The sequence below is a fragment of the Vreelandella neptunia genome, assembly GCF_022489065.1.
Taxonomy (GTDB): Bacteria; Pseudomonadota; Gammaproteobacteria; order Pseudomonadales; family Halomonadaceae; genus Vreelandella; species Vreelandella neptunia_A.
The window spans coordinates 57,396-115,066 of record NZ_JAKVTW010000013.1; the positions used below are offsets into that span (position 1 = coordinate 57,396).

Annotated in this window: 54 protein-coding genes and 1 tRNA gene (2 of these 55 cut by a window edge); 34 read left to right on the top strand and 21 right to left on the bottom strand. The window is 50.4% G+C overall.

Annotated elements, in window-relative coordinates:
* The 3 genes from MLE19_RS15805 to MLE19_RS15815 all read right to left on the bottom strand — a co-directional run.
* A protein-coding gene (locus tag MLE19_RS15805; protein ID WP_240719096.1) for an IclR family transcriptional regulator crosses the window boundary here: on the bottom strand, positions 1–162 show its beginning. It extends 660 nt beyond the left edge of the window; the window shows 162 of its 822 coding nt (coding positions 1–162); the start codon lies at positions 160–162; its stop codon lies off the left edge, out of view.
* Between the two features lie 103 nt (positions 163–265).
* Positions 266–1,474 carry a 3-oxoadipyl-CoA thiolase gene (locus MLE19_RS15810; RefSeq protein ID WP_240719097.1) on the bottom strand — a complete coding sequence of 403 codons (1,209 nt, stop codon included), beginning with the start codon at positions 1,472–1,474 and terminating at the stop codon, positions 266–268.
* A 22-nt stretch (positions 1,475–1,496) separates the two neighbouring features.
* Positions 1,497–3,020 carry a 3-hydroxyacyl-CoA dehydrogenase gene (locus MLE19_RS15815; RefSeq protein WP_240719098.1) on the bottom strand — a complete coding sequence of 508 codons (1,524 nt, stop codon included), beginning with the start codon at positions 3,018–3,020 and terminating at the stop codon, positions 1,497–1,499.
* 175 nt (positions 3,021–3,195) lie between these two features.
* On the opposite strand from MLE19_RS15815, the gene MLE19_RS15820 reads away from it, so the two are divergent.
* The 7 genes from MLE19_RS15820 to MLE19_RS15850 all read left to right on the top strand — a co-directional run bounded on the left by MLE19_RS15820 (position 3,196) and on the right by MLE19_RS15850 (position 10,694).
* Positions 3,196–4,347: an acyl-CoA dehydrogenase family protein gene (locus MLE19_RS15820; RefSeq protein WP_240719099.1), complete on the top strand. Its 1,152-nt coding sequence runs from the start codon at positions 3,196–3,198 to the stop codon at positions 4,345–4,347.
* Entirely contained in the window at positions 4,347–5,948 is a 1,602-nt protein-coding gene (locus MLE19_RS15825) for a class I adenylate-forming enzyme family protein (RefSeq protein WP_240719100.1), read from the top strand. The genes MLE19_RS15820 and MLE19_RS15825 overlap by 1 nt, the downstream gene beginning before the upstream one ends.
* Positions 5,945–6,415: a PaaI family thioesterase gene (locus MLE19_RS15830; protein ID WP_240719101.1), complete on the top strand. Its 471-nt coding sequence runs from the start codon at positions 5,945–5,947 to the stop codon at positions 6,413–6,415. Before MLE19_RS15825 ends, MLE19_RS15830 begins: the two co-directional genes overlap by 4 nt.
* Positions 6,412–7,800: a hypothetical protein gene (locus tag MLE19_RS15835; protein ID WP_240719102.1), complete on the top strand. Its 1,389-nt coding sequence runs from the start codon at positions 6,412–6,414 to the stop codon at positions 7,798–7,800. The genes MLE19_RS15830 and MLE19_RS15835 overlap by 4 nt, the downstream gene beginning before the upstream one ends.
* 128 nt (positions 7,801–7,928) lie before the next feature.
* Positions 7,929–8,678, top strand: a complete 750-nt coding sequence (locus tag MLE19_RS15840) for an electron transfer flavoprotein subunit beta/FixA family protein (protein WP_240719103.1) — start codon at positions 7,929–7,931, stop codon at positions 8,676–8,678.
* 54 nt (positions 8,679–8,732) lie between these two features.
* Entirely contained in the window at positions 8,733–9,659 is a 927-nt protein-coding gene (locus tag MLE19_RS15845; protein WP_240719104.1) for an electron transfer flavoprotein subunit alpha/FixB family protein, read from the top strand.
* A gap of 75 nt (positions 9,660–9,734) precedes the next feature.
* A complete protein-coding gene (locus tag MLE19_RS15850) occupies positions 9,735–10,694 on the top strand; it encodes an NAD(P)H-dependent flavin oxidoreductase (RefSeq protein WP_240719105.1) in 960 nt (319 codons plus the stop codon).
* Between the two features lie 16 nt (positions 10,695–10,710).
* On the opposite strand, the gene MLE19_RS15855 is transcribed toward MLE19_RS15850, so the two are convergent.
* The 7 genes from MLE19_RS15855 to MLE19_RS15885 all read right to left on the bottom strand — a co-directional run bounded on the left by MLE19_RS15855 (position 10,711) and on the right by MLE19_RS15885 (position 20,858).
* Positions 10,711–11,829 carry an acyl-CoA dehydrogenase family protein gene (locus MLE19_RS15855; protein ID WP_240719106.1) on the bottom strand — a complete coding sequence of 373 codons (1,119 nt, stop codon included), beginning with the start codon at positions 11,827–11,829 and terminating at the stop codon, positions 10,711–10,713.
* Between the two features lie 7 nt (positions 11,830–11,836).
* Positions 11,837–13,030: an acyl-CoA dehydrogenase family protein gene (locus MLE19_RS15860; RefSeq protein WP_240719107.1), complete on the bottom strand. Its 1,194-nt coding sequence runs from the start codon at positions 13,028–13,030 to the stop codon at positions 11,837–11,839.
* Entirely contained in the window at positions 13,027–14,439 is a 1,413-nt protein-coding gene (locus MLE19_RS15865) for an enoyl-CoA hydratase/isomerase family protein (protein WP_240719108.1), read from the bottom strand. The genes MLE19_RS15860 and MLE19_RS15865 overlap by 4 nt, the downstream gene beginning before the upstream one ends.
* A 103-nt stretch (positions 14,440–14,542) precedes the next feature.
* Positions 14,543–15,688, bottom strand: a complete 1,146-nt coding sequence (locus MLE19_RS15870) for a TAXI family TRAP transporter solute-binding subunit (RefSeq protein WP_276322473.1) — start codon at positions 15,686–15,688, stop codon at positions 14,543–14,545.
* Positions 15,689–15,716: 28 nt separating this feature from the next.
* Positions 15,717–17,723, bottom strand: coding sequence for a TRAP transporter permease (locus tag MLE19_RS15875; protein ID WP_240719109.1), 2,007 nt, complete (start codon positions 17,721–17,723; stop codon positions 15,717–15,719).
* Between the two features lie 50 nt (positions 17,724–17,773).
* On the bottom strand, positions 17,774–18,934 hold the full coding sequence (locus tag MLE19_RS15880) for a TAXI family TRAP transporter solute-binding subunit (RefSeq protein ID WP_240719110.1): 1,161 nt from the start codon (positions 18,932–18,934) through the stop codon (positions 17,774–17,776).
* 223 nt (positions 18,935–19,157) lie between these two features.
* Complete coding sequence (locus MLE19_RS15885) at positions 19,158–20,858, bottom strand: SulP family inorganic anion transporter (RefSeq protein ID WP_240719111.1); 1,701 nt, start codon at positions 20,856–20,858, stop codon at positions 19,158–19,160.
* A 246-nt stretch (positions 20,859–21,104) separates the two neighbouring features.
* On the opposite strand from MLE19_RS15885, the gene MLE19_RS15890 reads away from it, so the two are divergent.
* Positions 21,105–22,772, top strand: a complete 1,668-nt coding sequence (locus tag MLE19_RS15890) for a methyl-accepting chemotaxis protein (protein ID WP_240719112.1) — start codon at positions 21,105–21,107, stop codon at positions 22,770–22,772.
* Here the strand turns inward: MLE19_RS15890 and rarD are convergent.
* Positions 22,743–23,651, bottom strand: a complete 909-nt coding sequence (rarD, locus tag MLE19_RS15895) for an EamA family transporter RarD (protein ID WP_240719113.1) — start codon at positions 23,649–23,651, stop codon at positions 22,743–22,745. The two genes, MLE19_RS15890 and rarD, sit on opposite strands and share 30 nt — an antisense overlap.
* A 72-nt stretch (positions 23,652–23,723) precedes the next feature.
* On the opposite strand from rarD, the gene MLE19_RS15900 reads away from it, so the two are divergent.
* Both MLE19_RS15900 and MLE19_RS15905 read left to right on the top strand, forming a co-directional pair.
* Complete coding sequence (locus tag MLE19_RS15900) at positions 23,724–24,536, top strand: amidohydrolase (protein WP_240719114.1); 813 nt, start codon at positions 23,724–23,726, stop codon at positions 24,534–24,536.
* A gap of 2 nt (positions 24,537–24,538) precedes the next feature.
* Complete coding sequence (locus MLE19_RS15905) at positions 24,539–25,243, top strand: pseudouridine synthase (RefSeq protein ID WP_240719176.1); 705 nt, start codon at positions 24,539–24,541, stop codon at positions 25,241–25,243.
* 182 nt (positions 25,244–25,425) lie between these two features.
* Here MLE19_RS15905 and MLE19_RS15910 read toward each other — a convergent pair whose 3' ends face one another.
* The 6 genes from MLE19_RS15910 to gloB form a co-directional block, all read right to left on the bottom strand.
* On the bottom strand, positions 25,426–27,015 hold the full coding sequence (locus MLE19_RS15910) for an ABC transporter ATP-binding protein (RefSeq protein ID WP_240719115.1): 1,590 nt from the start codon (positions 27,013–27,015) through the stop codon (positions 25,426–25,428).
* On the bottom strand, positions 27,008–28,084 hold the full coding sequence (locus tag MLE19_RS15915) for an ABC transporter permease (protein WP_240719116.1): 1,077 nt from the start codon (positions 28,082–28,084) through the stop codon (positions 27,008–27,010). The genes MLE19_RS15910 and MLE19_RS15915 overlap by 8 nt, the downstream gene beginning before the upstream one ends.
* Positions 28,085–28,086: 2 nt before the next feature.
* Positions 28,087–29,160: a microcin C ABC transporter permease YejB gene (locus MLE19_RS15920; RefSeq protein ID WP_240719117.1), complete on the bottom strand. Its 1,074-nt coding sequence runs from the start codon at positions 29,158–29,160 to the stop codon at positions 28,087–28,089.
* A gap of 77 nt (positions 29,161–29,237) precedes the next feature.
* Complete coding sequence (locus MLE19_RS15925) at positions 29,238–31,163, bottom strand: extracellular solute-binding protein (protein ID WP_240719118.1); 1,926 nt, start codon at positions 31,161–31,163, stop codon at positions 29,238–29,240.
* A 43-nt stretch (positions 31,164–31,206) separates the two neighbouring features.
* Positions 31,207–32,436, bottom strand: a complete 1,230-nt coding sequence (locus MLE19_RS15930; RefSeq protein ID WP_240719119.1) for a transglycosylase SLT domain-containing protein — start codon at positions 32,434–32,436, stop codon at positions 31,207–31,209.
* Between the two features lie 30 nt (positions 32,437–32,466).
* Complete coding sequence (gene gloB / locus MLE19_RS15935; protein WP_240719120.1) at positions 32,467–33,234, bottom strand: hydroxyacylglutathione hydrolase; 768 nt, start codon at positions 33,232–33,234, stop codon at positions 32,467–32,469.
* Between the two features lie 166 nt (positions 33,235–33,400).
* Here gloB and MLE19_RS15940 point away from each other — a divergent pair, with 166 nt between their 5' ends.
* The 4 genes from MLE19_RS15940 to nudC are packed head-to-tail and all read left to right on the top strand — an operon-like array spanning position 33,401 to position 36,212.
* Positions 33,401–34,237 carry a methyltransferase domain-containing protein gene (locus tag MLE19_RS15940; RefSeq protein ID WP_240719121.1) on the top strand — a complete coding sequence of 279 codons (837 nt, stop codon included), beginning with the start codon at positions 33,401–33,403 and terminating at the stop codon, positions 34,235–34,237.
* The gene (rnhA, locus tag MLE19_RS15945; RefSeq protein ID WP_240719122.1) at positions 34,230–34,700 is read left to right on the top strand and encodes a ribonuclease HI; all 471 of its coding nucleotides are present in this window, start codon (positions 34,230–34,232) and stop codon (positions 34,698–34,700) included. Before MLE19_RS15940 ends, rnhA begins: the two co-directional genes overlap by 8 nt.
* Entirely contained in the window at positions 34,700–35,437 is a 738-nt protein-coding gene (gene dnaQ, locus MLE19_RS15950) for a DNA polymerase III subunit epsilon (protein ID WP_240719123.1), read from the top strand. The genes rnhA and dnaQ overlap by 1 nt, the downstream gene beginning before the upstream one ends.
* Positions 35,430–36,212 carry an NAD(+) diphosphatase gene (gene nudC / locus MLE19_RS15955; protein ID WP_240719124.1) on the top strand — a complete coding sequence of 261 codons (783 nt, stop codon included), beginning with the start codon at positions 35,430–35,432 and terminating at the stop codon, positions 36,210–36,212. The genes dnaQ and nudC overlap by 8 nt, the downstream gene beginning before the upstream one ends.
* A gap of 23 nt (positions 36,213–36,235) precedes the next feature.
* Here nudC and MLE19_RS15960 read toward each other — a convergent pair whose 3' ends face one another.
* Positions 36,236–36,547, bottom strand: a complete 312-nt coding sequence (locus MLE19_RS15960) for an SCP2 sterol-binding domain-containing protein (protein WP_240719125.1) — start codon at positions 36,545–36,547, stop codon at positions 36,236–36,238.
* A 182-nt stretch (positions 36,548–36,729) separates the two neighbouring features.
* Between MLE19_RS15960 and sohB the strand changes: the two genes are divergently transcribed.
* On the top strand, positions 36,730–37,773 hold the full coding sequence (gene sohB, locus MLE19_RS15965; RefSeq protein WP_240719126.1) for a protease SohB: 1,044 nt from the start codon (positions 36,730–36,732) through the stop codon (positions 37,771–37,773).
* A 21-nt stretch (positions 37,774–37,794) separates the two neighbouring features.
* Here the strand turns inward: sohB and MLE19_RS15970 are convergent, their stop codons facing one another.
* Complete coding sequence (locus MLE19_RS15970; protein ID WP_240719127.1) at positions 37,795–38,115, bottom strand: ArsR/SmtB family transcription factor; 321 nt, start codon at positions 38,113–38,115, stop codon at positions 37,795–37,797.
* Between the two features lie 273 nt (positions 38,116–38,388).
* On the opposite strand from MLE19_RS15970, the gene MLE19_RS15975 reads away from it, so the two are divergent.
* From MLE19_RS15975 to MLE19_RS15985, 3 genes are all read left to right on the top strand, one after another.
* Positions 38,389–40,332, top strand: coding sequence for an acetate--CoA ligase (locus MLE19_RS15975; RefSeq protein WP_340163110.1), 1,944 nt, complete (start codon positions 38,389–38,391; stop codon positions 40,330–40,332).
* Positions 40,333–40,529: 197 nt separating this feature from the next.
* Positions 40,530–41,198 (top strand): 7-cyano-7-deazaguanine/7-aminomethyl-7-deazaguanine transporter, encoded by a 669-nt coding sequence (locus tag MLE19_RS15980; RefSeq protein ID WP_240719129.1) that lies wholly within the window; start codon positions 40,530–40,532, stop codon positions 41,196–41,198.
* 36 nt (positions 41,199–41,234) lie between these two features.
* A complete protein-coding gene (locus MLE19_RS15985) occupies positions 41,235–42,038 on the top strand; it encodes an alpha/beta fold hydrolase (RefSeq protein ID WP_240719130.1) in 804 nt (267 codons plus the stop codon).
* Between the two features lie 27 nt (positions 42,039–42,065).
* Here the strand turns inward: MLE19_RS15985 and MLE19_RS15990 are convergent, their stop codons facing one another.
* Both MLE19_RS15990 and MLE19_RS15995 read right to left on the bottom strand, forming a co-directional pair.
* Entirely contained in the window at positions 42,066–43,451 is a 1,386-nt protein-coding gene (locus MLE19_RS15990; RefSeq protein ID WP_240719131.1) for a 3'-5' exonuclease family protein, read from the bottom strand.
* A 60-nt stretch (positions 43,452–43,511) separates the two neighbouring features.
* Entirely contained in the window at positions 43,512–44,474 is a 963-nt protein-coding gene (locus tag MLE19_RS15995) for an ABC transporter substrate-binding protein (protein WP_340163109.1), read from the bottom strand.
* A gap of 326 nt (positions 44,475–44,800) precedes the next feature.
* Between MLE19_RS15995 and MLE19_RS16000 the strand changes: the two genes are divergently transcribed.
* The 16 genes from MLE19_RS16000 to MLE19_RS16075 all read left to right on the top strand — a co-directional run.
* Entirely contained in the window at positions 44,801–46,507 is a 1,707-nt protein-coding gene (locus MLE19_RS16000; RefSeq protein ID WP_240719133.1) for a potassium/proton antiporter, read from the top strand.
* A 49-nt stretch (positions 46,508–46,556) separates the two neighbouring features.
* Positions 46,557–46,647, top strand: a tRNA-Ser gene (locus tag MLE19_RS16005).
* 482 nt (positions 46,648–47,129) lie between these two features.
* A complete protein-coding gene (locus MLE19_RS16010) occupies positions 47,130–47,996 on the top strand; it encodes a hypothetical protein (RefSeq protein ID WP_240719134.1) in 867 nt (288 codons plus the stop codon).
* A 294-nt stretch (positions 47,997–48,290) separates the two neighbouring features.
* Entirely contained in the window at positions 48,291–48,644 is a 354-nt protein-coding gene (locus tag MLE19_RS16015; protein WP_240719135.1) for a hypothetical protein, read from the top strand.
* Between the two features lie 228 nt (positions 48,645–48,872).
* A complete protein-coding gene (locus MLE19_RS16020; protein ID WP_240719136.1) occupies positions 48,873–49,400 on the top strand; it encodes a hypothetical protein in 528 nt (175 codons plus the stop codon).
* Positions 49,401–49,514: 114 nt separating this feature from the next.
* The gene (locus MLE19_RS16025) at positions 49,515–51,176 is read left to right on the top strand and encodes a hypothetical protein (RefSeq protein ID WP_240719137.1); all 1,662 of its coding nucleotides are present in this window, start codon (positions 49,515–49,517) and stop codon (positions 51,174–51,176) included.
* A gap of 202 nt (positions 51,177–51,378) precedes the next feature.
* On the top strand, positions 51,379–51,939 hold the full coding sequence (locus MLE19_RS16030) for a hypothetical protein (protein ID WP_240719138.1): 561 nt from the start codon (positions 51,379–51,381) through the stop codon (positions 51,937–51,939).
* A 96-nt stretch (positions 51,940–52,035) separates the two neighbouring features.
* Positions 52,036–53,685, top strand: a complete 1,650-nt coding sequence (locus MLE19_RS16035) for a hypothetical protein (protein WP_240719139.1) — start codon at positions 52,036–52,038, stop codon at positions 53,683–53,685.
* A 125-nt stretch (positions 53,686–53,810) separates the two neighbouring features.
* Positions 53,811–54,350, top strand: coding sequence for a hypothetical protein (locus MLE19_RS16040; RefSeq protein ID WP_240719140.1), 540 nt, complete (start codon positions 53,811–53,813; stop codon positions 54,348–54,350).
* Positions 54,351–54,599: 249 nt separating this feature from the next.
* Complete coding sequence (locus MLE19_RS16045) at positions 54,600–55,016, top strand: hypothetical protein (protein WP_240719141.1); 417 nt, start codon at positions 54,600–54,602, stop codon at positions 55,014–55,016.
* On the top strand, positions 54,997–55,398 hold the full coding sequence (locus tag MLE19_RS16050; protein ID WP_240719142.1) for a hypothetical protein: 402 nt from the start codon (positions 54,997–54,999) through the stop codon (positions 55,396–55,398). Before MLE19_RS16045 ends, MLE19_RS16050 begins: the two co-directional genes overlap by 20 nt.
* Positions 55,399–55,413: 15 nt before the next feature.
* Positions 55,414–55,668: a hypothetical protein gene (locus tag MLE19_RS16055; protein WP_240719143.1), complete on the top strand. Its 255-nt coding sequence runs from the start codon at positions 55,414–55,416 to the stop codon at positions 55,666–55,668.
* 49 nt (positions 55,669–55,717) lie between these two features.
* Positions 55,718–56,431 (top strand): hypothetical protein, encoded by a 714-nt coding sequence (locus MLE19_RS16060; protein WP_240719144.1) that lies wholly within the window; start codon positions 55,718–55,720, stop codon positions 56,429–56,431.
* A gap of 11 nt (positions 56,432–56,442) precedes the next feature.
* Positions 56,443–57,051 carry a hypothetical protein gene (locus tag MLE19_RS16065; RefSeq protein WP_240719145.1) on the top strand — a complete coding sequence of 203 codons (609 nt, stop codon included), beginning with the start codon at positions 56,443–56,445 and terminating at the stop codon, positions 57,049–57,051.
* A 232-nt stretch (positions 57,052–57,283) separates the two neighbouring features.
* A complete protein-coding gene (locus tag MLE19_RS16070) occupies positions 57,284–57,508 on the top strand; it encodes a hypothetical protein (RefSeq protein WP_240719146.1) in 225 nt (74 codons plus the stop codon).
* Positions 57,483–57,671 carry the 5' portion of a hypothetical protein gene (locus MLE19_RS16075; RefSeq protein WP_240719147.1) on the top strand. Its footprint extends 147 nt past the window's final position, so the window shows 189 of its 336 coding nt (coding positions 1–189); the start codon lies at positions 57,483–57,485; its stop codon lies beyond the right edge, outside the window. The genes MLE19_RS16070 and MLE19_RS16075 overlap by 26 nt, the downstream gene beginning before the upstream one ends.

Below are 57,671 nucleotides of genomic sequence, written 5' to 3' on the forward strand. Positions count from 1 at the left end.
GCGGGGAATATTGGTACGGTTGGAGAGCTCGGCATTGCCCAAATACTCTTCACCAGCGCCAAAGGCACGCAGCAGCTCTAAACCGCGCGCTAGCGCGGTGACAAAGTTACGATCTTTTCCTGGCAGCTGTGGGTCATCAGCATCAGTGTCAGTAGGGTGCATTCAGTGTCCCAACAATAGGTGGCTTATGGTGCCAAGTATCGCATATCTACCTTGGCGGGGCTGTTATGCCCATCAACGAAAAGGCGTCCGTTATAAAACGAACTTAGCTATCTAGTCGTTCGATAATAGTGGCGATGCCCTGGCCGACGCCGATGCACATGGTGACCAGCGCATAGCGGCCACCAGTGGCCTCTAACTGGCGTAAGGCTGTTAGTGCCAAACGTGCGCCGGATGCACCCAGCGGGTGACCGATGGCAATTGCACCGCCGTTGGCGTTTAAGCGACTGTCTTCAGCGGACATACCCAACTGCTGTACGCAGCCGAGCACCTGAACGGCAAACGCTTCGTTAATTTCAATCACATCCATTTGCTCAAGCGTGAGACCTGCGCGGGCAAGGGCCTTTTGTGAGGCGGGAACCGGGCCCAAGCCCATCACCCGTGGCGCAACACCGGCAACGGCGCTGGCAACAATGCGCGCCCGTGGCGTTAAACCGACACGCTCGCCAGCACCTTTGGTGCCTACAATTAAAGCTGCAGCACCATCATTGAGGCCAGATGCGTTGCCGGCGGTGACAACACCCCCCTCAAAAAGCGCGCCTAGCTTGGCTAGCTTGTCCTCGGTACTTTGCGGGCGTGGGTGCTCGTCTTTATCTACCAGTAGCGGCGGCTGTTTGCGCCCTTGGGGCACCTCAACGCCAAACATCTCGCCATCGTAAAAACCTGAGGCCAGCGCTTGGGCGTAGCGGGCCTGGGAACGGGCGGCAAACGCATCGCTGGTATCACGGTCAATATTCAGATCGTGGGCAATGTTATCGGCGGTTTCCGGCATGCTGTGGCTGCCATACTCTTTAGCAAGCCTAGGGTTGGGAAAGCGCGAGCCAATCACCGTGTCAAACATTGGCTGATTGCGAGCAAAAGGGGAGTCCGCTTTGCCAAGCACGTAGGGTGCGCGGGACATGGACTCAACGCCGCCCGCTAAAAACAGCTCGCCTTCACCGAGTCGAGCTGCACGGGCGGCATCCATCATTGCCGCTAAGCCGCTGCCACAGAGTCGGTTGACGGTTTGCCCGGCTACTTCAATAGGCAGGCCAGCGAGCAGCGCGCCGTGACGGGCCACGTTACGAGAATCTTCCCCCGCCTGGTTGGTGCAGCCTGCTAACACTTCTTCATAGCTTTCTGGCGCAAAAAGGTTGCGGGCGACCAGTGCTTTAAGCGTTAAACCCAGCAGTTCATCGGGACGAATAGCCGCTAAGCTGCCGCCGTGGCGACCAAAGGGGGTGCGTAAACCGTCGTAAATGTAAGCATCTTGCATGATGGTTTTCCTAGTTGTTTTTTTAAGCAGTGGTAAGCGACATTTTCAGCGCTGCGCGGCGGCGCAGCCACGGGCTAGGGCGATAGCGCGGGTCACCGGTGGCCTCGAGCAGGTTGGTCAGTATCGTCATAATGCGGGTGGTGCCGTAATGATCACCCATGCGCAGCGGGCCAAAGGGGTAGCCAAGGCCAAGTTCAACCGCCCGGTCGATAGTGGCGGGTTCAGCAACCCCTTGCTGGGCAATGTCGGCACCCACGTTAACGATGCAGGCAATTACCCGCTGAAGCACAAAGCCGTTACTGTCTTGAAGCGTGCTCACCGGCGTGCCGTCGTGGTTGAGTAGGCGTTGCGCTGCTTGAATAAAGCTGTTTTGGGTAAGCGGTGTCGTCATTAGGCTGCGGCGTTTATCGAGCCCCGCGAGCATATCCACGGCCACGCACTGCTTGGCGTCTAGCCCCTGGCGTAGGGCGCAGCTAGTAGCATCTTCGCCAAAAGGCGTCAGCAGGCAGAGCGCTTGTTCAGTGGGTTGCGCGCCGGTTTCTAACGGCCAGCCCGCCGCGTTTACCAATTCAGCGAGAGCAGAGGCGCTTTCGGGTTCATCCTGGCTGATCCACACCGGGCAGGCGGGCACGGTTTCAATGGCAGGCTCATCCGGCATTTGCTGTTTGCCTTCTACATAGCGGTAAAAGCCTTCGCCGGTTTTACGTCCTAATAAGCCTGCAGCTAAGCGTTGCCGGGTCAGTGGTGAAGGGCGAAAGCGCGCTTCCTCATAATACTGGTGATAAACCGACTCCATCACCGCGTGGGAAACATCCAGGCCGGTAAGATCCAACAGGGTAAAGGGCCCCATTCTGAACCCGCCTTGATCGACCATAATGCGGTCAATGGTCGCCGGGGCAGCAACGCTTTCACCTAAAATCCGTAGCGCTTCGGTGCCGAAGGCGCGCCCGGCATGGTTAACCAGAAACCCAGGTGTGTCGGTTGCCTGGGCCGTAAAGTGGCCCATGGCTTTGCCCAGGGCATTCACTCGCCGGGTAACCTCATCGGCGGTGCGTAGCCCAGGAATGACTTCGGCAATCTTCATCAGTGGCACGGGGTTAAAGAAGTGAAAGCCGATGACCCGTTCGGGATGCTGGCAGGTGGCGGCAATAGCGGTGACAGATAGTGAAGAAGTATTGGTCGCTAACACCGCCTGCTGGCTGACGATCGCTTCTAAATCACTGAATAGGCCCTGCTTGGCCTCAAGCTTCTCAACGATGGCTTCCACGACGATGTCGCAGGGGGCAAGGGCAGCTAGTTCGCTTGCTTCTACCAACTGCTCACTATACTGCTGCGCCTGCTCTTTTGTGATGCGCTGCTTTTCCGCACTTCTCTCCCATAGGCCATTAATAAACGTTTTGGCCTCTTTTACAGCACCCTCTTTAACATCGAACAGCATGACCTTTAGGCCTGCTTGGGCAGCCAGTTGCGCGATGCCACGGCCCATGGCACCCGTGCCGACAATACCCAGCGTGGTGAAAGGCGAAAGTGTTGATTCATTAGACATGCGCTAAATCCTCTCTGCAAAATGGGTTCTTTTGTACGTTTGATTCTGCATTGCAAAATGGTGTTTCAATTATTGACTGCCATCCTAGGCTATGCAAAAGTGCCTGACAAGAAATGCAGACGCTAATTAACAACACTCTCTAATGATAAAAAATACGTTGCCACCAGGAGCCGTCATGATTCGCGATCCCGAATTGATTAACCAGCTAGTCGATACTATCGCCCGTTTTGTCCGTGAGCGTTTAATTCCCAACGAGGCGCGCTTGGCAGAAGAGGATGCGGTGCCACCGGAAATTCTCGCTGAGATGAAAGAGATGGGACTGTTCGGGTTATCGATCCCGGAAGAGTACGGCGGCCTTGGGTTAACCATGGAAGAAGAAGCGCTGGTGGCAATGGAAATCGGTAAAACGTCGCCCGCCTTTCGCTCGGTGTTTGGTACCAACAACGGTATTGGTGCCCAGGGCATTTTGATTGATGGCACCGACGAGCAGAAAGCCAAGTATGTTCCACGGCTGGCGACCGGCGAGATTCTAAGCTCGTTCTGCCTGACTGAACCGGACTCAGGCTCCGACGCCGCCAGCCTACGGACGACCGCCGTACGAGATGGCGACCACTATATTTTGAACGGAACCAAACGCTATATCACCAACGGCCCCGAGGCGGATCTGTTCACCGTAATGGCGCGCACTGATCCCAATAATAAAGGCGCGGGCGGTATTTCTGCGTTTGTCGTTGAAGGCGACACCCCTGGGTTAATTCGCGGTCCTGCGGATAACAAGATGGGTCAGAAGGGCGCTCACACCTGCGATATTATTTTCGATAACTGCCGGGTGCCTGCCGAAAACATCATTGGCGGAAAAGAGGGGCAAGGCTTTAAAACCGCGATGAAGGTACTCGATCGCGGGCGACTGCATATCTCCGCTGTATGCGTCGGCGTGGCCCAGCGCTTAGTGGAAGAGTCATTGCGCTACACCATGGAGCGTAAGCAGTTTGGTGCGGCCCTAGCTGAGCATCAGTTGATACAAGCCATGCTGGCAGACAGCAAAACCGAAGCCTACGCAGGTAAAACCATGGTGATGGATGCCGCGCGGCGCAAAGATGACGGTGAAAACGTCTCGACGCTGGCCTCCTGCTGCAAACTGTTCTGCGCCGAAATGGTAGGCCGAGTGGCCGACCGCGCCGTGCAGGTTCACGGTGGTGCAGGCTATATGTCTGAGTACGCGGTGGAACGTTTCTACCGTGACGTGCGGCTATTCCGCATTTACGAAGGTACTACCCAAATTCAACAAATCGTCATCGCCCGAAATATGGTGCGGGAGGCGTCCTAATGGCTTTGTCGGTACCTTATCAAGCGCCGGACGAAACTATTTTTGGCCGCCTCGCCAGCGAACTGGTGGCTGAGCTTCCCGAGCGGCTCAGCACCCGCGTGCTTGAAAATGCCAAACGTATCGGTGATCAGCCCGCCATCGTAGATGGTAATTTTCGCTGGAACTACGCAGAGCTTGGCCAGGAAATACACGCCGCCTGCAATTGGTTAAGTGCGATGGGTATTCGTCCTGGCGACCGGATAATGACGGTGAGTGAAAACTGCCGTGCTCTGGTTGTGCTGTTGCTGGCCGCCAGTGAGCTGGATGTATGGGTGGCGATTGTCAATTCGCGCCTTTCGGCCCAGGAAGTGGACTTGATTCAGGGCAACTGTCTACCCCGGCGCGTGTTCTACACCTGCGATGCCTCGCCCGAGGCTACCCAACACGCCGAGCGCCACGCCGCCGACCGCTATCAGCATCCTCAACTGGGTGGGCTGGCAATTTCACCGCTCTACGACAGCGAACCCGAACCGGTATACGCCAGCGGCGCCGAGCAGGTCGCGGCGATGATTTACACCTCAGGCACGACCGGTACACCCAAAGGAGTGATGCTGACTCACCGTGGCATTCTCTATATCGCTTCGATTTCGGGCGGCATGCGCCATTTAAGCGAGGGGCAGCGTGTGTATGGTGTGCTGCCGATGTCGCATGTGTTTGGACTATCCTCGGTATGTATGGGCTCGCTCTATAATGGCGCCTGCCTATATACCGTGCCGCGTTTCGAGGCAGCGCAAATGCTGGAAACGTTAAAGCAGGAGCGAATTACCGTGCTCCAGGGCGTGCCAGCCATGTATGCCCGGGCGTTAGAGTATTTAAAACGCGAGCAGCGCCCGTTAGATGCGCCTGAGCTTATTTATATCTCCGCAGGTGGCTCTCCGCTGGATAGCGATACCAAGAATCGAGTGGAAGTGGTCTTTGGCCTGACGCTGCATAACGGCTATGGCTTAACTGAGGCCAGCCCCACTATTAGCCAAACCCGCATTGATGACCGCCATAGCAACAGTACCGTTGGCCGTGTATTACCTCTGCTTGAGTACCGCCTTGAGCCGCTTAGCGATAGCGGTACTTCCGAGCAGCCCGGCGATGAGGTGGGGGAGCTATGGGTGCGCGGGCCTAATATTATGAAAGGCTACTTCCGCCAGCCGGAAGCTACCCGCGCCACGCTAACCGAAGAGGGTTGGCTCAACACCGGCGATATCGCCAAACTCGATCATGATGATCAGCTCTATATCGTGGGGCGTAGCAAAGAGCTGATTATCCGCTCGGGCTTCAATATCTACCCACCGGATGTGGAAGCGGTGATCAATGAGCATCCCGCGGTCACGCTTACCGCGGTGGTTGGTCGCCAAATCGCCGGGAATGAAGAAGTGGTGGCGTTTGTACAGTGCGAGCCGGGCGTTGACGTTGATATGGCGGAGTTAAAAGCATTTATCGCCGAGCGACTGGCACCCTATAAACGCCCCACCCAAATTGTGTTAATGGATACCTTACCTTCCACCGCCAGCGGCAAAATACTAAAAGGGCGGCTTCGGGATTTAGCCCAGCAGGAGAGCGGATCATGAGCCCATCGCCAATAGCTACTCCTGATACGTATCAACAGGCACTCATGGGCTATCACGAGTTGTTAGGTATGCATGTGGTGGAGTGGCAGCAAGACCGAGCCGTGGTTGAACTCACCATTGAGCCAAAGCACCTAAACCGCAGCGGCAATGTTCACGGTGGCGTATTGGCTTCCATGTTGGACAGTGCTCTGAGTCTGGCGGGCCTGCACTGTGATGTGCCGGGTAATATTCGCCGGGGGATGACGCTGTCCCTGACCACGACCTTTGTTGGCCCCGCCCGGCAAGGCGTGTTAAGGGCAACCGGCACGCTGCGTGGGGGCGGGCAGAAAACCTATATGTCGAGCGGTGAAATTGTCGATGAAAAGGGCAATTTAGTAGCCATGGGTGAAGGGTCGTTTCGGCGCCGCAGTGGCAGCGAATCGTCTGAGGGATTTCCGCAAAGCAGCCCAGGGGAGCCCGCTGAGTGAACTCAGCCCGCCTGCGGGTCTCATTGTTACTGCTGGTCACCCTGGCAACGCTATTCCACCTGGTGGTCGGCAGCCTATTTTTGCAGGCTGTCGGCATTGTGGCGCTGGTGCTCTATTTATCTACGTTGGCGGGTCAGCTTACTCGTATGGCCAAAGGGTTATTGCTGGTGGCGGGCGTGTTGACGCTACTCGCGCTTTGGCGTTCGCCCAGCCCAGTTCAACTACTATTCGATGCCAGCGGTCGTTTTGCTTTTTTTGCTACCTTTGTGGTGGCGCTGAGCATGCTGCGCTTACCTGCCTATCGTTCCCGTTTGGTTCGCCGCTGCGGCCAGAGCATGCTGCTTCAACCACCCAGCCGCCGTTATCCGATTTTGTCATCAGGCTCGGCACTGTTTGGCATCATTCTCAATATCGGCGTGCTTAATCTGTTCGCGGCAATGATCGAAAAGAGCAACACGCTAGGTGCCGCCCAGGGGCGCGCTTGGGTTCGCGAAGCTCGTCAGCGGCGTATGATGCTGGCACTGCTGCGTGGGTTCTCCCTGGCGCCACTGATTTCGCCCATGGGTATCGGTGTTGCCGTCGTATTGTCGAGCCTTCCCCAAGTCACTTGGCTTGAGCTTGCGCCGTATATTTTGGGTGCGGCGGCGCTGATTTTTCTTGCTGGTTGGGCGGTGGATTTTTTTACCGGCCCGCATCCACCTGCTAATAAAGCTCAACGAGTTACGCCTTCGTTACGCCCATTGGGTCAGTTTAGTGTGCTGCTCATGGGCATTGTGGCACTGGTGTTTAGTCTTGCCTGGCTGCTAGAACTGCGTTTACCCATCGCCGCGCTGTTAGGCGCGCCCATGGCGGCGTTGATTTGGCTTGCCTGGCAGCGGCGCAGGCTTGGTCATGGCGGGCTACCAGCTGCCGTTAGCGCAGTTCATCGCCAGTTGCCCTGGCTGCTTTCCCCCAGTGCCAATGAAATTGTGGTGCTGGGAGCAGCAGGCTACTTGGGGCATTTGTGCGTTGGTTTAGTGTATACCCAGCAGTTGGCGCCGCTATTAACCGTGTTGAACCAGTGGGGCGCCTTTAATGCCGTGCTGGCTATGCTAATGGTGGTGGGGCTTGCTCAGGTTGGCGTTAATCCTATTGTGACGGTGACACTGCTGGTAGGCCTGCTGCCGCAATTAGCCATTGAGGGACTAACGCTGCCGCTAATTGGTTCGTCGCTGATGGTAGGCTGGGCGCTGGCGCTGATGTCGTCACCAATGACAGCTTCGATGCTGATTTTATCCCGCTTTACCGGGGTGCCCGCCACGCGGATTGGCTACCGCTGGAACGGCCGGTTTCTAGTAACCTCGATACCGTTGCTGGCAGCATGGTTCGTATGGTCCCCTTTTTAGCAGTGGCAAGAACAAGGAGGCGCTTGACCTTTGTTGAGCGTTTTTTTATTGTATACTCTATAAAATGAAATATTATTTTGCTATGCGAAATTAATTAGCTTGATGAGCTAAGCACTGGAGCACGCCTTATGAAGATTCTCGTCGCGGTTAAACGCGTCATTGACTACAACGTCAAAATCCGTGTTAAAGCGGATCACTCGGACGTCGATCTCACCAACGTCAAAATGGCCATGAACCCCTTCTGCGAAATTGCCGTGGAAGAAGCGGTACGCCTAAAAGAGAAAGGCGTGGCGACGGAAGTCATCGCCGTCACCGTGGGTCCCAAGGCCGCCCAAGAGCAGCTGCGTACCGCGCTGGCGCTGGGCGCGGATCGCGCCATTCATATCGAAACCGACGAGCGCGCTGAATCCTTAGCCGTCGCTAAGCTGCTGGCCAAAGTAGTCGAAGAAGAGCAGCCCGGCCTGGTCGTTCTTGGCAAGCAGGCCATCGACACCGACAACAACCAAACCGGCCAAATGCTCGCCGCGTTGACTGGCCTACCCCAGGGCACCTTTGCCTCGGAAGTGGCGGTCGATGGCGACAAGGTGAATGTCACCCGTGAAATCGACGGCGGTTTGCAAACCATCGCCCTCACGCTTCCCGCGATTGTGACCACCGACCTGCGCTTGAACGAGCCGCGCTACGCCAAGCTCCCCGATATCATGAAGGCCAAGAAAAAACCGCTGGATGTCAAAACCCCCGCCGATTACGGTGTCGAGGTGGCCTCCAAGGTAAGCCTACTCAAAGTCGAATCGCCCGCCGAGCGTAAGGGCGGTGTCAAGGTTGCCTCGGTAGACGAGCTGATCGACAAACTCAAAAACGAAGCCAAAGTTCTCTAAGGTCGGTTAGTTACCCCCGAACTTTACATATGCGCTTTGAAAGGAGCTGATTTTATGAGCATTTTGGTACTTGCCGACCTGCATGAAGGCCAACTGGCCGGCGCCACAGCCCACGTGGTGGCGGCGGCCCAAGCCATCGGTGGCGATATTGACGTTCTGGTTGCCGGTGAAGGCGTTCAAGCCGCGGCCGAGGCGGCTGCGAAACTCGACGGTGTAAGCAAAGTACGCGTCGCCGATAACGCCGTTTACGCCCACCAACTGGCCGAGCCCATGGGCGCGCTACTGGTCGAACTGGCCGATGGTTACACCCACGTCCTCGCCAGCGCCTCCACCACCGGCAAAAACGTGCTGCCGCGGCTAGCCGCGCTAAAAGACGTTAGCCAGCTGTCGGATGTGCTGGGGGTGGAAAGTGCCGACACCTTCCTGCGCCCGATCTACGCCGGTAACGCCATTGCCACAGTGAAGAGCGACGACACGCTAAAAGTGATCACCATCCGCACCACCGGCTTTGACGCGGTCGGCAGCAGTGGCAGCGCCACGATTGAAGCCGTCGATGTGGTGGTTGAAAACAGCCAGTCCAGCTTTGTCAAAGAAGAGCTGGCGAAGTCGGACCGTCCCGAACTGGGCGGCGCCAAAGTGGTTATCTCCGGTGGTCGCGGTATGGGCAACGGCGATAACTTCAAGCTGCTCGACGGCATTGCCGACAAGCTGGGGGCTGCCATTGGTGCTTCCCGCGCCGCGGTCGACGCAGGCTTTGTGCCCAACGATATGCAGGTCGGCCAAACCGGTAAAATCGTTGCCCCGGATTTGTATATCGCTGTGGGTATCTCCGGGGCCATCCAACACTTGGCGGGCATGAAGGACTCCAAGGTGATCGTCGCCATCAATAAAGACGACGAAGCGCCGATCTTCCAGGTTGCGGACTACGGGCTGGTGGGGGATCTGTTTGAGATCCTGCCGGAGCTTGAGAGCAAGCTGTAAGCGGACTAAAACGCCCTGTAAAAGCCCCGAAAGGGGCTTTTTAACGACCTCACAATAATAACCAGCGAGTTGTTTATGCTAACGCGCCTAACCGCTTCGTTAACGCTGCCGGTGATCGGCTCTCCGATGTTTATCGTCTCCGGGCCTGAGTTGGTCATAGCCCAATGCCAGGCAGGGATTATTGGTGCTTTCCCCGCGCTTAATGCCCGACCCTCCAACGTATTACGCGAGTGGTTAGAGCAGATCACTCACACCCTAGCCTACTATGACGAGCGCCACCCCGATAAACCCTCAGCGCCCTTTGCGGTTAATCAAATCGTACATCCTACCAATGATCGCTTAGAGCACGATGTCGCGCTGTGTGCCGAGTTTAAAGTACCGCTGGTGATCACCAGCCTGCATGCGCCTGATCAAGTGGTGGAACAAGTGCACGCCTATGGTGGGCTGGTGTTTCATGATGTCACCACGCTGCGCCATGCCAAGAAGGCCGTTGATGCTGGCGTGGATGGCTTAATCCTGGTCTGCCATGGCGCGGGTGGTCATGCCGGACGCTTAAACCCCTTTGCGTTTGTAGCTGAGGTGAGGCGCTTTTATGATGGCCCGTTGGTGCTTGCGGGGGCAATTACTAAAGGCGAACAGATCGTTGCCGCCCAGGCGCTGGGGGTGGATTTGGTGTATATGGGCACGCGTTTTATCGCCACTCAAGAAGCCAATGCCCAAGCGGACTACAAGCAGATGGTGTTAGATGCCGCGGCCGGAGATATTGTTTATACCAACCTGTTTACCGGCGTGCACGGTAACTACTTACGACAAAGTATTGAAAATGCTGGGCTCGACCCGGATGAGCTACCTGAGGGCGATAAAGCCTCAATGCGTTATGGCTCAGGGGGCAGCAGTAAAGCTAAAGCGTGGCGGGATATCTGGGGTGCCGGGCAGGGCGTGGGTAGTATTAACACGCTGAATAGCGTGGCCGAAGAGATCGCCACGCTAAAAGCAGATTATTACCAAGCGTTAGATTATTTGCGGCGGCGTTAACGAAACGCAGCTGCTTTCAGGCAGCAGTTAACAGATCGCTGACTGTTTCAAGATGGTAGTCACTGTCACCTAAATAGTGATCGAACATCACCAAATGCTTGGCGTAACTGGCGACATAACACTCTTCAGACATACCCATGCCGCCGTGAAGTTGGATCGCCTGTTCAGCAATAAAACGCGCCGATTCGCCACAATAAGCCTTGGCCGCGGCAATTTTATAATCCCGCTCACTGGCAGGCTGGGTTAGGCTAGTGGCGGCCAAAATCGCCATGGATCGAGACTGCTCCAGATGCAGGTGCATATCCACCATACGGTGCTGGAGCGCCTGGAAAGTGGCCAGCGGAAGGCCAAACTGCTTACGCTCTTTGAGATAGGCCAGGGTTTGATCGCAGGCCTCCTCCATTGCGCCGATCGCCTGCGCACACAGTGCCGCACGACCAAGGGCCAGTACCTCCGCCAGTGCCTCACTGACATTCTCACTCAGGCAGTTGGCTAACGGCAGCGTGACGCTATCCAGCGTCAGATCACCGGCGGACTGATCATCGATAGTGCGATAGAGATGCGTAGAGGTGCCCGGTGCATCGGCGGGGACTATAAATAGCCCTAGCTTGCCGTTATCTAACCGTGCGGTGACCAGCGTTGCCGCAGCGGCTTCCAAGTTCAGGACAACATCTTTTCGACCCTGTAACTGCCACTGGCCATCGGTTTGGGTCGCTTGGGTAGCAATCGCCAATGCGTCATAACGGGCGCTGTGCTCCTGCCATGCAAAGGCTAACTGATGCTCGCCTTCAAGCAGTGGGGTTAGCCACTCTGTTTGCTGATCATTATTGGCGGTCAATGCCAACAGTTTGCCGGGCAGTACCAGGCCTGCCAAGTAGGCTTCGGGTACTAAGCCATGCCCCAGCGCTTGCATAATGATCATCAGGTCGGTGCCATCGCCACCCAGCCCGCCAACGTCTTCGCTAAACGGCATATGCAGCAGGCCCAACTCTGCAAAGGTGCGCCATAGCGCAGAAGCACCGTTTGGAGCAGACGCCAGCATAGTGCGGCGCTGTTCGGGAGAAACCTGATTGGCCACCAAGCGGGTGAGCGTCTCTTCGAGCATGCGCTGCTCGTCGGTTAAAGCAAAATCCATGGTGACCTCACATGTTTAAGATGGTTTTGGCGACGATACTTTTCTGTATTTCGTTGGCACCGCCATAAATCGACAGCTTGCGACGGTTGAAGTACTGGGCGCTGGCGGCAGCGCTTTGGGCGCGGTCGTCATCCAGGCTGCCTTCGCCATACAGGAAGTCGGGGAAGAACGGCAGTGCGGCGGGCCCTAGAGCGCGGCGGGTAAGTTCGCTAAGCTCTTGGCGAAGCTCAGAGCCACGCACTTTCAGTAACGAACTCTCTGCACCGGGCACGCCGCCATCCCTGGCCGCGGCAATCACGCGCAGGTTGGTCACTTCCAGCGCCATCAGTTCAATCTCTGCTTTAACGACGCGGTGTCGAAAGCTGGGCAGCGCCAGCAGCGGTTTACCGCGGTGCTCAATACGGCTGGCTAGTGACTTCAAGTGTCGCAACGCCTGCTTGGCATGACCAAGCCCTGCAATGCCGGTGCGTTCGTGGGTGAGCAGAAACTTGGCGCAAGTCCAACCCTGGCCCTCCTCGCCGACGCGGTTTTCTAAGGGAACGCGAACGTTGTCTAAAAAGACTTCATTGACCTCGTGGGCACCATCCAAAGTGATAATGGGCCGCACAGTGATGCCAGGGGTTTGCATATCGATTAGCAGAAAACTAATCCCCGCCTGTTTTTTAGCGTCCGGGTCGGTGCGTACCAGGCAGAACAGCATGTTGGCGTGCTGGCCTAGGGTCGTCCAGGTCTTCTGGCCATTCACGATATAGTCGTCGCCATCGAGAACCGCGCGGGTATTCAGTCCCGCCAAGTCGGAACCCGCGCCAGGTTCAGAGTAGCCTTGGCACCACCAGTCCTGGTTGCTCAAGATTCGCGGCAGATAACGTCGCTGTTGTGCAGCGCTACCGAATTTCATAATTACCGGCGCCACCATATTGACGCCGAAGGGCACTATCGTAGGCGCATGGGCCGCGGCGCACTCCTCATCAAATATATGCCGATGCACGGGCCCCCAGCCTGGGCCGCCGTGCTCCTTTGGCCAGTTAGAGGCTAGCCAGCCCTGTTCACTGAGGATGTTCTGCCAGCGTAGGTGATCATTGGCACGCAGGTGGCGCCCCAGGCGCACACGTTCGCTAATATCGCTGGGCAGTGCATCGGCCAAGAAACGGCGAACCTCTGCACGAAATGCCTGCTCTTCGGGGCTAAAGGTGAGGTTCATAGATGGGTGTCCTTAAGAGTTGCCTGGCGGTGTGGCCCACCTAAATGGCGCGGATAGCTGAGAGCCTCCACCGCCAGTAGATCAATATCGCTCTCGCGGTAGCAAAAGCCCTGCTCGGCTATGCTGCGGCTCGCCTGTTCAAGGGCAAACTGCTTTTCGCTGGGTGACGCTTGCTGGCTAGCGGTGTGAAGGGTGTTCAGCAGACTTTGCTGTTGGCTAACCACTACGCTTAACCGTAGCGCTTTAAGCGTCAGCGCCGCTCGCTGCTGGGTAAGTGCATCGGTTCTGTGGTTAACCAGCTCTACCATGGCGCCGTTTTCGGCAGTGATCAGGCTTAACGCCGAGTCACTATTGCTGCTGGTGCCAATATTTTCTAGTCGGATGGCAGGGCATGCGATGCCCGAAGCTATGGGTGCATTTGGCGCCAGTAGGACTAGTTCGCTGGCACCGTCTGGTGCACTGGTTAAGGTAATACCCGCCTTTTGCGCGGCTTTCTGCAGGCGATCAAATAGTGGATCATCGCCGATCAGCGCAACGTGTTTAAAAACGTCGGCGTTCTCCACACCGGGCACTACGTGGGGACTACGCGCAGCGAAAAAGAGGTGAATCAGCCCGGCGCGTTGTGGGGAGTCCATACAGGCCAAAAACAGTTCCCGCTCACGGCGCAGGCCATCTTGAAGTGATTCAGACGTCACGCTGGCCTCAACGGCTTCAACAATACGAAACGGAGAGAAGAGCTCGGCAGAGTTTTGATTCAGCCGTTCCAACATAGCGGAGATTGCCTGGGGATTCGCCGCTGGAGCTGACAGTTGGCCCGTAACACGTGCCATTTGGTTGTCTGCAAGTACTTCTTGGGCCGCAGCTAATCCCGCTTCAAGCGGTGTTGTAGCACTGCTAATGGCGTCGATCATGCCCGCCTCAAGCGCTTCTTCTGCTTCCACAAAACGCCCGCTGGTGATCATCTCCAAGGCGTGCTCAACACCTACTAAACGCGGCAAACGCTGGGTGCCACCAGCGCCGGGCAGTAGACCCAGCTTAACCTCCGGAAGACCCACCCGGGTTCCCGCCAGTGCCACTCGATAGTGGCAGCCCAAAGCCACTTCCAATCCACCGCCCAGGGCTGTGCCGTGCAGGGCGGCAATCAGCGGCTTTGGGCAAGCTTCCAGTTGAGTGATCACATCGGGTAGTAGAGGTGCTTGAGGCGGCTTACCAAACTCACGGATATCGGCTCCCGCGATAAAGGTACGCCCATCGGCTAACACTACCAGCGCTTTAGCTTGTGTATCGGCGATACCCTCTTCCAGCGCGTTGACCAAGCCACTACGCACCGCTTGGCTTAGCGCGTTAACCGGCGGATTGGCGATCTGAATAACGCCTATATCGCCGTGGCGCTGATAATGAACGGACATAGGCTACTCCCGTGTTTCGCATTTTAATAAAATGTATGAATGCCATGTGTGCTGGCATTGTTAAGTGCTGAGCAAAATTGCACCCACTCTTCAGAGGATGCTGTTAAAAAACCGGGTTCATATCGGCTGCTTCCAAGGCTGAACGGCGTTCTGTCATCCAGCCTGATATAAACGCCTCCTCATCTTCTGAGGCATCTGCCTTGTAACGCTCCCAGGTATCCATTAGTAAGGTTTGACGCTCAACCAAAGCGTTTTGATGCTCGTCCATTTCCTCTGTCCAGACACCGGCGTCGCGATAGTACTCAACCACTGCGTCGTGAAAAGGAACTACCCAGGTCATATTCTGGTTTTCCAATGCATAGCCGCTGGCGCCTGGAGCGTTGTCCTTATACTCATCAAATGACTCGACCAGCGTGGTGATCAAGCCGCGAACGGTTTCAGGATCAAGGTCGGCATTACTGACCATGATGGGGTATGGGTAGCTTGCGCTGGCGAGTGGGTCATCGGCGTCTATGCCAGCCCCAGAGGTGACGTTGTGGGGTTGGAAGTAGGGCGCGATTTCTAACATTTGCTGCCAGCCTGACTCGTCATCACCAGGCAGTTCGGGCCACTGAATTCCCCGGGGGCTGGCAGAAAGGCGCTGCGCGGCAGGTGTGACAGTCGTGGTAATGGCGGCGTCGGCCCGCCCACTGATGATGCCATCAAAGGCAGCGTTATAGCCGGGAAAGTCGACTCGCTCAACGTCATCCCAGGTTAGCCCAGCAAATGCTAGATACGCTTCGGCAGCTTTGTTGAGTGCATCGTCGCCACGCAAGTAAGCCAGCCGTTTGCCTTCCAAATCAGCGATAGAGTCGATCTCAACGTCACCTGCTACCGCCATACCCAGGCCAAAGGTTGCCATAGAGGTTGAGATGACGCGGATAGGTTGAGGCCCCCAATCTGGTCTGGCAAACATCATCACACCTTCAGAGCCGTAATAGCTGGCGATGCCACAGGCGCAAAGATCAACGCGGCCGGTTTTTAACGGTGTCATGCGCATGGTGTCATTTTCACCGGGGATTACCCGCGACTGGGTGCCATGCTTTTCCTGCAGCAATTGGCTAATTGCCATAATTTGCGCATTGCCGCTAGTACCCGTGCCGTAAGCGGTCCAGTTAAGCGTATTGGGCATGGCGTTTACATGGCTGACGAGCAGCATTCCAGCTGCCACGCTGCCTATCGCGAGAGGGCGTCTTATTATTGTGTGCATAAATTTCCTCTTGTGTTTGCCTGCTAGATTAAGTGCTGGCAGTTAGCGAGCGCTGGTGATGTCGCTGACTTAAACGAGCTAAGAGAACCCCTGGTATCAACGCTGCAGCGGCCAGGCCGATCAGTTCCCACTGGCTGAGCGGTACCATTCCGCCGCCGGGTAGTGCCAGAAGAAGTCCCGCGACTAATACCAGCGCGCGAATAATGATCTCCTGTAGCGCGCCATAGCCCAGTCTGCCTACGCCCATAAGATAACCCTGCATGGCAGAAGCAAATAGAATGATGCCGATGATCGCCTGGATAAAGACGGCCGCAATCATCAATGGTGCGCCCTGCATAATTAGCGCGGGGTTAAGCACGAATAGGAAGGGAATGAAGTAGATCACGCTTCCCAGGCGCATTGCCTGTAAGCCTGTCTCCATGGGGCGGGCGCCGGCGACGGTGGCGGCGGCAAAGGCGCCTAGTGCTACCGGCGGGGTAATAAAGCTCAGCATGCCCCAGTAAAGGATGAACATATGCACCGCCATGGGATCCAGGCCGCCGCCTTGAATCAAGGCAGGCGCCAGTGCGACCGCCAGGAAGATATAGGCGGCGGTCACGGTCATACCAATACCTAGTACGAAACTAGTCACGGCGCCCATAAGTAGCAGTAAGGGCACGCTGCCACCAGCGATATTGATAAAGTCGTTGGCAATAGTACCGGATAGGCCTGTCATCGAAAGCGCGCCGACCAGCATGCCCACGCCTGCCAGAATGGCGATGAGCTCGGCGAACAGTTTGGCCGCTGACGAAAGCGTATCGGCCACATCTTTCCAGCCCCAACGATTATGTTTTGATAGCTGATTGAGCACTAACAACAGGGCGGTGGCGTAAAACGGGGCTACGGCTTCGCGCTGCATAATCAGCAGCATCCATACCAGTAATCCGAAAACGAAAATGAAGTACCAGCCCTCTTTCAGGGTTTGCTTGATCGAGGGTAGTTCATCAACAGGCAAACCTTTGATGTCGTTACGCGCTGCGTAGGCATCGATCTGTATAAACAGGCCCAAGAAGTAGAGGATAGAGGGAATAACAGCCGCGAGCGCAATAGTGGAGTAGGGAACATCCAGAAACATCGCCATGACAAAGGCGGTCGCACCCATCACTGGTGGCATTAACACACCGCCGGTTGACGCGCAGGCTTCGACGCCGCCCGCAAAAGAGCGGCTCATGCCGATACGGCGCATGGCGGGAATCGAAAGGACACCGGTGGTTAGCACGTTGCTGATGACGCTACCGCTCATTGAGCCCATCAGTCCGCTAGAGAAAATCGACACCTTGGCTGGGCCACCGCGCACATGCCCAAGTAGGGCAAACGCCAGATTAATGAAAAACTTGCCGCCACCGCTTTTTTGCAACACAACACCAAAGACCAAAAAGCCGATGACCAGTCCCGCGAACGCTTGTAGCGGTACCCCCATGATGCTCTCGGTGCTCATGGTGTGGTACATGGCGGTTTGTTCAAGGGTGGATGGGAACGCCTGAATAGGGCCCGGGACGATGTCAGCCACCAGCGGGTAAAGAGAGAAAACCCCAGCAATAATCGCAATCGGTAAACCACCCGCTCGCCGAGCGGCTTCAATGATCAATAGCCAGAAAGCGTAGCTGGCATAAATAGCCAGTTCAGGGGCGTCAAATGCCCAGCCGCGCTCCAAAATGGGAACCGCGTTATAAACGAAATAACCGCCGACGATTAGCGTCGCAGCACTTAATAAGTAGTCGTACCAAGGAATAGGACGCTCTTGCTGGCTGCTCCGCATAGGCCAAAGCAAAAAAACCAGCGGCAGTAGCAGTGCGACGACGGCGTAATAAAATTGCGTTTCCAAACCTGTTACGAAGGTAAGCAAGCCTATGTTAAACAAGTAATCCAGCGTCATTAGCATCAAAATGATGGTGACGGTCGCTGGAATCCATCGCAGCGCAGTAGGCAACTCACGAATTTGGCTGATCTTTTCTTTAACCTGCTGAGTGTTCGCAGGCGAGGTATCTGTGGTCATTGGGATGTCCATCAATCAGCAGGGGGCGGCGAACGCCGCCCCGTGGCGTATTACTCGAAGATCGGCTCGAAACCGGCATCGTTCAGTGCGGTGGCGCGGGCTTCCATCCAGTCGGTAGTGAATGCCTCGTCATCACTTGGGGCGTCCTGCATAAAGCTTTCCCATGCACTTAACAGCACGTTCTGACGCTCAACAAGATTATCTTGATGTGCCTGCATTTCGTCAGTCCACACATCGATCTCTTTGTAGTACTCCACTACCGCATCGTGGAAAGGCACTACCCATTGAAGATCTTGTTGCTCCAGTGCATAGCCAAGCGCCCCGGGAGCGTTGTCTTTATAGTCATCAAAATTTTCCTGCATCGCTTTGATCAACCCATAAGCGACGTTGTCTTCCAGATCCTGATTGGCGACTACGATGGGGTAAGGGTAGCTGGCGCTGGGGACTGGGTTTTCAGCACTAATTCCGCCTGCGCCTGCAGTGACTTCATGTGGGCGGAAGTAAGGTGCAACCGCTGCCATACGCTCCCAGCCCGCTTCGTCATTGGGGTCTAGCACTGGCCAACTAATGCCGCGTGGGCTGCTGGCAAGCTGTTGGGCTGGCGGGGTAACGGTCGTCGTAAACGAGGCGTCTACATCACCGGCGATAATACCGTCGAAAGAGCGGCCATAGCCGGGGTAATCAACCCGCTCTACGTCGTCCCAGGTAAGGCCACCAAAAGCCAGATATGCCTCAGTGCCTTTATTGAGTGCGTCGTCGCCACGGATGTAAGCGATGCGTTTGCCCGCTAAGTCAGCGGGGGTTTCAACGTCTAAATCACCCGCGACCGCTAAGGACAGGCCAAAAGAAGCCGTGGAGGTGGTGATAACGCGAAGCGGCTGAGGGCCCCAGTCGCGGTCAGCAAACATCATCACACCTTCAGCGCCGTAGTAGCTGGCAATCCCACAGGCACAAAGATCAACCCGGCCCTGCTTGAGCGGTGTCATGCGCGATACGTCGTTATCACCCGGCAGGATACGTACCGATGAGTCGTACTTGTTTTGCAGCATATTGCCAATGGCGACGGCCTGTGCGTAGCCACTTGAGTTAGTACCGTAGGCGGTCCACGCCATGGTGTTAGGGAGTTCAATCTCGCTTGCGTGGCTGATCGCAGTGCCGAGTAGCGAAAGAGGAAGGGCGACAACGAGTAGGCGGTGAGCTAATGGACGCATTTAAATGCTCCTTTATTGTGGTTGTGATGATGTTGGTAGTTACGTTTAGTTACTTAGTGTTTTGCTATGCGGTATTGTATTCTGCTAAGTGGTCGGCTGATAGTAGAGAAGTCGCCGGGTAACTGTCAATGCTGTTGTCAGCACAGGTATGAGTTAGCCTTAGAGCAATACAAAAAAAGCCAGGCGATGCCTGGCTTTTCAATGAGATAAAGAGTTTTTGCTGCTATGAAAATTCACGCCAAGCAGCATAGGTACTTAAAAACACTCGGCCTGTTAATGCTTCCAGGAAGTCGCTCTTTTTGAGTTGATCCATAACCGGGCCTTTGACTTCGGATAAATGTAGTTTCACATCGGAGTCTTTTAAACGCGCATTGATGGCATCCAAACTCTCCAACGCTGAGGCATCGATCAGATTGACCGCTGAACAGATCAGCACAACGTGCTCAAGCTCTGGGTGGCTTGCTACCAGGTTATATACGGTGTCTTCTAAATAGCGGGCATTGGCAAAATAGAGGCTTTCATCTATTCGCAGCAATGCCACGTTATTGACGGTTTCGACATCATGGCGGGTAGTGTTTCTGAAGTGTTCGGTGCCGGGAACACGGCCTACTAAGGCGCTGTGGGGACGGCTGGTGCGGTATAGAAATAGCGCGATTGAAAGGGTGACGCCGCTGATGATGCCCGCTTCAACGCCTTCGCATAGCGTGAGTACAATTGTCACCGCCATCGCGGCAAAATCACTGCGCGAGTAGCGCCAAGTTTGGCGCAACATCGGTATATCCACGAGCGTCAAAATCGATACGGTAATCGTCGCGGCTAACGTCGCAATGGGTAAATAGTAGAGCCAACCCGTAAAGGACATCGTTACCAGCGCGATACCCAGTGCAGCAAAAGCGCCAGCGGCAGGCGTTTGCGCGCCCGCATCATAGTTGATCACCGTTCGTGAAAGTCCGCCTGTGACTGGCATACCACTAGAGAAACCGGCGGCCAGATTAGTGGCCCCTAGGCCAATCAACTCTTGGTTGGGTGAAATGCGTTGGCGTCGTTTAGCCGCGAGCATCTGGCCCATGGAAACCGACTCCACAAAGCCGACCAGGCTAATCAGTAGCGCAGGAATTAATAGCGCCCGCCATAGTGAGTAGTCTCCCCAGGGAAAGCTCAGCGCGGGTAAGCCACTTGGAATGCTGCCCACCACCGCCACACCGGCCTCCGCTAATTGCCAGTGCCAGGTAATCAAGGTGGTGGCTACAACCGCGAAAACCGGGCCAGCTTTTGCAATTAAGTCAGCTAGGGGGAGGGGCAAGCCAGCTTTATGTAGGGTGACTTTGCCTTGGCGCCGCATGGCAATCAGAAATAGCAGGGTGCCACTGCCAATCAGTATAGTGGGTAAGTTAAAGGTGGGTAAATTGGGCACCAATGTAATGAGGCGCTCAACTAGAGTGAAACCACTGCTTTCGACCCCCAACAAACTGCCGAGCTGGCTGGCGGCAATCAAGATACCCGACGCGGTTAGGAAACCAGAGATCACCGGGTGACTCAGGAAGTTGCTGAAAAACCCCATTTTAAGCAGACCCATGACCACCAACATGCCACCTGAAAGCAGAGACAATATCAGCGCTGCTTGTAAATAAGTGTCGGAGCCCGTTGGCGCTACCGAGGAGAGGGCGGCACCAGTCATTAGCGCAATAATAGCCACTGGCCCGACGGCCAACGTTTTGCTGGTGCCGAACAAGGTGTAAACCAATTGCGGCAGAATACTGGCGTAGAGGCCAACCACCGCAGGTAAGCCTGCTAATAGCGCATAGGCGAGCGACTGAGGAATGACCATCACGGTGACGATCAACCCCGCCAAGAGGTCGGCCCCTAACAGTCGTTTATGGTAGTGGGGGAGCCATGTCAGAATTGGCAGATAGCGCTTTAGCATGGATTCCAAGGGTTGTAGGTTTGGCAGAAGTGAAAGGGTAAGGGATATTTCATTTTGTTTCAGCGCTTATATTCATTTGCTCTTCACTAACCTTGTTTCAGCAAGCATCTTTAATACCCCCTTTCTGCCCCAAAAGTGCTACTTCTTTCATTCGCGTAACCCGTTAAGATTAGTCACAAAGGAGCTTTGAATCTCCTGACCTTGGCTGTTTGATACTCAATAACGTCAATAAAAAGAGTAGTGCTCATGGGTGTTCTGCTATTGTTTGTTCCGGTGCTGATGCTGGCGCTATCGGTGGGCCTTGTCGCTCAAGGCGGAGTTTGGAGCTATATCGCGTTAATTAGTGCGACCTTAGCCGGTGGTGCTGCAGTGCTTAACATAATTGAGAGTGTATATCGCGCCGACCAGCGTCGCCTTGAAAAGCGCGGGGGTGGTGTAAGAGCTGTACGTGATTACCGTTCATTGCGTGCCATGGGCTATCGTTTAATGAAACGGGCTAGCAGCACAGCGATAGCATCAGCAGAAGTTTCCCACTATGCCGATCTGATGGATCAGCGTCTTACTCAGCAAGAAACTATGGCCCGTGAGGCGTCCTCTAGCATGACCGCTATCAATGCAGCGATTATGCAGGTCAGTGCCAGTGCCAGTCAGGTAGCGGCGCTGGCAGAGAGTGCCCGGGAAGCCAGCCACCATAACCACGCTGAGCTGGACGATATAATCCAGGATATGAGCGATGTTGCCGAACGCTCCAATCAAGCGCTGGAAATGCTTACCGCTTTGAACGATAAAATTGAGCGGGTCCGTAGCGTCACCTCGATGATTGAAGGGATTGCTGAGCAGACTCATTTACTGTCGCTTAATGCCTCGATTGAAGCGGCGAGAGCAGGGGAACACGGCAGAGGGTTTGCCGTCGTGGCAGGAGAGGTGCGTAACCTAGCACTGAAGACCTCCACCGCGACACAGAGTGTAGATGAACTCGTCAAGGATATGCATGCGAGTGGTCACGCTGTGGTCGCTACCATCGGCGATTTAATGACCCGGATTAGCGAGCGCTCAAAAGGGTTGCAGCTAGTGGGCAGTAGCCTCGGCACAATGACGCAAGAGTTTGATCAGGTGCAGAGCGAAATCACCCGGGTCGCGGATGCAATGGAGAATACTCGCCAGCACAGTCAAACGGTAGCGGACAGCCTGCGTCAGCTCGAAGACGATGTCGATGAAGGTAACCGCAATATGCACGATTTGGCCGAACAGGCCCGTGCATTGATGGAAGCCGCAGAAGGTGTTGACGGGGAACTGGCGCAACAGCATTTAGACGGGCGCCATCAGCAGGTGTACCGCGTCGCGCGCTCAACCGCAGACCAATTAAGCAAACTGTTTGAAAAAGCGATCGCAAGTGGCGAGCTTTCAGAAGGCAAACTGTTCCAGCCCCATTACGAGCAAATTCCGGGTACGCACCCGCCGCTGTATAAAACCGGCTTTGATGGGTTTACCGATAAGCATTTGCCAAACTTACAAGAGCCTCTGCTGAAGCAGCTAGGGTTAAGCTACGCCATTGCCTGCGACCGAAAAGGTTACGTACCGACCCATAATCAGGCGGTTAGCCGGGAGCCCACCGGTGATTATGACCATGATCTGAAGTTCTGCCGCAGCAAACGAATCTTCGATGACCCCACTGGAAGCCGCTGTGGCGCCCATGAAAAGCCGCTGCTGCTGCAAACGTATAAGCGCGATACCGGCGAGATCATGCACGACCTTTCAGTGCCGGTGTATGTGCAGGGTAAGCACTGGGGCGGCTTCCGCGTTGGCTACCAACCTGAGCGAGACAGCACTGCCCAGCTTGCTGCGGATACCGTAACGAATGCCAACCCAACGCCGACACTTGCCTTAGCTGGCCGCGGCGTAGCGCGGGCGTGATTGCCACGCCGACCATGAGTAGAGCGCGAGCCCAATCCAAATAAGCACGAAAGTCGCTAATTGGATAATTCCCAGGGGCTCGCCGAACACGGTTAACGCGATCAGGAATTGAATACTCGGGTTGATGTACATTAAAAAGCCCAGGGTTGCTAAGCGTAACCGGCGGGCTGCCCCTGCAAAAGCCATCAAAGGAAGCGCCGTCAAGGCGCCGCTGGCAATCAGCAGGCTGGTGGATGACGAGTTTTGTAAAAAATGCGAACTGCCATTCCAGCTTAGCCATGTTAAAGCGATCAGGGCGAGAGGGAAGAGCAGCAGGGTTTCGACAAACAGACCGGATAAGCCATCCAATGGTACTTGTTTACGAAACAGGCCATAGCTACCGAAGCTTAACGCCAGCAGCAGACTAATCCAGGGCAGTTCGCCTAGCATGACGAATTGGGTGGCAATGGCAACACTGGCCAACCCCAGGGCGACCAGTTGCAGCTTGGCCATCACTTCCCGCAGCACCAACATACCCAAAGCGACATTGACTAACGGCGTTAAGAAGTAGCCCAAACTTGCCTGCAATACCTGCTTCGACTCTACTGCATAGATATAAATGCCCCAGTTAAAGGCAATCAACAGCGCGCAGGCCAACACGCGGCCAAGCCGTTTGGGTTCACCCAGCGCAGTGACAACGGGCGGCCAGCGGCGTAATAGGGTGATCAGCCCAACCAGGAAAAGACACGCCCAAATGATGCGGTGAATCAATATCTCAAAGGCGGGAACGCCGTCAAACAGGGCAAAAAATAGCGGAAAACAGCCCCACATCGTATAGGCGGTCAGCCCAAACATAACGCCTTTGACTGCGTCGGGGTCGCGTGTTGGAGTAGGAAGCATAGCAGCCTCATTATTTAAAGATGCTAATCTAGCATAAACTTTGCAATAACAGTGGCATAAAGGAGGTGTTGAGTGAGCGAACTTCGAAGCACTCTAGTGCAGTGCGATCTGCGCTGGGAAGACCCCCAAGCCAATCATGCGCATCTTGAGAAGTTATTGGGAGAGATAGATAGCCGGGATACCGATCTCATTGTATTACCTGAAATGTTTGCCACTGGCTTTACCATGAACTCACGTGAAATGGCCCAGCCAATGGCGGAAAGCCAAAGCGTTGCATGGTTGCAGACCCAGGCGAAGGCCCGTAACTGCGTGATGACCGGTAGTGTGGCGATTCAAGAGGAGGGCGAGTTTTATAACCGGCTAATTTGGGCGACGCCGGAGGGTGAGTTAATCCACTATGACAAGCGCCACCTGTTTCGTATGGCCGGTGAGCATGAGCGTTACGGCATGGGGAACGAACGCAAGGTCGTCGAGCTGAATGGCTTTAAGCTATTGCTTAGCGTTTGTTATGATCTGCGTTTCCCCGTTTGGATGCGCCAGCAGCCAGCAGAAGGTGAGCATTTCGAGTATGATGCGCTGCTGTGTATTGCCAACTGGCCAGCGCCGCGTCGCCACCCTTGGCGCACGCTGCTGCAAGCCCGTGCGGTAGAAAACTTAAGCTATGTCATCGGCGTAAACCGCGTTGGAGAAGATGCAAAAGGGCTCGCCTACAGTGGCGATTCCCTGCTGGTTGACTTCAAAGGCGAACCGCTGATTGATCAACCTGCCCATACCCCGTTTATAGAAACGGGCACGCTGGATAAAACTGCCCTTGATGCTTTTCGTGAAAAATTCCCTGCCTGGCAAGATGCCGACCATTTTACCCTGCTGCCAGGAGTGGGTTAATGATGCGCCTTGATCGCTTTTTGAGTGAAACCTCGCCGCTAACCCGTAGCCTTGCCAAGCGGGCGCTCAAAAATGGTGAAGTGACCCTGAACGGAGAGCCGATTAAACAATCGGCGACCCAGGTCGATACCGAAAATGATGTTGTGGTGCTGAATGGTGAACGCCTGGCGCTGGTGGGCGTGCGATATATTATGCTGCACAAGCCTGTTGACGTTGAATGCAACGCCCGACGCGGACTCTATCAGCGGGCGATTGACCTGATCGATCTGCCCAAAGCCGACCGGTTGCAGCCGGTCGGGCGCTTAGATGTGGATACCACGGGGCTGCTGCTGTTAACCGATGATGGCCAGTGGTCGCACCGTGTCACGTCACCGCGGCATCGGTGCGCCAAGGTATATATCGCCGAGCTAGCGGAACCCACCGAAGGTGCCGCCGCAGACTGGGCGATTGGCCAAGTGGCAGAGGGCATTATGCTGGATGGAGAGGAGACGCCGACGCAGCCCGCAACGTTGCGGTTTCTATCGCCCACCCAGGCAGAGCTCACGATTACTGAAGGGCGCTATCACCAAGTGAAACGTATGTTTGCCGCCTTGGGCAATCACGTGAACTCACTGCACCGCAGCTTCATCGGTGATTTATCCCTGGATGCTAACCTGGCTCCCGGCGAGTGGCGAGAGTTAACCACTGACGAAATCGCGCTGTTCTGAAGCCTGTTTCAAAGCATTATCAGCCGCTTCAAAATTGGAAGCGGCTTTATTTCGAGTAAATTTTTATACCGTTATCTTTGTGTTGCTTAGCTTATTAACAATTCCGAAACTCCGTGGCTACCAAATAGAAAATCAGCATGCTGAAGCAACCTGTCATCAGTACGGTTAGCAGTTGCGAAGTCTTAAAGGGCTGGGGCTAAGTGTGCAGCGGCAATCAGCGCTTGGGTATACGCGTGTTGAGGTGCTGAAAGTACTTCTAAGCAGCCGCCTTGTTCAACCACTTTACCGTCCTTAAGTACTATAACGCGATGGGCCATGGCACGAATAACGGCTAAGTCGTGGCTAATGAACAGATAGCTCAGCTGTCGACGCGCCTGTAAGTCGCGCAACAAGGTCACCAACTGCTTTTGAACAGTACGGTCCAGCGCTGACGTGGGCTCATCGAGTACTAGCAACTCTGGTTCCAAGATAATCGCTCGGGCGACGGCGATACGCTGGCGCTGCCCGCCTGAAAACTCGTGAGGGTAGCGGGCGGCACAGCTCGCAGGCAGGCCTACTTCGTGCAGCGTTTGATTAACCCGCTGGGTGACTTCTTCATTAGTAAGGTGAGGATAATGGAAACGCAGCCCTTCGCTGACAATATCGAACACCGGCATGCGCGGCGAAAGCGCGCCATAGGGGTCCTGAAAAACCATCTGTAAGCGATGACGCTGACGGCGTAATGCATCGCCGGTCAGGCTACTCAGCTTGTCGTTACCCAGCGTAATATCGCCTTGGCTAGTGACCAGCCGCATTACTGCCGAGGCCAGCGTGGTTTTACCCGACCCGGATTCCCCCACAATGCCCAGGGTCTCACCAGGCGAAATTTGAAAATCAGTGGGGTGAACCGCCACAAAGGCAGGTGGCTGGCGCTTGAATAACCCGGTCTTAGGGCGCTTAAAGCTCACACTCAACTGGCGAGCGGTTAATAGTGGCGGCGATTGTGTAATTGCCTCAGGTCTGCCTTCAGGTTCGGCAGCGAGGAGTGCTTTGGTGTAATCGCTCTGTGGGTGTTGAAAGACCTGTTCCACCGGGCCGATTTCTTGAATGCGCCCCTGGTACATCACGCAAATCCGATCCGCATAGCGGCGTACCAGATTTAAGTCGTGGCTGATAAATAGCATGCCCATGCCATGGTGGTCGCGTAGCTCACGGAGTAGGGCGAGAATCTCTTGCTGTACCGTTACGTCCAACGCCGTGGTGGGCTCATCTGCGATTAGCAGTGAGGGATTGTTGGCAATCGCCATGGCAATCATTACCCGTTGGCGTTGCCCACCGGATAACTGATGGGGCCAGGCATCAAGCAGTTCGTCCGGCCGCGGCAGCTTGACCTGTTCCAGAAGCTCTTGACTGCGTTGACGAGCAGCGTGTCCGCGCAATCCTTGATGCAGGCGCAATGCTTCGCCAATCTGCTTGCCCACTCGATGGAGTGGATTTAGCGATGTCATCGGCTCTTGGAAGATAAAGCCAATACGGTTACCGCGCACAGCATTCCATTGTGCGTCGGTTAAGCTGGCAAGGTTAGTATCTTCCAGCCAGCGTTCACCCTTAATAGAGGCATTGCTGGGTAGCAGATTCACCATGCTCAGCGCTGATACCGATTTACCCGAGCCCGATTCGCCAACAATGGCCAGGGTTTCACCGGCATTAAGCGTCAGTGAGAGTGATTGCACCACCTGGCTTTCACCAAAGGCGATATTAAGGTTGTCAATTTGCAAAAGCGGTTTAGACATGAGAGGCCTCCTGAGCGCCGCCGGTTTGGCGCTGCTGCACGTGACGCGGATCAAAGGCGTCACGTAGCCCTTCGCCAATAAAGACCAACAGCGACAGCATGATGGCCAATGTCATAAACGCGGTAATACCCAACCAGGGCGCGTGCAGATTATTTTTCCCTTGGGCCGCTAGCTCACCTAGCGAGGGCGCGCCCGGGGGTAGACCAAAGCCGAGAAAATCCAGCGCGGTCAGCGTGCCAATGGCGCCAGTGAACAGAAACGGAATAAACGTCAGCGTGGCGACCATGGCGTTAGGCAACACGTGGCGCCACATGATTAAACGTGACGGCAACCCCATGGCCTTGGCTGCCCGCACATACTCTAGATTGCGCGCACGCAGGAACTCGGCACGTACAATATCGACCAAGCCCAGCCACGAGAAGAGCAGCATAATACCCAGCAGCCACCAGAACCCTGGCTGAACAAAGCTGGCTAAAATAATCAGCAGGAACAGAACCGGCAAGCCTGACCAGATCTCGGTAACACGTTGACCGATCAAATCAATTTTGCCGCCAAAGTAACCCTGCACACCGCCGACCACAACGCCAATGATTAACGACCCTGCGGTGAGTACTAGAGCAAACGCAACGGAGAGTCGGAAGCCATAAATGACACGGGCCAATACATCTCGCCCTTGGTCATCGGTACCCAGCCAGTGGCGGCCATCCGGTGGCGCTGGGGAAGGGCGTGTCATATTCATATCAAGGGTTTGGTAGGAGTAGGGAATCGCTGGCCAGAGTGCCCAGCCATGATTCTCAATTTGTTGTTGGATAAACGGATCCAAGTAATCGGTACGTGTAGGAAGAAAACCATCAAATTCGGTTTCAGGGTAGTCCACTAGCATAGGCACGTACCATTGACCGTCATACTGCATGATGATCGGCTTATCGTTGGCGATAAGCTCAGCAAATAGGCTGAGAATGAACAGCGTACCAAATAGCCAGAGCGATATACGGGCGCGTCGATTGGCCTTGAAGGCTGCCAATCTGCGCCGGGTAATGGGCGATAAACGAGATGCAAATAACGCCATTATCACGACTCCCGGGTCGAAAAATCGATACGCGGGTCTACCCACACATAAGTCAGATCGGAAACCAGCTTAAGGATTAGCCCAATCACGGTATATAGAAATAGCGTGCCGAATATCACCGGATAGTCTCGCTGCATAACGGCCTCGAAGCCAAGCAGGCCCAACCCGTCCAGAGAGAAGATAACCTCAATCAGCAGCGCGCCGGTGAAGAATATGCCAATCATGGCGGCGGGCAGTCCCGCGATAATAATCAGCATGGCGTTGCGAAACACATGCCCATACAGCACGCGTCGTTCATCGGCCCCTTTAGCACGCGCGGTAATCACATACTGCTTATGGATCTCATCGAGAAAGCTGTTTTTGGTCAGCATGGTGAGCGTCGCAAAGCTGCCAATCGCGGCCGCGATCACCGGTAGCGTGATATGCCAAAAGTAGTCTTTAACCTTTCCCCATGCCGAGAGCTGATCGAAGTCTGGTGACGTCAAACCGCGTAACGGAAATAGATCCCAGTAGGTTCCCCCGGCAAATAGTACGATCAACAGAATCGCAAACAAAAACCCAGGGATGGCGTAGCCAACAATCACCAACCCCGAAGACCAGACATCAAACCGTGAGCCATGGCGCAGGGCCTTTTTGATGCCCAGTGGAATCGAGATCAAGTAGACCAGCAGGGTAGTCCATAGCCCTAGCGAAATAGACACTGGCAACCGCTCAATCATTAGCTCAGTCACCGGGCGGTCGCGGAAAAAACTGGTGCCAAAATCTAGCGTGAGATAGTCCGCCATCATGCCGATAAAGCGTTCGTGGGCAGGCTTGTCAAAACCAAACTGCTGCTCAAGTTGCTCGATAAAGCGCGGATCAATGCCCCTGGCGCCTCGGGAGTCGTCGCTTACCCGCACATCGGCACCGCCCATATCCAACCGAGTACTGGCCATGGCATCTGCGCCTTCAAAGCGTGCCAGCATCTGGTCAATCGGCCCGCCTGGGGCCGCCTGAACAATCATGAAATTGAGTAGCATGATGCCGAAAAGCGTCGGAATCATTAGCAGCAATCGGCGTAGGGTATAGCGTGCCACAGAGCACTCCATGGTTCTTTAGGGTTAAGCCGTTGAGGATAAACCGTTGCGAATACGACGCTGTCATAATGACTGAATCAGCGGCGGCGCTGCAGTTCTGCTTCACGGTCGGTATCGACCCACCACGCATCCATATCCATGGCGTACTCTGGGAACGGTTCGGGGTAACCAAATTTATCCCATACCGCAATGCGGGTTTCCCCAGAGTGGTAGTGGGGAATAACATAAAACCCCCAACGCAGTACCCGATCCAGTGCCTGGGCTGCGGTATCGAGCTCTTCACGGCCATCGGCACGGATTAATGTCTCCACCAGTGCATCTACTGCGGGGTGGGCGAGCGACATTCGGTTACGGCTTTGTGGCGCCTCTGCTGCGGCACTGGTCCAGAAGTCGCGCTGCTCATTGCCCGGATTATTGGATTGAGGGAAATGGCTAATCACTATGTCATAGTCGTAGTTGCGCTGCCGGTTTAAAAATTGATTGATATCAACGATGCGCAGTGAAGTTTGAACACCCAGGCGCGCCATATTACGTAGCATGGGCTGAACCACGCGTTCAAGACCTGAATCGTAAAGTAACACTTCCAGGCTCAAGGGCTGCCCGGTTTCTTGATTGACTAGCACGCCATCTTCTACGCGGTAACCTGCTTCGCGGAGTAGGTCGAGCGCTTTACGCAACCGCTCGCGCAGCTCTGTGGGCTCATTGATAGGCAGCGGCTCAGTGAAGAGGCGGTCAGATCCATGGGAAGCAATCAACTCTTCTCGGTAAGGTTCCAGTAGTGCCAGCTCTTCGTCTGAAGGCAAGCCAGTGGCTTCCATTTCAGAGTTTTGGAAAAAGCTCTCGGTACGTCGGTAGGTATCGTAGAAAATATTGGTATTGAGCCACGGAAAATCGAAGGTCAGGCTCAATGCTTCGCGCACTCGTGGGTCCTGGAACTTCTCTTTACGCAGGTTGAAGACAAACGCCTGCATCATGGAAGGATTAACATCGGGTATTGTTAACCGCGTTACCAAGCCCTCTTCATAGGCTGGAAAATCGTAGCCAATGGCCCAAGTAGCCGCGCGGGCGTCAATACGAAAATCCGTCAGGCCCGCTTTAAACGCCTCCCAGGCGATATCCCGATCCCGATAATAGTCATACACAATGCGGTCAATGTTGTAGCGGCCAATGTTAACCGGAAGGTCTTTACCCCAGTAATCCTCATCCCGCTGATAAGCAATTCGCCTGCCTGGGTCTACTTCGCTTATTTTGTACGGCCCAGAGCCAGGATGCGCCGCAAGCGTAGGCGATGTGAATTCACGCGGCTCCCAGTAGTGGCGGGGCAGTATGGGTAGTTGAGCAACGATTAACGGTAGTTCTCTGGAATCATTATTGCTAAAGGTAAAGCGTACCTGATGCTCGTTTAAGGCAATGACTTCTTCTACGCCAGCATAATAGCTGGCGTAAAAAGGGTTGCCCTCTTCACGGAGTAGATTAAGTGAAAACACCACATCATAAGCCGTAACAGGCTCACCATCCTGAAAGCGTGCTTCTGGGCGAAGGTCAAACTCAATCCAGTGTCGGTCAGGGTCGAGGCGCACACCCTCAGCCAGCAGCCCATAAAGGCTGAATGGTTCATTTGGGTTACTGGCCATCAGCGTATCGTAAATTTGTGAAATGCCGGTCGCGGGTGTGCCGCGAATAATAAACGGATTGGTAGAATCAAAGCTGCCCCCCACGGCGGTATGGGTGATGGTGCCGCCTTTGGGAGCCTGTGGGTTTACATGTGGAAAGTAGGGGAAGTCAGCGGGGAGCTCAGGGCTATCGTAAAGCGACAGTCCGTGCACGGTTTCAACGGGTACTACGTTGTTAGCGTCAGTATGTAAATCACCCACCACGTTGCTACTTGAAGTGCTGTTTGGCGAATCGTTACTGGCGCTTTCCTCAGAAGCCAGTAACGGTACGTTGATAAGCAAGCTACTAATGAGTAGAAGCGATTTCGCAAAAAACAGACCACGCGGCATTGGTGACATCCCATGTGAACAAAGCCAACTAGTTAACCCGGTTTCAACGTCCTGAAAGTGTCAGTAGTTGACCCGGTTGTAAAGCGCCGGGGCTGGCAATCGCATTCCAGCGTATTAGATCTTGCTGGTCAATATTATAACGAGCGGCGATCGCCGAGAGGCTGTCGCCTCTCTCCACACGGTGCGTAGTATTGCTATTGGACTGAGCGATTGTAGAAACGTTGCCGCGTGAAAGCTGGGCCAATACTTGAGAATCGACCTCTTCCGGTACTAGCAGAGTTTGCGCACTACGTGGATCAATGCTGCCATTGAGTAAGCCTGGATTTAACTCGGCTAACGCCGTTTGGCTGACATCCAGCATCTGAGAAGCCTCTGACAGGCTAACCGCATGAGCTAACTGCACTTTAGCGAAAGCAGGGTCGACATGGATCTCTGGCAAGCTAACACCGTACTGCTCAGGGTCGTTGATGATGGTGGCGATTGCTTTCAGTTTGGGAACATACTGCATGGTTTCGTAAGGCAGTGTGAGATCCCAGTAATCGCCATTCAGACCTTGTCCTTGCGCCTGCCGCTGAGCATTATTAACGGTACCCGCGCCTGCGTTGTAAGCGGCTAACGAAAGCATTAGATCACCTTCGTACCACTGGTCTGCCTGCATTTCCAAGTAGTCCAACGCCGCCTCGGTCGATGTCACTACATCTAAGCGGCCGTCATAATTACCATTGCGCACCAGGCCCAATGCATCACCAGTGTTGGGCATAAATTGCCATAGCCCAGCGGCACCGCGGTGGCTACGCGCACCTGGGTCGAAAGAGCTTTCCACAAACGGGATTAATGCCACTTCGCCAGGCAGGCCACGCTCACTGACTTGTTGGCTAATCCAGGCAAGCCAGGGAGTAGCGCGTTCAGTAATGGTGGCAATATTTTCAGGACTCGAGCGGTAGTGTTCAATCCACTCATCCACCCGTGCCTGCGCTTCCGCTGACAGGGACTTTTCTTGCCACTGAAAGCTTTTACGCAGGGTGGTCCAGGCATCTTGAGGTTCCAGCTCCAGCGCCTCCCAAAAATGAATTTGAAAAGGGGTGGGGCGAGGCTGGGTAGCAGACGACTGTGTGCTTAAAGCAGAAGTCGATGTGGCTGAACTAGATCCAGAGGGTGTTTCGTATCCCTTAGCAGAGGCTTGGGAGCTTGCTGCGGCGGCTAACATTAGGCCCATAATTACGGTACTGCCAGCGCTCAGCATTAAGCGCTGGCGAATCGTTCGATAGGTCATAGTTGCATTCGTTTAGTTTCGATAGCGTTCTTAGAAACGGTTCTTCCACTCACGAAGAGTAGTGAACGTAGCGAGATCATTATCATTAACACCCTGAGTACCTGCTGCTTGGCGCACGCTATCAGTGCCCACGCGAAGGTAGGGATTAATTTTCAGCTCGCGTCCTATCGTGCTGGGTAAGGTGGGGCGATCCAATGCCCGCGCCTTTTCACACTCCTGCAAGGCGTGTTTAACGTCTTCATTGTCAGGGTCCGCAGCACGAGCAAACGTAAGGTTTGCCTGCGTATACTCATGGGCTGCAAAGACCAGTGTATCTTCAGGTAGTTCCGCAAATTTATTTAACGCAGAGAACATTTGCTCTGGGGTGCCTTCGAATAAACGACCACAACCAGCGCAAAATAGGGTGTCACCGCAAAATAGCAGCGCAGGAATACCCGCTGTGTAGTAGCTGATATGATCTAGCGTATGGCCAGGTGTTGCTATGACGTCAAACAAGCGACCCATAATGCGAACTTCATCACCATCACCAACGGCTTCATCAATGCCTTCAATATTGGGATTGGCTGGGCCAATCACGTAAGGCGAGTAGCGTTTAATTAACTCCGCTAAACCGCCGGTATGATCATGGTGGTGATGGGTAATCAGAATGCTTTCGAGGGTTAACGACTCACGTTCAAGAAACTCGATTACGGGGGCCGCTTCACCTGGATCCACCACGCAAACGCTTTGGCTGTTATCTTGTCTTAATAGCCAAATATAGTTGTCGCTAAGGGCAGGGATCGGTGTCACGCTCATCATCGGCGAGATCCTTTAGATTTTGAAAATGCAGAATTCAGTAACCAACATGCGTAAACACGCTAAACATTGCGCTTCTTGATCTTAAATTTGATCTTAAAAAATAGCGGCGCTAAATCGGTGTAACCAAGGCGTTGAAAAGCCGTTACTGTGGAGGGAAGCGCTGTTCATGTCAAATTCGACCACGGCCACGACACTCGCTAAACGCTTAATAAGTAGCCAGCCTTATTGGCAATCAGAAGCTGGCCAATCACTATGGGAAACGCAGCGGGCCTGCTTAGGGCCGGTAGTGGAATCACGCGTGGGCGGCCACAGCTTGGAAATGAGCATGGGGCCGGCGCTGATGACCATGTCGGCTATTACCCACCCTATACGCTGGTCGCCTACGCGCCAGTTAGCCGAAAATGATAGCACTTTGGTCTGCCCACCAGACCAGCTTGCGTTGCCGGATCGTTGTTTAGATGTGATGGTCATTCACCACTGGCTTGAGCAGTTAAGTGATGCCCATTTCACGCTACAGGAAGCCGCGCGGGTAACCACCGATAGTGGCATTTTGGTGCTATTTGGCTTTAATCCTATTGGTTTGGGCGGGCTTGCTCGCCAGTGGCGAAAAAAACAGCGGCAGTTTCCTTGGGATGGTACCTGGCGTTCAGCTAGCCGTTTGCGTGACTGGTTGGCGTTTGTCGACTTTGAGGTGGAGCGGGTAGACTATTGCTGTTTTCGAGGGCGGATGAACGCCAAGTGTGGTGAGTATTGGGAGTCTTTAGGGCGTAGACATAACCTGCCGTTGGGCGAGAGCTATATGATTCAAGCCCGCCGCCGACAGCGTCAAGCGCCTGTGCAACGCTTGAAGTTTGGCTTAGAAGCGCCTGTTTCTCCCGCTTCATTGGGCGTTACTCGTTCAGGTTCATCGGCTCGCTGCCAGCCCTACCAAGAGCTCCCAGCTAAGCCTAATCAAGCTAATCAAACAAAGCTTCATCAAACAAAGGATCAAGAGATTGACTAAAGAGGCTGCCGGACATCTACCTCGGGTAACGGTGTACACCGATGGGGCTTGTCGGGGCAATCCTGGCCCTGGCGGTTGGGGCGTTGTGCTAGCCAGTGGTGAGCATGAAAAGACGTTAAAAGGTTATGAAGCGGATACCACCAATAATCGCATGGAGTTGATGGCGGCGATTATGGCTTTACGCACACTGAACACGGCCTGTGAAGTGGCGCTATGGACAGACTCGCAGTATGTGCGCCAGGGTATTACCCAGTGGATTCATAACTGGATAAAGCGCGGCTGGAAAACCGCTGCTAAGCAACCGGTCAAAAACGCTGAGCTTTGGAAAACCCTGCATGAAGAGACTCAACGCCACAGCGTTGAGTGGCATTGGGTGAAAGGGCACAGTGGTCACCCGGGAAATGAACGCGCTGACTCGCTGGCCAATGAAGCCATTGATGAGCACCAAAAAAGGAGAGCATGATGCGCCAGGTGATACTAGATACTGAAACCACGGGTATCGACCCTAAAGATGGCCATCGCTTGGTAGAAATTGGCGCCATTGAGATGGTCAACCGCCGTTTTACTGGCCGCACCTATCATCAGTATATTAATCCTGAGCGCCATATCGATGCGGAAGTGGTTGCCGTTCATGGGATTGACGACGCTAAAGTCGCCAATGAGCCAGTGTTCGCGGAAATAGCCGACGATTTCTGGGCCTTTATTGAAGGTGCGGAGCTTGTGATTCATAACGCCCCCTTTGATGTGGGTTTTATTGACCACGAGCTGGGCATGCTCAATCAGCGGCGTAACACGCCTGCTTTGGGGCCGGTGCGTGATCACTGCGCCGTGTTAGATACCTTGACGATGGCCCGGGCCATGCACCCAGGTCAGCGCAATAGCCTTGATGCATTGTGCAAGCGTTATGATATTGATAATGGCCACCGTGTTTTGCACGGCGCTCTCTTAGACTCCGAAATTCTCGCTGAAGTTTATTTAGCGATGACCGGCGGCCAAACCGCACTGACCCTAGATGCTGCTTCTGCAGCAGAGCAGGAGCAGGCCGATACCTCAAATGAAGGACTGTCGATTCAGCGCTTATCACTCACGCCAGGTCAGCTCCGCGTGGTGCGCCCAACCGACGAAGAGCAAGCGGCCCATAAGGCTAAGTGCGAAGCGCATCAACTAACCTGGTTTGAGGGTGCGGCCAGCGATGCTTAGGCGAGAAATTCCCCATCATGAACAGGCCGGGCGGATCATTCGCCTTTCACGCAGCTTGTTAGCGCCTGCGCCATTGACCGGCAGTGAGGAGCTAACCCCGCTGCAGCCTTATCAGCCTTGGACAGAGCAAATGCAGCCGCTGTGTTACTGGGATGATGAGCCGGTGGCACTGCTGGTGGAACCCCAGGCGGAAAGCGGCTGGATTGATGGACGGCAGTGGATGAGCGAGCTCTCCACCGCTTGGTTTAGCCTGCTCTCTACAGCGTTGCAGGTAGGCGCTTGGTTGGAAAATCACCGCTTCTGCGGTCGCTGTGGGGCGTCCGCTACCAAGCTCACCTCAGAATTTGCCATGCACTGCCACGCTTGCGGGCACCGCAATTATCCGCGCATTTCACCGTGCATTATTACTCTGGTCACCAGTGGGGAAGCGATGCTGCTGGCGCGCAGTCCGCGTTTTCCGCCAGGGCGTTACTCAACACTGGCTGGATTTATCGAGCCGGGAGAATCTGCGGAAGAGGCGGTGCATCGGGAAGTGTTTGAGGAGGTGGGGGTGCATATTGACCAACTACGTTACTACCAGAGCCAGGCATGGCCTTTTCCACATTCACTGATGTTTGGGTATTTTGCTGAAGCTACTACACGGCGTATTCGCATTGATGGGGTAGAGATTAGTGATGCTGCGTGGTTTTCGCCTCGACAGTTACCCTCTCTACCACCGCCATACTCGATCTCCCGCGAACTGATCGAAACCCATTTGGCACGCTGGCGTGAATAAGCGCTAGGATGCCGATAGGTCGATTACTCGCTAGGGAACAGGCTTGTAAGCTTAGTGGCCAGCATGACATTGCCGGTCGCTTTAAGCTTGCCGGTCATAAACGCCGTCATGCCATTGATATCGCCACTCATAATCCCTTTTAGCGTATCTGTGGTCAGGCTTAGGCTAACAGAAGGATCATCGTGCTCACCTTCTTGTACATCCAGCGTGCCATCTTGGATATTTAAGTAGTAGCTGCCTGCATCTGAGAAGTGGAATTGGAATACTTCATTCATGCCCTCGGCCGCTTCCGGATTGAAACGCGCTTTCAACTTCTCAAGGGTATTATTGGACATAACATCTCTCTCAGTTAGGTAAAACAGACTAAGGCTAGCGATAATAGCCCAAAGAAACAATCGTCATGGCCTGCGAGGTTATTTCATACATGCGTTTCAATCAAGCGCCGTGGTAGTGCCCTCGCAACGTTTAGGTAACGTGCCCGTCATAAAAGAATCAATTTTCTCAATGGAGAGCGTCAATGAATGAATGGATAGCCGAAATAGGCATGTTTTTTGTGCAAACCACCATCGTTATGGCGCTGATAGGCATAGTGTTGCTGCTTATAGCGCGAACGAAACAAGATAAAGAGAGCGACTTAAAACTCTATATTGAGCCACTCAATGACCAGCGTCGTCGTCGCGGTCGCCGCTTACGGCTAACCAGCACACTGCCAGGTGCCCGTAAAAAGCTGATAAAAGCATTCCGCACCGAGGATAAAAAACGCCAGAAGGCGGCTAAGGCGAATCAAGACACGCCCCAAGAGCCGCGCGTTTGGGTGCTTGATTTTCACGGCGACTTGAAAGCATCTCAAACCGAGCATTTTGCGCAAGAGGTGTCGGCCATTATCGATGTTGCTGCCGAAAATGACGAAGTCGTGGTTCGTTTAGAGTCTGCCGGTGGCCTAGTGCATGCCTATGGATTGGCCGCCGCACAGTTAGACCGCCTGCGTACGGCAGGGTTAACCACAACGGTCTGTATCGATAAGGTGGCGGCGAGCGGTGGCTACCTAATGGCCTGTACTGCGCAGCATATCAAGGCCGCACCTTTTGCGGTCATTGGCTCGATTGGCGTGGTGGCGCAAGTGCCTAATATTCATCGTTTGCTTAAACGCCATGATATAGACGTTGAGCTGCTGACTGCAGGTAAATACAAGCGCACCCTGACCGTACTCGGCGAAAATACCGAAGAGGGGAAAGCAAAGTTCCTAGAAGAATTAGAGAACACGCATCACTTATTTAAAAGCTATGTGGCGGAGCGCCGTCCCGAAATGGACATTGATACCATTGCCACCGGCGAAATTTGGTACGGAAGTGAAGCCTTGCCTCAGCGGCTTATCGACAGTGTGGGTACCAGTGAAGCCTACCTAGTGGAGCGTATGGCTGAGGCTCGTGTATTCAGTGTGAAGCTTGAGCCTCCTAAAACCGTTACTCGTAAGCTTGGTTTGGCAGTCTCCGCAGGCGTAGAAAAAGCAGTACTCAAAACGCTTGGCCTGATCGACGCCGCTGGGTGGCAGCGGCGCTAATCTGTAGGCTAGTTAGCGGCCTCATGCGGTGTAGTGGTTTGCCAAGGTATCAATTACCGCCTTGGCACTCTCACTGCTCAGCGAATAATAGATAGTTTGTGACTCTCGTCGGGTATCGACAAGCTCATCACGTCTCAATATGGCCAAGTGCTGTGAAAGAGCCGACTGGCTTAACGCAAGCTGTTGATTAATTTGCGTTACTGATAGCTCTTTCTCGGCCAGCAAGCAGAGAATTTGCAGCCGTTTCTCATTGGCCAGCGCCTTCAGCAGGTTGGTTCCCGCCTCAATAGCGCGACAGTTATGTTCAAGCAGGCGGGTAGCGGCGCTTGTAGAAGCAGACATAATGATCTCCTTGCCTACACTGTTACATCAGCGTTTTTATAAGCATTGTTATAAGTTGTCGTGGCATCGTCGCGTCGCGATGATCAAGTTGTTTAATGATCAGTAATTTAGCGAGTTTTGTCCAAGCCGCTGTTTAACGATTAATCAATGGTAGGCAATAGTTTGCTCACTTGTCGACAATGCTGCTGGCATGGCTGCTGCTTTGGTCGATATTTAGCCCATAGTAGGAGGGCGAAGCGACCGTTTACTTTATACAGTGTCAACAATCCGCCGATAACCCATTACAAAAAAGACAGGGACACCATGAGCCGCTACCTACAGATTTTTCAGCAGTCGATTGATGGCCCGGAAGCGTTCTGGGCAGAGCAAGCCAAACGGATTCCCTGGTATACACCGCCTCAAACCATACTCAGCTACGATGATCAGCAGCATGCCCGCTGGTTTAGCGACGGTGAAATGAACCTCTGCTACGCCGCTCTCGACTACCACGTTGACAACGGACGTGGTGAGCAGGCCGCGATTTTCTGGGACTCGCCCGCGGCGCAGGCTAAAAAAACCATTAGCTACCGCGAGTTGCGCGATAAGGTGGCGCATTTTGCGGGAGCGTTAACGCAGCTAGGCGTCACCAAGGGTGATCGTGTGGTGATCTATATGCCGATGATCCCCGAAGCCCTGGTGGCCATGTACGCCTGTGCTCGGCTTGGCGCTATCCATTCGGTGGTCTTTGGTGGCTTCGCCCCTCATGAGCTGGCGGCGCGTATTGAAGATGCCGAGCCTAAAGTGGTGGTCGCTGCTTCTTGTGGTATCGAGCTGGGCAAAGTGCTGCCCTATAAACCGATGGTAGACCAAGCCATTGAGTTAAGCAGCCATAAGCCGGATGCCTGTGTGGTTTACCAGCGTGAAGCACACCGGGCTGAATTGAGGGTTGATGAGCACGACTGGGAAGCACTGGTAGCCAAAGCGCCGTTTGCCGAGTGCGTGCCGGTGAAGGGCACCGACCCGCTGTATATTCTGTATACCTCTGGCACCACCGGTAAGCCCAAAGGCGTTATGCGCGATACGGGTGGCTACGCGGTGGCCTTAGCCTACTCAATGCAAGCAATCTACGCCATGGAGCCGGGCGAGGTGTTCTTTACTGCCTCGGATGTAGGCTGGGTCGTTGGGCACTCCTATATTGTTTATGCTCCTTTGTTGGCGGGTTGCACTAGCGTGGTATACGAAGGTAAACCGGTAAAAACTCCCGATGCAGGCAGCTTCTGGCGTTTGATTGAGGAGTACCGCGTGAAGAGTTTCTTTACCGCGCCTACCGCCTTCCGAGCGATTAAAAAAGAGGACCCCGATGCCAAGTTGCTGCAGAACTACGATATCAGCAGCCTGAAGCATCTCTATGTGGCCGGTGAGCGGCTCGATCCACCGACCTTCCATTGGTTAGATGATCTCTTGGATGTACCGGTGATTGACCACTGGTGGCAAACTGAAACCGGCTGGCCAATCGCCGCCAACTTGCCTGGCATTGAAACGGTGCCGACCAAGGCGGGGTCGGCCACGTTTCCGGTGCCCGGCTTCAATGTGCAAGTGCTCAACCGCGATGGCGAACAGGCAAAACCCATGGAGCAGGGCAGTGTGGTTATCAAACAGCCGATGCCGCCGGGTTGCTTGACTGGGGTATGGCACGATGAAAGGCGCTTCCATAGCGCCTATATGGCGGCATACCCCGGCTACTATTTAACCGGCGATGGCGGCTATTTCGATGAGCAGGGCTACCTGTTTATTATGGGCCGCACCGACGATGTCATTAACGTGGCGGGTCACCGGCTTTCAACCGGAGAAATGGAAGAAGTGGTCGGTGCCCACCCTGCGGTGGCCGAGTGCGCGGTGATTGGGATTCATGATGACTTAAAAGGGCAGTTGCCCATCGGCCTGGTGATCCTTAAAGATGGTTTTGAGGGCGATGAAGCCACGCTTGAGGCTGAGCTGATTGCGCGGGTTCGCGAACACATCGGCCCTATTGCTTGCTTCAAGCAGGTGCTGGTGGTCGACCGGCTACCTAAAACACGCTCGGGTAAGATATTACGCAAGCTGCTACGCACGATTGCCGATGGCAAAGAGTTTGGAATTCCCTCTACCATCGATGACCCTACTAGCCTTGCGGATGTTCACGCCGCCATGCGCGAGCGCTCGGTAGGCGCGGCGGACAAAGCCACGCCGCTTGATTGATAGATCGCAAGTAAGCCGTTCGGCATCGAGGGCGGCTTTCATTACCTGAATTTAATGTCGACTTTTAATACCCTGTGGAAGCCGTATAATGCGCTCCCCAGAACCGCGCCCGCTTTATCAATGTTGATTTACCGGCTGCGCCTACTACCCCGAGGGTTCCCTAACCCCTCTTATCTATTAAAAAAAGGTCGACCCGCATGTTTGCATTGAGTGAGACTCAGCACCGCCGTTGCCTACTGGTGATGGTGGCTTTTCATATTGGCATTATTGCCGCCAGTAACTATTTAGTTCAGCTGCCGTTTACGCTGTTTGGTTTTCATACCACCTGGGGCGCGTTTAGCTTTCCATTTATTTTCCTGGCCACCGACTTAACGGTTCGTCTGTTTGGTAAGGGGCCAGCGAGATCGATTATTCTGCGCGTTATGCTTCCCGCTCTGCTGGTCTCCTATGTGGTATCAGTGATCTTCCCTCGGGGCAGCTTCGCCGGGATTGGCGCGTTAACTGAATGGAATCTGTTTGTTGCCCGTATCGCCTTGGCGAGTTTCCTGGCTTATGTGATTGGCCAATTGCTGGATGTTCAGGTGTTTGACCGCTTGCGCCAATGGGCCTGGTGGGTAGCGCCGGTTTTCTCAACGGTGCTGGGTAACTTGGCCGACACCTTTGCATTCTTCTCGGTGGCGTTCTATAACAGCCCAGACCCGTTTATGGCCGCTAATTGGGTTGAAATTGCCGCCGTCGACTATGCGATTAAACTCGCTATCAGCCTGTTGTTTTTCCTGCCGCTGTATGGCTTGCTGCTTGCTTGGCTAACCCGCCGCTTGGTGGTCTGGACAGGGCAAGTGGATGCGTCACCCCGCACGGCCTAATCGTATCACCATCATCGCCAAGGCATAGGAGCTATCATGACGAACGTTGCCACTGTTGATCTGCACTTTATCGATATGCCTGCCGAGGAAGCCACGGCGGACGCCACGCCGCTAGTCGTGATTCACGGCTTACTGGGCAGTGCCGATAATTGGCGTTCGCATTTAAAAGTGTGGCAGCGCACACGTCGCGTGATTGCGCTGGACCTGCGAAACCATGGTCGCTCTCCCCATGCAGAAGGTATGCAATACGCCACTATGGCGAATGACGTAGTTGCGCTACTCGATAAGCTCTCGATCGAGCGTGCTCATGTGCTTGGCCACTCCATGGGAGGCAAGGTGGCGATCAGTCTAGCGCGCATGGCACCTGAGCGAGTAGCGTCACTGATGGTGGCCGATATTGCGCCGGTGGCTTATGAGCACGGTCACGATGATGTCTTTGCCGCCTTAGACAGTGTGCGGGAAGGGCAGCCAGCAAATCGCCGTGAAGCCGATGAGCTGCTTAGCCAACATGTCGACTCCCGACCCACACGGCTGTTTTTAGCCACCAACCTTGTGCGCAATGACGATAACGTGATGGCGCTAAGAGTAGGGTTGGATGAGATTAAGCGTGGCTACAGCGATATTATTGGTGTGCCCGATGGCGAACAGGCCTACGAAGGGCCTTCATTGGTATTACGCGGTGGTGACTCTCATTACGTGGCCGACGACATGCTGCCTGCGCTGCGCGAAGTGCTGCCCCGTGCCCGCGTAGTAACGCTTAAAGATGCCGGACATTGGCTACATGCCGATCAACCAGAAGCCTTCCAGCAAGCGGTCGTAGCATTCATCGACGCGCAATAGTGCTTTACCTGCAGTAGCGCTCAACTCTCAGAGCGTTGTCACCGTTAGACCATGCTGCTCTGGGTAGCGCAAAAACCGATTCAGTATGCGGTAGCTATCAACATCAAAGCTTGCAGGGGACTCTGCAAGCGTTTGTGCTTTGTTAAAGCTGGACGAGCTGCCCAGGTAACACCATTGGCGAACCACATGCCATGCAGGTGCTGTAGCTCCCGCTGAGCGCTCCTCAATAGCAATACTGCCCGGCCACGGCCACACATTGACCTGTAGCTGCTTGAGCGCTGCCTGTGCCCGCTGGGTATGCTCTGCTATCGTCTCCTGACCATTGCACGCTCCACGGCACTTACCTACCTGATTGGCAAAACAGCGCCCTTTACCTTTTTCAAGCCCAAGTACTCGCGGGCAGAGCTGCTGTTCTTCGGCAATGCTGCGCAGGGCGTTCTTGGCCTCGCGGGCATTATGAAATAAGCCATATAGCGTACCGCCTATAGGCTGGCTCAAGGCGCTACCGTTGAGCAGCTCAGGGTGGTCGGCTGCCTCCTCCCAGTGCCAGGTAGTCAACTTACGCTGCTTGCGTAGCTGCCGGTTCATGATCGGCATTAACGTTTTAACCAGTTGTGCTTCACGTAATTGGGCGCCTAAATCCCCCGCAGTCTCTTCCCACTCAACATGCTGTACCTGTTGAGCTAGGCGCATCTCTTTGTCATCTTCGTGATCGCGCTGAAAGTGACCTAACACGCGGCTGCGCAAGTTGATGCTTTTACCTACATACAGAGGTAACCGGTTGTGACCATAAAAAAGATATACGCCGGGGCCGTTAGGTAATCCCTCCAACTGAGCGCTATCCAGATGGGCGGGTAGCGTCCGGTAGCGGCGTTCATCACCCAACAGGCTCTGCCACGCTTCACCGCTCTGTTCAATCTGCCACGTTTGCCATAGGGACCACAGTGCGTCTACATCGTCGCCAGCACGGTGGTGACGGACGGCAGAGATGCCATAGCGGTTAAGCAGGGCTTTGAGATTGTGTTGGCGCTCTTGAGGCGCAATTCGCCTTGATAAGCGCAGCGTGCATATCAGCGAGGCCCGATAATCCTGCCCGACTCGCTTGAACTCGTTACGTAAAAAGCTGTAGTCAAAGCGCGCATTGTGGGCCACTAGCTGGCCGTCACTCAGCCATTCCCGCAGTGACTCGGCTATTTGTGCAAAGCGGGGGGCGTCACTAAGCATATCGTCATGAATCCCGGTGAGCTGGGTGATTTGCGCGGGCACTTTGCACTCTGGGTAAATTAAGCTGGACCAGCGGTCAACTACTTGGCCGTCTATGACTTTAATGGCCACTATTTCGGTAATTCGGTCACGGGTTGCGCGGGTGCCCGTGGTCTCTACGTCGGCAAAAATTAACGTTGTTTCGCTCATACGGCGCCATGCTGGTGGTGGAAAAGCAATAAGGTTTATCGGGACATAAGGTTTACAGGGTTATAAGGCGTGGGGATCTACCGCTAAACGCGATACGGGCAGTTGTGCGCTAGTAACACCGGTTTGTTCTAAATAGGTTTCAAAGGCCGCGTAACGGCGGCTATCCAATGCTGCAGGGTTCAGCGCCATCCGACGTAGGATATCCTCCCAGGCGGCGGCATTGATGTCGTTATCGACCACGGGGTGGGCGCTGATCAACAGCTCCCAGGCGGCATCGGGGTTATCAATGATCCAGTGGCTCGCCTGTTCAAGGGCAAGCACAAACCGAGACCAGGTATCTGCTCGGCGCGCAAGCGTATCGCTGTTGGCGAGTACCACTAAGCCATCATTACGAGGAATATCTAATTCATCGAAACGAATGATGTGGGTGTTAATACCTTCGGTTGCCAACTGTTGAGGAAGGTAGTGGTAAAAACCGTCCGCCACGGCGTCAATTTGACCTTCTCTCATTGCTCGAATCGGATCGAAGTGCAGGTTGATCGGTGGCGTAAAATCATCCGTTTGCTGTACCGAGCGAGGCAGTAACCGAGGAATGCTAAGGTCGCGGCCTTCTCCCGTCGTATAACCGTAGTGAAGACCCGCTAAAGTATTTTCGGTTTCTGGTTGCTCAGCACCCATCACTATCACCGCTGTTAACGATGTTTCGATCAAGGTCGCAATACGTGTAATGGGCGCACCGTTATGGGCATGTAAATGAAGCAGCGGCTGGCGGGTTAACGCCAGATCGACTTCACCTGCGGTGAGCAACTTGATAGCAATAGAGGGGTCAGCGGGCGACTGTATCTCTACCTCTAGCCCCTGGGCCGCATACAGGCCGCGTTCCTGAGCAACCACCAAGGCTGCGTGCTGGGGGCTTAAATACCAATCCAGCATCAGCGTCACGCGCTTCACCGGCGGTGGTTCAAGAGGCGGTGCCGGGGTGAGCCCCATCGTGGGGGCTTCGTCTTCGCTAACACTTTCCACGGGGCGCCATAATGCATTAGGCACTATAACGTCTGAATCCAGCGTTAGTGGGGCTGCGTCTTGTGTGGTTTCTACGCGCTCTTCAGTTGCGTGACTGGTTGAACTTAAAAATAATAAAGTGACGAGAAGACTTGATAGAACAGGGTGCCAATAGCGTAAGAGGCAACGCAACATAGTCAGTAACTCCAAATGTTGTAACGGCGAAGTGTAGCCGCCTTGGAAAGCTTCTGACCAGCCCTTTGACCATAAGGGCGTGCGGAGAAGGCACAGTAAATTCAACGGTTACATGTAATAATAGCGCTGTATTGATGTAGAGACGGAGAGTCATGGACGCAATTTATATGTTCTTTTTGGTAGGCGGTTCGCTGATGGCGCTCAGCATTTTGGCCAGCCGTTTATCGTCAATGATGGGGGTCCCGCTGCTGTTGATCTTCCTCGGGCTAGGTATGCTAGCAGGGGAAGAGGGCGTGTTGGGTGTTGTGTTTGATGACTACTCTATGGCCTTTGCAATTGGCCATCTAGCGCTTGCCATGATTTTGTTAGATGGTGGTTTACGTACCCGTCTTAAAACCTTCCGGGTTGGTTTTAAACCCGCACTCTCTCTAGCTACCTTTGGGGTCTTTATCACCAGCGCCATTGTTGGCGTGATCGCGATGTGGATCTTTGACCTTACCATCGTGCAGGGCCTGCTGGTCGGCGCTATTGTCGGTTCCACCGATGCCGCCGCCGTTTTCTCCATGCTCAGTGGCCGAGGGGTCAATCTCAATGAGCGGGTAGGGGCGACGCTGGAGATAGAGTCGGGTACTAACGACCCGATGGCCATTTTCCTCACCTTGATGCTGGTCGAACTGCTGGTGGGCGATATCGGTGGCCCATTGGAGACCCTGGTATTTTTCATTGCCCAGTTTGGTATTGGCTTGATCATCGGCCTGGGCGGCGGCTGGCTGAGTGCCAAATTGCTGCGCTGGCTCGATCTAGCGCCGGGCCTTTATGCCATGTTGGCGCTGGCGCTCGGGTTCAGTGTATTCGGCTTAACCAGCGTACTCGGCGGTAGCGGCTTCTTGGCGATCTATCTTGCCGGGCTGATGATTGGTAACCAACCGGGACGCCACCTAAACTTTATCCTCCCTGTTCACGATGGCTTGGCATGGCTTAGCCAAATTGGGCTGTTCTTGGTGCTCGGGCTACTGGTTACGCCTAGTGAACTATGGGACGTCGCTTTGCCCGCCGGATTGGTGGCGCTGGCGCTTATTTTTATTGCGCGCCCTCTGGCCGTGCTGATCACCATCAAGCCGTTCTTCAAATTCCGCTGGCGGGAAACCTTCTTTATTGCCTGGGTTGGCTTAAGAGGGGCGGTACCTATCGTGCTTGCCATCTTCCCTGTCATCGGTGGGGTAGAAAATGCCTCGCTCTACTTTAACGTCGCGTTCGCCGTGGTATTGATGTCGCTGTTGATTCAAGGCGGCTCACTAACGCTAATGGCAAAGTGGTTGAAGGTAGAGGTGCCGGTGGGCACCGTACCTAACCGACGCGGCCCGCTAGGCATTCTGCCGGAAAACGACTTCGAGCTGTTTGTGTACGGAGTGGAGAACCAGGATCTAGAAGACGTGCCCATTCGGCTACTGCGTTTTCCTTCTGGCGCATTGATTTCGGCGCTGTTCCGTAACCACACTATGCTACACCCCAAGGGGAGCACGCGGCTGAAGCTAGGCGACGTTATCTGCGTTATCGGCCGCTCCGAAGACCTGTACTCCCTAAACCGGCTATTCAATGGCGATGCCAAGCTTAAGCAGGAGCGTGCTTTCTTCGGTACCTTTACCCTGGACGGCAGTGCACAAATGCAGGATATCGCCCAAGCCTATGGCCTGACGCTAAGCCCAGGTGAGCAGAACATGACACTGGCCGAATTCATTGCCCTGCGTGTAGGCGGCCACCCGGTTATTGGTGACGATGTCGACTGGCATGGCATTCATTGGGTGGTCAGCGATATGGAAGGCGGAAATATTACCCGCGTCGGGTTACGTTTGTACTAAAAGGCGTTGACTTAAAAAGAAAAGCTGCTAGTATATGCACCCGTAAGCCGGAGGGATGGCAGAGCGGTTGAATGCACCGGTCTTGAAAACCGGCGTAGGTGAATAACCTACCCAGGGTTCGAATCCCTGTCCCTCCGCCAATTTTTAAAAAGCCCCGTAAATCAACAGTTTACGGGGCTTTTTCTTTTTCTATTTGTCCCAATCATTTGTCCCAAAATTTCACCCCCTTTTGCCTTCAAAATATCAATTCTAAGCCGTTTTCTAGCTAGACCTGCCCCTTTCCTACCATCTACCCACAAAACCGCTTATAGAGCCTAATAGAGCTTCCCCGTATGTATCACCCTGTAGGTATCACCCTGTAGGTATCACCCTGTAGGTATCACCCTGTATACCCCATATTCAATATCTAGGGGCGAAGCCCCGCATAGCTTCAAACGAAGCCGAAAATTCCATAACCATGATGGTTCAAAATAGGCCACAAATAGCTATGCAATAATAGCTTCTATATATTTACATAATTTTGATAACTATTTTTTTATATTGACAATAGCAATTTAATCAAGACTTTTTAAATTATTTGTGATATAATTATATATAACAATAAGAACAAGGGAGAATAACAATGAAAAAAACTACAATATTAACAATGCTTGGTTCAACAATGATTACTGGAACTACATTTGCTAATCCTGAAATACCGAATTACAAGCCTACTACAGTGAATCAGGTTGGCAGGTATGTTGATCACAATAAAGGTGATACATACGTTAATCCTAGCTTGCTTAAATCAATTTCATTAGCAAGAAAAAATCTTCAATCATTAAAATTATTTGAAGATGATATTACTGAAGATATGGGGCATGTAATTATTTACGGAAATAAACTTAAAAATGTAAATGAATTCTATGGAACAAAAAATATCCACGGAAGCCTGATAATGCATGATAATGAAATTGAAAACCTTGATGGTTTCCAGCAGGTAGAAAATATAGGTGGAGGATTACACCTATATGATAATAATTTAGAATGTAACATAGATGGTTTACTGAATGTAGAAACCATCGGTAGCGATGTAATTATAACGGATAGTGCTTTTAGAAAATGTAATGAAGTAGATATGAGAGGGTTTCAGAAATTGAAGTCTGTAAATAATGGTTTAAATTTAAGTGGAATCAAAATTAAATCTTCAGTGAAATGGATGATTGAAAGAGTCACAGGAATTTTAGAGCTTTCAAATACTGGCTTAACTAACACTAACTTATTGCAAGAATTGAAGTATGCTGGCGATATCAATTTAAGGGGTAATAATTTAAACGATATAAGTAGTCTACATGAAGCTGAAGTAGAAGGGCATATTTTAATAGATAAAGCAGTTCTTAATAACCCACACTTTAGAGGGCTAAGATCGTCCGCTAAGCTTTGCCAAACAGGACAAGCTAAACACTTCCACCCCAATGGAATAAGTCAAAAAGAAGCTTGTAATTTATAAATGCATAAAAAGTTGAGCAATTGCTCAACTTTTTTTATCGCTCTTTGAGCTTGGGTATTGAGATAAGAAATACTGGTTTTCACATATAATATATCAAAGCCATCCTATCAGTTGTCAATAACTAGATCGAAGTAATAAAATAAGTAAATGAAGGTAAAATAAATAAAGTATTTTCAAATAAATCCATATTTATAGGATAACTGCTTAATATAAAAAATGCACTAAAACTTGACTTTTCAAATCATTTGTGATATAATTATAGAATGAAGAAAAATAATAATAAGGGGAAAGAGTATGAATATTAAAGTTAGAGTATTAGGGGCGATAGTTGTTTCAGTAATAGGTGGTTTAGTCGTAGCTAGCGAACAAGAAGTTATGACACCAGAAGAATATTGCAATACTTATTTTAATTCTACTGTAATTATGGAATTAAGACAAGAAAGTATAAAGAGTCAAAAGAGTGAAGTAAGTATAATTTCAAAGTCTCACTATAATAATAGAGATATTGAGTTAGTTAATACTCTAGTAGAAGAAGCTTTTAGATTTCCTTACACAAATGACTACTCAATGAAGAACAAATTTAAGAAAGAATTTAAACAGCTAAGCATTAAAAACTGTTTAGATTATAAGAAGGATAAAGCCATCTAGGCTGGGAGGATACAAAAATGAATTATATAAAAGCACTATTTCCAATTGGTTTAGCATTAGGATGGGTCGTTTTTCTAGGGTTTATTTATGCTAACTATGTAGTTTAAGATAATAGTAGAGCAATTAAGCCAACCGACAGCTTGATTTGTAGTCAGGCAAAAAAGCAGTGCTTGTGATATAATAACAAGGGATAGTATAAATAAAAAACAATAATAAAAGGAGAATTATATGTTAAATAAAAAAAGAGAAAAATTTACTGTTGATGGAGTAGGTGAAATTAACAGTATAGAAGAAATGTCGAAGAAATCAGGCTACTCTATTAAGTACGTGCTTCTTCAAAGAGGGAAGGGAGCTACCGATGAAGAAATTTATCACGGTATTAAATCAGACTTTATTTGTGATGATGTTGTTTATAAAAACCCCGCAGAGTTCAAAAGGGCTTACGGCATAACAATAGGTAATCATGCAGTCGTATATAGATTGCAGAAGGGTGCTTCCCTAGAAGAGTTAGTTGATCAGGCTAGGGGAATAGCAGAGCCGAGCTACTATATTTTAACTAACAATGGAAGGAAAGTAGTTCTTGATGGTGTTGAATATGACAATACAACAAAAGCATATGAAGCTAAAAAAGATGATCCGAGAGTCACAGACTCATTTGGAACAATTAAACAAAGAAAGTTAATATACCTGTGGAGTGACGAAAAAGCATTCTTTGGTAAAGATTATAACAAAGAAGAATATTTTAGTAAGAATTAAAAGCATATCGCTATCGCTCAGTTATTGAGCAAGGAGGTATTGGAATATCAATAGCTAAAGGAACAGCTATAACGTAATTGTGATATAATAAAAAGAATAACAAAGGAGAGTTTTATGATAAAACAAGGAAGATATGAGAAAGGAAAAGAGAAAGAGAAAAACTCTTTTAAAATAAAACCATTATCTCAAAATATAAATACCATTCTAAAGAAGAACGTATTAGCCCTTTCTTTGCTAGCAACAGCCTTCGCCCCAGCCGTACAAGCTTATGAGCAGACAAAATCTTCAGGGGCGAGAATGGTTAAACCATTAAGTGTTAAGCCGTTAAGTATGAATTCTAGCTTGAGTTCAGGGTATACACCTAGCCCAGACAGAAGAACAAGTGTTAATAAAGTAGGTAGTCTTGGTTTTTCACAACAACGTGTGACAATAGATAAAATGGATAGAAACTTAGCTTCTATTATTGAGCGAACAGGGATAGTTGACCTTGATGCACTAATGGAATCTGGTATAGCCAGCTATAATGATGATAAAAGCATACTGTCAATAAATATAGCAAGTGACCATGCATCTTCTAACTCATTTATTGAAACAACAAGAATGCAACCACTTGTTATATCCGCTTACGACCCCGCCAATGAAATGGGTAATATCATACTAATCGAGTCTAAAAGGCATTCTGATGGCTCTGCTAGTATGACTATGAGATTTATTGGACCTAGTTATTTCGATAATAAATCTACTGGTGGTGGATTAACTGATAAACAACATGAAACCATGACTGAAGTGTATGGTGGAAACCCTACTGAAGCTTTTAGAGCAGAAGGAGAATATTCACACAGTTTCACAAGTATTACTTCAATGGGACTACAAACAGTAGCGGGGTTGGTTATGCAAGGAAGCGGAGCTACGTTAGGTCTACATACAGATTATTATCCTGATGTTAGAACTTGGGAAACAACTTCGGGTGGACCTTTTGTTAAAAAAATTACAGTGCATGTAGAAGTTAAGCTAGATCCACACTGGAAAATGTTAGTGCCTGGAGCTGAGTTAGAAGGTGGCTACTATCCAATGTATACATATTCTCAAGGAGGTAATGAGATACTAGTTAATGGCGGTGTAATGGCAATGCCTGTGGCAGATTATGCCTCATCATTTCCTTTAGATAAATTCGTTATTTATTATGATAAAGAGTCACAAACAGCTTTAACAGGACTTTCTCTTATTATAATAACATTTGCTATTACTTGGGCAACCGCTGGTGCAGGTGCTTATTTTGGTGTTTCTTTGGCTGGATTAAGCCCGTTAGCAACAGCAAGTGTTGCTGCCGGCATTTCAGCAGGCTTTACAATTGCTTCTGGTAATTTGACTCAGGGTGTTACGACTAGCCCACTTAATCTAACAGCAGTTACAGATAAAGACTCAACAAAGAGATACGGCGAGTTTGGCGACAAATGGCACAATACAGCAAGAAATATCAATAACGAAGGTGCATTAAGCGATGGCTATCAAAGTTCAAGTCAATTCAATAAAGAAAAGGTAGACCAATGGGATCATCTAGTAGATCCAATGTACGATTTACAACCAGAAGACTATATATTGAATGAAACTAATTTGAGAAAACAAGTTAGACCAGATCCAGAAAAAATGTTTGATAATAAATATGACAACCCGAATCATGGCAATAATTCTTGTAGAAGGTTTGCTTTGGCCTTAGTAGGAGGTAGCATGTGTAGATATTTATATGATAGAGGGAATGAAGGTGGAGAAGCATAAAATACAGAGAGCTATTTAGCTCTCTTTTTAGTTATTGAGAAAATAAATGCTATTGATTGTGTAAAATAATTAAAATAAAAAGCAAGCAGATTGACTTAAAACACTCATATTTTTGTTAAAAAAAAGTAAAAATATAAAAATAATACGGACTTTTTAAATCATTTGTGATATAATGATGTTATCAACAACAAGGAGAAATGACATGAATAAATTTAATATTATAAAATCAGTAATTGCATTAGTATCATTAGCGGTTTTATCAGGATGTGCTTCACCAATGATTCAGTCATCAGGTGTCGAAGAATCAACTTATAGATCATCTGAAAGTGTATCATCTAACCACATTTTACATAGAAATATTTCAGTTGAAACAAATGGATTTTTAGAAACATCAAAAAGTTTAGTATCTAAGCAGTCCAAGTCTAATTTAAATAATGAAGATGCTAAGAAGGCTATTGAAAATAGTTTAAATTCTGCTGGCATGTTAGGTGATGCAAATAGTGAATATTTGTTAACTGCTACTTTAATAGATGCAGACCTAGGAAGTATCTGGACTAACAAGGCTTCAAAAAGAGAAATATCAGTCCAGTATTCAATTACTACATTATTTAGTAAAGGTATTTATGATAACGTAATAACCGGAATAGGCGAAAATGATTTTAAATTATTTACAGTAGATAATTATGGTAGAGAGAAAAGTGCTTCTGAAAAAGCTTATAAAGACAATTTCAGACAGTTGATTGAAGATTTAAAGAACCTTTAAATTCGACCTCATAGCTTATGTGTGCGGTTTTATCATAAAGAACTTGGAATATATGAATATGATATAATAATAAAATAATAATAAAGGAGATAGAATATGAAAACAAAAACAAAAGTAATAGGAGTAGCTACTGTAATTACCTCTCTATTGATTCCAATAGCACAAGCAAATATACCGATCACAAGACAAACACATGATGGCATCACCTTATATGATAATGGCAGTGAAATTAGAGCTTTTGATAGAGTAATTGCGAATGGCTATGAAGGGATTAAGAGAATTGAGAATTTAGGTGGAGAGTTAGGTTCTGATATTTTGAGAACAACGAACAGCCGTTTCAATTGTGAAATTCCAGTAAATCCCCATTGTGATGGCTCAGATTTTAATCAATATTGTGACCCTGTAACTAAACAGCAAGAAGTATTTCCTAACGAAAAAGATGCAAGAAAATGGGTAGGTAGCTGTTTTAACGAGCAAACAATTTTTGATATTGAGTCAGATTTAGCAATAGCAATGGCTAGAACTGGTTCTACTAGAGCTTTCTATCAATTTAGAGATACGGTGCAAGTAAGAAGACCTTCAGATATGATGAATACTGAAGAAAGAGAAATTTACTATACAGTAATTCTTGATAAGAATGAGAAGCCAGGAAATGCTTATAAAAGCGGTGTTACTATTAGCGAGTCAGAGTATAAAACTAACTTGTATGTAGTTTATGAAAACTCAGGCACAGTTGATTTATTAGATGATGCTGTGAGTTCTGATAATGCTGGTGATTTAATTGTATATAAAATGGATGGTAGCTTACCCGAATCATCTACATTAACAGAGGTTGAAACGTTTCAAAATCCAGATTTTGACACAGAAAGATTGGTTGAAAATGACCCCAATTTCCAATATGAAACCGATGGAGTTAAGAACGTACTTGCTTATGCCAGTTTGTTAAAAGAACACTACAATCCTGATGTGTTGATTGTAGATTATCATAACCCTATTACTATTAAGCAATGTGCAGTTGGTAATGACGGTTCTTGTTTACCAGAGTCGCATTCACAATCAGATCCTATTTTTAAACCAAGAATGGATATTCTTACTACTGATAGAACATTCTATCGAAATGTCTGCACAGGTGAAGGGGTAACATATACTCAGACAAACAGAGTAGAAGCAGATGTAAACAGTATTGTGGAAAGATATGTTATTACTCCTGAAAGCAACATAAACGGTGAAATGACAGATCAAGAATTACTTGCTTTAGATCGTCTTGTCCCTTTTGAAATCAAAGATAATGAAACGGTAGTAAAAGAATTCTATGCTTCGCATTCAGGTTTCACTTACAACACTGGTATACGTGGCTTTGATGACCGTATCACAGAGTATCTAGGCAAGAATTCAGTTTCACCTACCAATACTTTATCGCCATTGTCGCCAACATGCACAGGCTTAGATAGCTATGAAGACATAGATTGCTACGACAGGTGGAACGGCTTGCATCACGACCACTACATAAAGCCTATCCCCGCAGTCGAAGATATCAGCATTGTTGATGTCAATTATGAAGAACGAGTAATGACTTCGCCATCAACGACAGAAATTGACGAAGATGGTAATGAAGTAATAGTGCCAGCGGTTTATGACTGGATTAAGAAAAATACGTGTAATACTACTTCAGGAACTAGAACATATAACGTTAATGAATTTTGTTCAGGTTCAAATATTAAATGTTTAAGTGTCGATAGAATGTAAAATCAATAATATAAAAAAAGAGCAACTAATTGTTGCTCTTTTTTTTGTGCTTATTATCTGTTGTTTGCAAAGTGTAATATTTGAGATATAATAAGAATATATACCCTAATAAAAGCATTTATATTATGGCTGAGAAATTTTCTAAAAAGTCAGAAGCACCTATCGAAATCTACGGTAAAAAATATTCCGGTATTAGGGAGGCTATTGAAAAACTAAAGCCTGATGTTACTGAAGTGACCATTAGAGCTAGAAAGCGGTACGACTGGACACCAGAAGAAATGTTTGGCTTTGAAAAACGAGATAAAAGAAAAGAAAAGTCAGAAGAAAAGAAGAAAAGAGAACGTCACCATACAGATGAAGATATTATCGTAGAAGGAGTTAAATACAACTCTATAAGTGAAGCTTGTGAAAAATACGATATTAACCCCACTGTTGTTTACAACAGGTTAGCTCAAAACAAGAACAATAGGTGGACGATTGAATCAGCTATTTTGACTCCAAAGAGAGATCGTTCTGTTGTAGTCAATGGAAAGAAATACAAATCGTCGTATGCTGCATTTAAGGAAATCGGTAAGGTATCGTTTACGACATACCAAGGCAGAATTTCAATGGGTAAAAGCCTAGAAGAAAGTCTAGGACTAGTAGATATGAATCAAGACAACTAGCCCAAAGAAGCCCTGAGAGGGGAGATCGCTGATAACCCTACCTAACCCTTAGCTACTCGCCTAATGCCTTGTAGGAAAACCCTACAGGGCGATATTTCCCCAAAACTCCTTTTATTAAACACACCTGCCTTAGTTCCATATTCAATAACTAGCGAAGCGAAAAATAGTCTTGACTTTAAATAATAAAACAAGTCATTAAATTGACATTATAAATTATTTGTGATATAATGATAGAAAATGGAGAACGATATGAGCTTAATGAGAACACTAGAAAATGATATGAAAAACAATAACAAGCTATCAGTAGAGATACTTGGTGTTAGCAACGAGCTAGTAGGCTTTAGAGCCAAATATGGTTTTGATGAAGCTATGTCTGTTGAAGGCATTATGGTTAAAGACTGGACAGGTTTAGAATCACAGTATCATTTTAGCTTTAATGCAGTTAATTACATTAAGAGACAGACATTAGCCTATGAAATGATGGAAGCCATTATTCATAGAGTTTTAATGGGTCTATCAGCAGAAGACAGGGCAGAAGCTTTACATTTATATGAAGACCACGAAGGAGCTCTTTTTATTGAAGAAGGAACAGACGTAATAGCGGGATTGATTTACCAAAAAATAATAAAAGCAATGGAGAAAACAAATGACGAAGAGAAAATTTGAGATAAAGGTGAAAAAAGAAATTGAAGGAATAATTTCAGAAGAAGTAGCTAACTTTAACCTTAATATAATAAATATAGAACCAGTTATTGATTGTAATAATGACGGTGAAGCATTAGTTCAATTGAATCTCAATAAAGGGAACACGGTTAAAACTTCCACAGCTACACTTCTTTATTCTAAAAAGGTAAGTAAAAAAGAAGATAACTTAAATGCTAGTATTTTTTTAGATAACAAGAGTGTTTATAAACTAATTAAAGATTTTAAGGGAAGTCTTTCTAGTGAAGTTGTAAAGAATAAAGAATATCCAGAAGTGGTTGATAACACGATTGTTAAACTATTACTGGCTATTTATAAAAAACGAAAGAAAGAATATGTATTGTAATGAATGGAGAAAGATATGAAATCACAAAAAATACAGTTACTAGAAAGAGATATAAGTTTATTAGAGAAAACAGTCATTAACGATTATGTTAATCTTAAAACGAAGTTGATAGCAGAAAGGGGGATTGAAGTAGTTAATAAAGAGTATCAAGCAGTTGAGGCACAACTTAAAACAATGATACCAAGCTCAGCACACTATATTGATAATCTACAATTCTGGCAACCAACCTTTGAAGATTATGATGACCCGATTGATTTTAGTAATAATTAAATGCAGTAAACGATAAAATAACAAAAAACAATAAGAAAAGGAGAATCTTATGGAAAATAACAAAAAAAGGAAGGTAACAAAGCCAGCCGACGAGCAAGCCAAGAAGGCATCTAAGCCAGCCAGCAAATCACCACAGCCCAAAGCAAACAAGGCGGGAAGAGCAGGTAAAGCTCTTATGAAACCTATTGCTTGGGCATATACCCAGTATCCAAAAAAATACATGAGTTTAGGAACAGGTTACTCAGTTGGTTCTATTACCAAGAATAATATGGATCATTACAAAACCCATACCATTAAACAAAATTCTGATTTTAAGCTTAAAAGAGTTATTAGAAGACTAATGGCTATACCTACGGATTTTTCAAAGGCCAGGAAAAGATATGAAGATAAGGCTGAAAGAATAGGTATGACTTATAAAGATAGAGAATCACAAAATGATTTAGGTTTTATATTGCAGTTATTTAGTATTATACTGTTAGTTACTGCATATTGTTATAGCTTAGATAATAATTTTCGTGATCCAAATGGAGATAATTTTATAGCTATTAACAATGGTATTAACGTCATTATCTTACAGTTATCAACTTGGATAGCAGGATTAAACTATTTAGTGTTTACTTGGAGAAGATTTAGTGCAAGAAATAGAATGCAGTTAAATCCATTCCACTTCGCTTATTTAATGGTAATACATCCATGTGAGCTATTACCAATGCCATACAAATTAGAAGACACATTGGAAACAATTTACGATTATAAAATATAAAGGAGAAGGATATGAGCAAGGAAGCTTTAAAAAAAGGGGTAAAGTCAGTGCTATTTGTCGGCGGTTCATTTAATCCAGCAAATTATGTAGTGCCGTTTTTTAGATATAGACCAACGGGCAATGCTGGTTTCACAAAAAATATATTAAATGGCATTGACCCTAGGAAAATGTTTACAAAGAAAGCACGTAAAGAACTTTATGAAGCTTTAGTGAGTGTTGAGTCTAAACACACATTTGAAAAGAAAATGCAGGTGGAAGGGCATGATGAAGAAGATTTAAAAAAGGGGCATAGTCGTTATCAATTATTTATGATAGTTCTAATAACTATTTTACCTATGCCGATAATATATCAATTCTTTAATCTACTTCATGAAATTGGAGACGTTTCTAAATTTGCTATCTTTCAAACTATCTTTTATTTAACAGTGCCTTTATTGTTTATGACATATTTTTATTTATACTATGCTTGGCTAACCTTACGAATCAGAAATAAAATTCTTTTTTCACCTAGACAATTTTACGAGGCATGTAGAAACGATCTAAGTAATCTATCCCCACTTGAAGAATACACAACGAAAGTAAAAGATAAAGAAAAAACCAAGAAGCTCAAAAGTAAATAAGTAGAATAAGGGGTAGGAGAGCCTTTTTAGGTTCTCCTACCTAACGGCTTCAGGAGTTAAAGAAACGGCTTAGAAAGGCAAAATGAAACTTTTAAGCTCGCTATCACTCGCAGATATTGAATGAAGAAATCTCGGTAATTACTTACAGCAATACATTAGATTTATAACTGATCGATAACCGAGCAAACCAAATCATTTTATGATATAATGATAATAACAAAAGGAGAAAACTATGAATTTGATAACAAAAATAAAAAACACATCATTTAAGCATATAAAAGCAATATCCATATTATTGATACTAACCATTGTATTATCAATAACTCTTTTGATGACAAACGGCGATGCCAGTCTATTACTGATAATAGGTATCATGACCACCTATGCTTCAATCAATGTATGGATTCGTTTAAAGAAGGGGAGTGCCGACAATGGACACAATGCAGAAGCTAGTTAAATTCCACTCAGTTAATGTTTTAGAAAAAGATGGAACGAAACATTTTTATATAGATTTTTTCAGTCAACACGATTTTGAAATGCTGAATGATGTTTGTTACGAAATCACAGATACTATTGAGCTACCACTTTCTCATAGCGATAAAATAAGGGAGAGCTTCAGA

Bases quoted from the DNA above. Each gene is read 5' to 3' on its own strand.
- MLE19_RS15810 (WP_240719097.1), bottom strand. From the start codon at position 1,474: ATGCAAGATGCTTACATTTACGACGGTTTACGCACCCCCTTTGGTCGC.
- MLE19_RS15815 (WP_240719098.1), bottom strand. From the start codon at position 3,020: ATGTCTAATGAATCAACACTTTCGCCTTTCACCACGCTGGGTATTGTC.
- MLE19_RS15820 (WP_240719099.1), top strand. From the start codon at position 3,196: ATGATTCGCGATCCCGAATTGATTAACCAGCTAGTCGATACTATCGCC.
- MLE19_RS15825 (WP_240719100.1), top strand. From the start codon at position 4,347: ATGGCTTTGTCGGTACCTTATCAAGCGCCGGACGAAACTATTTTTGGC.
- MLE19_RS15830 (WP_240719101.1), top strand. From the start codon at position 5,945: ATGAGCCCATCGCCAATAGCTACTCCTGATACGTATCAACAGGCACTC.
- MLE19_RS15840 (WP_240719103.1), top strand. From the start codon at position 7,929: ATGAAGATTCTCGTCGCGGTTAAACGCGTCATTGACTACAACGTCAAA.
- MLE19_RS15845 (WP_240719104.1), top strand. From the start codon at position 8,733: ATGAGCATTTTGGTACTTGCCGACCTGCATGAAGGCCAACTGGCCGGC.
- MLE19_RS15850 (WP_240719105.1), top strand. From the start codon at position 9,735: ATGCTAACGCGCCTAACCGCTTCGTTAACGCTGCCGGTGATCGGCTCT.
- MLE19_RS15855 (WP_240719106.1), bottom strand. From the start codon at position 11,829: ATGGATTTTGCTTTAACCGACGAGCAGCGCATGCTCGAAGAGACGCTC.
- MLE19_RS15860 (WP_240719107.1), bottom strand. From the start codon at position 13,030: ATGAACCTCACCTTTAGCCCCGAAGAGCAGGCATTTCGTGCAGAGGTT.
- MLE19_RS15865 (WP_240719108.1), bottom strand. From the start codon at position 14,439: ATGTCCGTTCATTATCAGCGCCACGGCGATATAGGCGTTATTCAGATC.
- MLE19_RS15870 (WP_276322473.1), bottom strand. From the start codon at position 15,688: ATGCACACAATAATAAGACGCCCTCTCGCGATAGGCAGCGTGGCAGCT.
- MLE19_RS15875 (WP_240719109.1), bottom strand. From the start codon at position 17,723: ATGACCACAGATACCTCGCCTGCGAACACTCAGCAGGTTAAAGAAAAG.
- MLE19_RS15880 (WP_240719110.1), bottom strand. From the start codon at position 18,934: ATGCGTCCATTAGCTCACCGCCTACTCGTTGTCGCCCTTCCTCTTTCG.
- MLE19_RS15885 (WP_240719111.1), bottom strand. From the start codon at position 20,858: ATGCTAAAGCGCTATCTGCCAATTCTGACATGGCTCCCCCACTACCAT.
- MLE19_RS15890 (WP_240719112.1), top strand. From the start codon at position 21,105: ATGGGTGTTCTGCTATTGTTTGTTCCGGTGCTGATGCTGGCGCTATCG.
- rarD (WP_240719113.1), bottom strand. From the start codon at position 23,651: ATGCTTCCTACTCCAACACGCGACCCCGACGCAGTCAAAGGCGTTATG.
- MLE19_RS15905 (WP_240719176.1), top strand. From the start codon at position 24,539: ATGCGCCTTGATCGCTTTTTGAGTGAAACCTCGCCGCTAACCCGTAGC.
- MLE19_RS15910 (WP_240719115.1), bottom strand. From the start codon at position 27,015: ATGTCTAAACCGCTTTTGCAAATTGACAACCTTAATATCGCCTTTGGT.
- MLE19_RS15915 (WP_240719116.1), bottom strand. From the start codon at position 28,084: ATGGCGTTATTTGCATCTCGTTTATCGCCCATTACCCGGCGCAGATTG.
- MLE19_RS15925 (WP_240719118.1), bottom strand. From the start codon at position 31,163: ATGCCGCGTGGTCTGTTTTTTGCGAAATCGCTTCTACTCATTAGTAGC.
- MLE19_RS15930 (WP_240719119.1), bottom strand. From the start codon at position 32,436: ATGACCTATCGAACGATTCGCCAGCGCTTAATGCTGAGCGCTGGCAGT.
- gloB (WP_240719120.1), bottom strand. From the start codon at position 33,234: ATGATGAGCGTGACACCGATCCCTGCCCTTAGCGACAACTATATTTGG.
- MLE19_RS15940 (WP_240719121.1), top strand. From the start codon at position 33,401: ATGTCAAATTCGACCACGGCCACGACACTCGCTAAACGCTTAATAAGT.
- dnaQ (WP_240719123.1), top strand. From the start codon at position 34,700: ATGCGCCAGGTGATACTAGATACTGAAACCACGGGTATCGACCCTAAA.
- nudC (WP_240719124.1), top strand. From the start codon at position 35,430: ATGCTTAGGCGAGAAATTCCCCATCATGAACAGGCCGGGCGGATCATT.
- MLE19_RS15960 (WP_240719125.1), bottom strand. From the start codon at position 36,547: ATGTCCAATAATACCCTTGAGAAGTTGAAAGCGCGTTTCAATCCGGAA.
- sohB (WP_240719126.1), top strand. From the start codon at position 36,730: ATGAATGAATGGATAGCCGAAATAGGCATGTTTTTTGTGCAAACCACC.
- MLE19_RS15970 (WP_240719127.1), bottom strand. From the start codon at position 38,115: ATGTCTGCTTCTACAAGCGCCGCTACCCGCCTGCTTGAACATAACTGT.
- MLE19_RS15980 (WP_240719129.1), top strand. From the start codon at position 40,530: ATGTTTGCATTGAGTGAGACTCAGCACCGCCGTTGCCTACTGGTGATG.
- MLE19_RS15985 (WP_240719130.1), top strand. From the start codon at position 41,235: ATGACGAACGTTGCCACTGTTGATCTGCACTTTATCGATATGCCTGCC.
- MLE19_RS15990 (WP_240719131.1), bottom strand. From the start codon at position 43,451: ATGAGCGAAACAACGTTAATTTTTGCCGACGTAGAGACCACGGGCACC.
- MLE19_RS16000 (WP_240719133.1), top strand. From the start codon at position 44,801: ATGGACGCAATTTATATGTTCTTTTTGGTAGGCGGTTCGCTGATGGCG.
- MLE19_RS16010 (WP_240719134.1), top strand. From the start codon at position 47,130: ATGAAAAAAACTACAATATTAACAATGCTTGGTTCAACAATGATTACT.
- MLE19_RS16015 (WP_240719135.1), top strand. From the start codon at position 48,291: ATGAATATTAAAGTTAGAGTATTAGGGGCGATAGTTGTTTCAGTAATA.
- MLE19_RS16020 (WP_240719136.1), top strand. From the start codon at position 48,873: ATGTTAAATAAAAAAAGAGAAAAATTTACTGTTGATGGAGTAGGTGAA.
- MLE19_RS16025 (WP_240719137.1), top strand. From the start codon at position 49,515: ATGATAAAACAAGGAAGATATGAGAAAGGAAAAGAGAAAGAGAAAAAC.
- MLE19_RS16030 (WP_240719138.1), top strand. From the start codon at position 51,379: ATGAATAAATTTAATATTATAAAATCAGTAATTGCATTAGTATCATTA.
- MLE19_RS16035 (WP_240719139.1), top strand. From the start codon at position 52,036: ATGAAAACAAAAACAAAAGTAATAGGAGTAGCTACTGTAATTACCTCT.
- MLE19_RS16040 (WP_240719140.1), top strand. From the start codon at position 53,811: ATGGCTGAGAAATTTTCTAAAAAGTCAGAAGCACCTATCGAAATCTAC.
- MLE19_RS16045 (WP_240719141.1), top strand. From the start codon at position 54,600: ATGAGCTTAATGAGAACACTAGAAAATGATATGAAAAACAATAACAAG.
- MLE19_RS16050 (WP_240719142.1), top strand. From the start codon at position 54,997: ATGACGAAGAGAAAATTTGAGATAAAGGTGAAAAAAGAAATTGAAGGA.
- MLE19_RS16055 (WP_240719143.1), top strand. From the start codon at position 55,414: ATGAAATCACAAAAAATACAGTTACTAGAAAGAGATATAAGTTTATTA.
- MLE19_RS16060 (WP_240719144.1), top strand. From the start codon at position 55,718: ATGGAAAATAACAAAAAAAGGAAGGTAACAAAGCCAGCCGACGAGCAA.
- MLE19_RS16065 (WP_240719145.1), top strand. From the start codon at position 56,443: ATGAGCAAGGAAGCTTTAAAAAAAGGGGTAAAGTCAGTGCTATTTGTC.
- MLE19_RS16070 (WP_240719146.1), top strand. From the start codon at position 57,284: ATGAATTTGATAACAAAAATAAAAAACACATCATTTAAGCATATAAAA.